This window comes from Streptomyces albidicamelliae, assembly GCF_025642175.1.
GTDB classification, from domain to species: Bacteria; Actinomycetota; Actinomycetes; order Streptomycetales; family Streptomycetaceae; genus Streptomyces; species Streptomyces albidocamelliae.
The window spans coordinates 3,316,801-3,372,464 of the sequence record NZ_CP106795.1 but is presented as its reverse complement, the minus strand read 5'-3'; the positions used below and the strand labels follow the sequence as shown (position 1 = coordinate 3,372,464).

The window sequence follows — 55,664 nt, the reverse complement described above, 5'->3', positions numbered from 1 at the left end:
CGACCAGCCGCATCCGCTGCCAGGGCGTGAAGCTGAGGGCGATCCCGCCCTCCCGCTGCGCCGGTTCGACCGCGTTCAGGGCGCCGCGCACGATCTCCGAGCCGTACGCGCCGTACGTCAGCCCGAGCGCCAGCGTGGCCGCCCACATCGGCACCAGCTGCCAGCCGAAGGCGACGGGCAGCACGAAGAAGATGAAGAAGATCATCACCAGCGCCGAGGTGCCGCGGAACACCTCGGTGTAGAAACCGGCGACGAAGCGCACGATCCACAGCCGGTGGGTGCGCGCCATGCCGACGGCGAACGACACCGCCGCGGACAGCAGCGCGCTGAACACGAGCAACTGGACGGTCGTCCATATGCCCCTCAGTACGAGTTCCCAGAGCCCCGAGGTCATCCGCCGCACAGCTCCTTCGCGGTCAGGTCCGTCATCTCGGCCTCGGTGAACCCGAACGGCCGCAGGATGCGGAGCAGTTCCCCGCTCTTCTTCAGCTTGCGCAGCTCGGCGTTGAAGGCGTCCCGCAGCCCGGTCTCGGTCGGCCGGAACGCGAACGCCCCGCCGTCGACGTGCGGTTCGCCCTTCACCAGCGGTTCGAACGGCTTGGTGGCCTCCGCCTTGGCGGACTTCTTCACCACCTCGCGGGTGGTCAGCGCCGTCCCCGCGAAGACGTCGACGCGGCCCGCCTCGACCGCGTTCAGCCCGGCGACCTGGTCCGGGACGATGAGGATGTCGCTCTCTTCGTACCCGGCCTCCACCGCGTACTGGATCTCGGCGTAGCCGGTGCCGGTGGCGAACTTCGCCTTCTTCGCCACGACGTCCTTGTAGGAGTGCAACCCCTTCGGGTTCCCCTTGCGGACGATGAACGAATCCAGCATCTGGTAGTCCGGATCGGCGAAGATCACCTGCTCGCAGCGCTCGGGGTTCACGTACATCCCCGCGGCCACGACGTCGAACTGCTGCGAGTTGAGTCCGGGGATGAGCGAGCCGAACTCCGTCGGCACCGGCTGCACCCGGTCCACCCCGAGCCGCTTGAAGATCACCTTCGCCAGTTCGGGCGCCTCACCGGTGAGCTGCCCGTCCGTGTCGATGTAACCGAAGGGGATCTCACCGGCGATCCCGAGCCGGACGACACCCTGCGCGCGCAGCCGGTCGAGCAGGTCGCCGCCGTTCCTGCCGGACGCCACCGCCACCCGCGTGCAGCCCGCGGCACCCAGCGCGCCGAGCGCTCCGAGGGCGGAGAAGCCCGCGAGGACCGAGCGGCGGCTGCGTCTGTGTCCGGGGCCGGATGTGTGTACGTCGTTCCCAAGTGGTGGAGCCATGGCGGCGCGGCTACCCAAGGGCCTCCGGGCTATGCACCCTGGATCTCATGGCCGATCGATTCGTCACCGTCTCGCTCGACAAGCGGGACGTGCACTGCACCGCACGACTGTTGGACGACCGCGCGCCTCTGACCTGCGCGGCAGTGTGGGAGGCACTGCCGCTCTCCGGCGACGTCTACCACGCCAAGTACGCGCGCAACGAGATCTACGCCCTGTTCCCCCCCTTCGCCTCCACGGAACCCCCACTGGAGAACCCGACGGTCACCCCGATTCCCGGCGACCTCTGTTACTTCTCCTTCACCGGCGCCGAACTCGGCACCAAGGCCTACGGCTACGACCGCGAGGTCCGCCCCGGCACCACCGTCGTCGACCTCGCCCTGTTCTACGAGCGCAACAACCTGCTGCTCAACGGGGACGTCGGCTGGGTGCCGGGGATCGTCTGGGGCCAGGTGACCGACGGCCTCGACGCGATGGCCGAGGCCTGCAACGACCTGTGGCGGGCGGGAGCGGCGGGGGAGACGCTCAGCTTCCGGCGGGCCTGACGAGCCCGGACAGCGCCTGCCCCGCCTCGTACAGCGCGTGCGCCGCCCGCAGCACCAGATCGTCCCGGTGCCGGGCGGCCACGAGCTGCAGGCCCACCGGCAGCCCGTCCCCGTCCGTGCCGACCGGTACCGTGGCGGCGGGCTGCTGGGTCAGGTTGAAGAGGTAGGTGAAGGGCGTCCACCCCGTCCAGCGCCGCAGCCCCGAACCCCGCGGCACCTCAGCACCCGCCTCGAACGCCGTCACCGGCAGCGTCGGCGTGACCAGCAGGTCGTACGTCTCGTGGAAGCGTCCCATGCGCCGCCCCAGGCCCATCCGGACGTCGACGGCCGCCAGATAGTCCAGCGCGGAGTACCGGGACCCCTGCGCGCAGATCTCCCGCAGCCCCGGGTCGAGCAACTGCCGCAGCCGGGGCGGGAAGCGCTGGGTGAGCCGGGCGGCACCGCTGAACCACAGTGTGTGGAAGGCCTCCACCGGGTCGCTGAGATCGGGGTCGGTCTCCTCCACGTACGCACCGAGGTCCGCGAGCCGGGCGACCGCCCGCCGCACCGCCGCCGCGACCCCCGGCCGCACCGCCACCTGCCCGCCCAGGGTGGGCGAGTACGCCACCCGCAACCCGCGCACGCCCCCCTTCAGCGCCTCCGAGAAGGAGCCCGGTGCGGGCGGCAGCGCCGACCAGTCGCGCGGGTCCGGGGCGCCGATCACGTCGAGCAGCAGGGCCGCGTCGGCCGCGTCCCGGGTCATCGGCCCCGTGTGCGACAGCGTGCCGAAGGCGCTCGCCGGATACAGCGGCACCCGGCCGTACGTCGGCTTCAGCCCGAAGATCCCGCAGAAGGCGGCCGGGATGCGGATGCTGCCGCCGCCGTCCGTGCCCAGCGACAGCGGGCCCGCGCCGAGGGCGACGGCCGCCGCGCTGCCACCGCTGGAACCGCCCGCGGTGCGCGCCGGGTCGTGCGGGTTGCGGGTGATCCCGGTCAGCGGGGAGTCGGTGACGCCCTTCCAGCCGTACTCGGGGGTGGTCGTCTTGCCGAGGAACACCGCGCCGTGCTCGCGCAGCCTGGCCACCGGGGGCGCGTCCTCGTCCCACGCCCCCTGCTCGGAGATGGTCCGGGAGCCGCGCAGGGTCGGGTGGCCGCGCAGCAGCAGGATGTCCTTCACCGTCACCGGCACCCCGTCGAGCAGCCCGGCCGGCTCACCGCGCCGCCAGCGCTCCTCCGACTCCCGGGCCCGGGCGAGCGCGTCCTCCTCGGTGAGGCGTACGAACGCGTTCACCTCCGGCTGGATCCGGCGCGCCCGCTCCAGGGCCTCGGCGGTCGCCTCCACGGGGCTGAACTCGCCCTTGCGGTAACCGTCCAGGAGCCGGGTCGCGGTGAGGTCGGTGAGCTGCATGCACCCTCCATCGGGTCTCAGTGACCGGGCACGTAACCACGCTTCTTGTCGACCACGTTCACCAGAGATCTGCCCGCCGCCCAGCGCTCGTACAACTCCACGAACTGCAGGCCCAGTTCGTCGCGCCAGCCGACCGTGTCCCCGCTCATGTGCGGGGAGACGATCAGCTCCGGGAGCTCCCACAACGGGCTGTCGGCGGGCAGGGGTTCGGTGGCGAAGACGTCCAGCGCGGCGCCCGCGATCCAGCGCCGGGTCAGCGCCTCCGCGAGGGCGTCCTCGTCCACCAGCTGCCCGCGGCCGACGTTCACGAAGAACGCCGAGGGCTGCATCATGCCGAACCGGCGGGCGTCGAACATGCGGTACGTCCGCTCGGTCAGCGGTGCCGCGGCGATCACCCAGTCCGCGCGGGAGACCAGCCGGTCCAGGTCGTCCGGGCCGTGGATGCCGGTGCGCGGCAGCCGGCCGACCAGGGCCGTCGTCACGCCCAGGGCCTTGAGCGTGCGGGCGATCGCCCGGCCGATCGGGCCCGAGCCGACCACGCACGCGCGCGTGCCCGCCACCCGCCGGCTCTCCCGGTGCCGCCAGGTCCGCTCCCGCTGGTACCCCAGGGTGCGCGGGAGGTCCTTCGCGACCGCCAGCACCAGGGCCGCCACGTACTCGGCGATCGGCTGGTCGAAGATCCCGCGCGCGTTGGTGACCACCGTGTCGGACGCGGCCAGCTCCGGACACATCAGATGGTCCACGCCCGCGCTCGCGGTGTGCACCCAGCGCGGCCGTCGGCCGTCCCCGGGCCAGGCCTCGCGCACGGCGTGCGAGGTGAAGTCCCACACCAGCAGGGCGTCCGCCTCGGGCAGCCGCTCGGCCAGGTGCCCGGCGTCGGTGTGCACGATCCGGGCGCGGCCGGTGAGGCGGCCGAGCCGGGGCGGCGGGTCGGCGTCGAGAACGAGAAGCGTCGGCGGGCTCGGTGTCATGCGGGGCGGCTCCCGGCGTCTGACATGCGTGGATTGACCACGCTCGCACCCGAACCTACCGTCGTCAACACGGGCGTTATCGCGATCCGTTGCTCCCTCGTCTCCCAGAGTGAGGCCGGTGCCATGGACGTCTCCTTTCTCGGCGGCCCCCGCCCCCAGCGCGGCGTCGGCGTGGTGGCCCCCTTCGACTTCGCCCTCGACCGCGAGCTGTGGCGCTGGGTGCCCGACGAGGTGTCGCTGCACCTGACCCGGACCCCGTTCGTGCCCGTCGAGGTGAGCCTGGACCTGGCGCGGCTGGTCAGCGAGCACGAGACCCTCGGTGAGGCCGTCCGCGCGCTGACCGCCGTCGCCCCCGAGGTCGTGGCCTACGCCTGCACCTCCGGCAGTTTCGTCGGCGGGATCGCCGGGGAGCGGGCGATGTGCGAGGCGATGACCCGGGCCGGCGCGCTGCCCGCCGTGACCACCTCCGGGGCGCTGCTGGAGGCCCTGACGGAGCTGGGCGTGCGGCGGGTCGCCCTGGTCACGCCGTACACGGTCTCCGTGACCCGGGCGCTGCGGGAGTACGTCGCGGAGGCCGGTGTACGGATCACCGGGTGCGCCTACATGGGGCTGACCCGGCACATCTGGCAGGTGCCGTACCGGGACGTCGTCGGCATGGCACGGCAGGCGATTAGCCCGGGCGCGGCCGACGCGCTCTTCATCTCCTGCACCAACCTGCCGACCTACGACGTCATCCCGCAACTGGAGGCCGAACTGCGCATGCCGGTCCTCTCGGCCAACCAGGTCACGATGTGGGCTGCCCTGCGCCGGCTGGGTACCCGAGCCGTGGGGCCCTACCAGGCGCTGCTGGACGCGGCCGCGCGGGAGCGGCCCGTACTGCCCGAAGAGACGCAGGAAGGCTGGACATGACCGCACTCGGTTTCCTCTATCCGGGCCACTCCGCCGAGGACGACTATCCACGCATGGAGCAGCTCCTGGGGAGCGACATCCGGGTGGACCTGATCCACACGGACATCGGCGAGGACGCGCACCGGGTGGACGCCCTGCGCGAGATGGGCTCCGCGGAGCGGCTCGCGGCGGGCATGGAGGGGCTGCGGCTCGCCGGCGCCGAGACGGTGGTGTGGGCGTGCACCAGCGGCAGCTTCGTGCACGGCTGGGACGGCGCCCAGGACCAGGTGCGGAATCTGGCCCGGCTGGCCGGGATGCCGGCCTCCTCGACGTCGTTCGCCTTCGTGCACGCGGCCCGGGAGCTCGGGGTGCGGCGGGTCGCCGTGGGCGCGACCTACCCGGAGGACGTGGCGGCCCTGTTCGCGGACTTCCTGGCGGCCGGCGGCCTGGAGGTGACCGGCATGCGGTCGTCCGGGATCGTCACGGCGGCGGAGGTCGGCACATGGGAGGAGGAGGACGTGCTGACCCTGGCCCGCGCGGCGGACGTGGCCGACGCGGAGGCGGTCCTGCTCCCGGACACCGCGCTGCACACCGCCGCGCACCTGTCGCTGCTGGAGAAGGCCCTGTCCAAGCCGGTCCTCACCGCGAACCAGGTCAGTGTCTGGGAGGGCCTGCGCCTGGCCGACCGCCGGGTGAACGCCCCCACCCTCGGCACCCTCTTCACCCGGGAACCCCTGGTGCAGGCCTGACACCGGACCACCGCCGCGGCACACCCCCGGCCGACGGGACCGCCACCACGGTGGCGTCGGCCGGCCGGGGCCGTGGCGCCCCACGTCGGTCCGGGCAGGAAGGACGCCCCGGCGACCAGGGCGCGCGGCCGGAGGACACGGGCGGACGGAATAACCGGGGACACCCTCCTGTTAGCTCCCGGAAGGAAGCACGCTCAGAAACAGGAGGCCCACACCGTGTCGGCAGACGAGATCCGGGGCACGACGCACGGGACCGCCCCCGTCCCCCTCTCCGTACTGGACCTGGTGACCGTCGGCGCGGGCAGTACCGCCACCGACGCCCTGCGCACCAGCGTCGAGCTGGCCCGGCTCACGGAGTCCCGCGGCTTCCACCGGTACTGGGTCGCCGAGCACCACTCCATGCCCGGCGTCGCCTCCTCCTCGCCCGCCGTGATCCTCGCCCACCTCGCCGCCCACACCGAGCGCATCCGGCTCGGCTCGGGCGGGGTCATGCTGCCCAACCACGCCCCGCTGGTGATCGCGGAGCAGTTCGGCACGCTGGAGGCGATCGCGCCGGGGCGTGTCGACCTCGGTCTCGGCCGGGCCCCCGGCACCGACGGCGCGACGGCGGCCGCGCTGCGCCGCACCGACACCCTCAATGAGGGTGCCGACGACTTCCCGCAGCAGCTCGCCGAGCTCACCCGTTTCCTGGACGACGACTTCCCCGACGGCCACCCCTACCGGCGCATCCACGCGATCCCCGGCCCCGTGCAGGCCACCGCGCCGGGCGGCGTCCAGTCCCCGCACCGCCCGCCGATCTGGCTGCTCGGCTCCTCGGGCTTCAGCGCCCGCCTGGCCGGACTGCTCGGTCTGCCCTTCGCCTTCGCCCACCACTTCTCCGCGCAGAACACCGTCCCGGCGCTCGACCTGTACCGGGAGACGTTCCGCCCCTCCGAGGTGCTGGCCGAGCCGTACGCCCTCATCGGCGTCTCCGCCCTCGCCACGGACGACGAGCGCGAGTCCCGCCGCCAGACCCGGGCGATGGCCCTGAACATGCTCCGGCTGCGCACCGGCCGCCCCGGCCTGTTCCCCGACCCGGAGGAGGCCGAGCGGCACGAGTTCAGCCCGATGGAGGAGGAGTTCATCGGCTCCTGGACGGCCAACATCGTGCACGGCACCGCCGACGAGGTCCGCTCCGGACTGGACGCGCTGCACAAGCGCACGGGCGCCGACGAGCTGATGCTCACCTCGCACGCCCACCGCGGCGCGCTCCGCCTGCGCTCCTACGAACTGATCGCGGACGCCTACGGATTGCCGACCGCGTAGGTCTGCTCCCCGAGCAGCTCGGAGATACGATCCGGCGGCACCGGACGGGAGTACAGCCAGCCCTGTCCGGTGTCGCAGCCGATCCGGCGCAGCCGGGTGGCCTGGGCGGATGTCTCCACGCACTCGGCGGTGACGGTCAGCCCCAGGCGGTGCGCCAGCTGGATCATCGCCTCCACGATCACCTCGTCGGCCGGGTTGGGCGCGATCGTCTTCTTCTCGCCCTCGTACTGGAAGCCCCGCACGAAGGAGCCGTCCAGTTTCAGGACCGACACCGGCAGCCGGCTCAGATAGGCGAGGTTGGAGTAGCCGGTGCCGAAGTCGTCGATGGCGATGCGCACCCCCATGTCGCTGAGGGCCTGGAGGGCCTGGAGCGGACGGCCCGCCGAGCCCATCACCGCGGACTCGGTGAGCTCCAGCTGCAGCAGGTGCGGGGCGAGTCCGGTCTCGGCGAGGACCTCCGCCACGTCCGCCACCAGATCGGAGTCCCACACCTGGCGCACGGCCACGTTCACGCTGACGAAGATCGGCGGCTCGTCCGGGTGGTCCAGCTGCCAGCGGCGGGCCTGCCGGCAGGCGGTGATCAGCGCCCAGCGGCCGAGCTGCACGATCGAACCGTCCTCCTCGGCCAGTCCGATGAACCGATTCGGCGTCAGCGTGCCGAACTGCGGATGATGCCAGCGGATCAACGCCTCGACCCCGCTCAGCCGTCCGTCCTCCATGCCGACCAACGGCTGGTAGTCCAGGGCGAATTCGCCGCGCTCGATGGCGGGGCGCAGGGTGGAGGAGAGGGCCTGCCGGGTCATCAGGTGCGCGTTGCGCTCGGGGTCGAACAGCGTCCAGCGGGCCTTGCCGTCCGCCTTCGCCCAGTACAGGGTCGTGTCGGCCGCCTGCATCAGGCCCGTCGCGGTGGTGCCCGCCGCGTGCCGCTCGACCACACCGATGGACGCCGTCAGCGACAGCCGCTGCCCGGCCAGGTCGAAGGGCGCCTCCAGGGCCTTCAGCGCCGACTCGGCGAGGTCCGCGAGCTGTTCGGTGCCGGTGGAGTCCTCCACGAGCAGGGCGAACTCGTCGCCGCCGAGCCGGGCCACGAGGGGGGTGGCGGCGCGGGCGTACCCGGCCTCGTCGGCGACCCGGTTCAGGCGCTCGGCCACGGCCGCGAGCAGCCGGTCGCCGACACGGTGGCCGAGAGTGTCGTTGACGGCCTTGAACCCGTCGAGGTCCAGGTAGCACAGGCCGATCCGGCCGGTACCGCTCTGCTCGTACGACTCCGCCTCCAGCGCGGCCGTCAGCCGCTCGAAGAACAACGTGCGGTTGGCCAGCCGGGTCACCGGATCGTGCATCTGCAAGTGCCGCAGCCGCGCCTGGAGTTCGCGGCGGGCGCTGATGTCCGTCACCGACAGCAGGACACCGGGTCCGCCGTCGGCCAGCGGGGCGACGGTGACCTGCACCCACAGCGAGCGCCCGTCGGGATGCTTCAGCCGGCGGGTGCAGCGCAGCCGGGCCTGCCGGCCGCGCAGGACCTCGCGGTAGGCGTGCCAGGTACGGGCGTCCGAGGCGAGGTCCACCAGATCGGCGGCGACCCGTCCCGGGAACGACTCCGGATCGGTGCCGAGCAGCTCGCCGAAGGCGGAGTTGGCGCCCGTGACGATGCCCGCGGCGTCCACGACCGCCATGGCGAGCGGGGCGGCCGCGAAGACACGGCGATAGGTGGACTGATCACTGTCTGTGACGGCTGACCGGTCGAGGTCTGCCGCGGGCGTCGGCCCTTCGGACGTTCCGCTCACCGCTCGCTCCCGCAGTGCACTCGATCTCTGTCCGTGCCGGAAAGTGTGCCGATCATAGAGGCTGGCCCGGAGGCCTTCCAGCCACTCTCCAGTCTCCCGGACGGAGTACAGGTTCTGACAGATCGTTTCTGCCCGCACCTGGACGGGTTCTTCAGGCCCCCGACCAGTTGTGACGTTCCGTGAGTGTTTCGGGGGTGTCGAGCGCCGGGGCGCGCCGGGGCGCGGGTGGGGCGCACTCACCCTTCTGGTGCAGACAAACAGGGCATGGCGTGGCGAATCCCAGCAATCTGGGTGCGGGTCCCGAGAGTCGCATCCGGAGGTCATGCCCGTGCCCATGCTGCGCAGCACCGCCGCCGTGTGCACCACGCTGTCGGCGCTCGCCGCGACCTCGATCCTCACCGGCCCGTCGGTCGCCGAGCCCTTCTCGACGGCACCCTGCGCCCTGGAGCGCAGCACGGCCCACCACTCGGAGGGCGTGGACACCTGGAACCCGGTCTACACCCGCCCGACCGGCGCGCTCGACGCCGTGATGATCTTCCTGTCCTTCCCGGACGCCACTCCGCGCACCACCCCGGCCGAGCTGACGTCCGACCACTTCCCCGCCACCAGCCGCTTCTACGAGCAGGCCTCCTACGGCAGGTTCACGCTGCACCCGCACCCGCTGAAGCACTGGCTGCGCATGCCGCGCCCGTCGACGGCGTACGCCATAAGACGGGACTGGAGCGCCGAGGACCGGGCCGCCTACCTGCGGGACGCCTTCGCCGTCGCGGACAAGGAGGTCGACTTCTCGCGGTACCCGGTGGTGTACTTCGTCGCCGATCCGGACGCGCCCGGGGTGGACTCGGACGCCACCAAGGTCGTGAACCTCGACACGCCCATCCAGGTGGACGGCACGGACGTCCGGCGGGTCGTCACCGTGTTCGAGAAACATCCGCCGGACCGGCTGGTTCTCGCCCATGAGACCGGGCATGTCTTCGACCTGCCCGACCTCTACCACCGCCCCGTCGACGGCAAGGGCGACTGGGACACCTATGTGGGTGACTGGGACCTGATGGGCAGCCAGTTCGGACTGTCGCCGGATCTGTTCGCCTGGCACAAGTGGAAGCTCGGCTGGCTCGACCCGCGCCAGGTGGCGTGCGTCCGCGGCGCCGCTCCGACCCGTCTCACGCTGGAACCCCTGGCCGCGGGGCCGGGCGTCCCGGTGCAGGGCACGGGCGGCGCGCCCGCCTTCGGCCTCGGCAACGGGGTGAAGCTGGCCGTCGTACGCACCGGGCCGGACAGCGCCCTGGGCTTCGAGGCGCGCGGGGCCGCCGGGAACGACCACGCCTCCTGCCGGCAGGGCGTCCTCGTCTACCGGGTGCACAGCGGTGCCGAGTCCGGCGGCGGGCCGGTCGAGGTCGTCGACGCCCATCCGCGCACCGAGGCCTGCTGGGAGAACTCGGTCTACCCGCCGCTGGCCGACGCTCCGGTGGCGCTGGGGGAGAGCTTCACCGTGCCCGGGGAGGGTGTGAAGGTGGAGGTGGAGGACCGGACGGCGTCGGGCGCCTGGACGGTGAAGATCACACCGGCGGTACGGGACTGAAAAACAACGATGGCGAGCCGTCATCGCATTTCTGCGATCATGACTCGCCATCGTCCAACGTGCGCCGCCAGGGACTCGAACCCCGGACCCGCTGATTAAGAGTCAGCTGCTCTAACCAACTGAGCTAGCGGCGCCTGCTGACGTCGTAGACCTTAGCATCCTGATCGGCGGGAGGAAAAATCGATATCCGTACGGCGGCACGGGCGGCCCGTACGGCCGCCCACAGGGCGATCTCGGGGCCGGGCAGCCACGGATGCCGGGTGTCGGGGGCGACCAGCCAGCGGGCGCTGCCGGAGGCGTCGCCCGTGGTCAGGGGCGGTACGGTCACCGCGTCCCCGGGGCCGTGGCACAGCAGGGGCGGCACCGCGTCCGCCCGGGTGGAGCCCCACTCCTCCCAGGCCAGCAGGGAGGGCAGCCGCTGGGCGGTGCCGGGGGCGGTGAACAGCAGCACCCGGCCCCGGAACACGGCGACGGGGCCGGAGCCCGGCCCCTCGTCCCACAGCCGGTCCAGCATGCGGCGGCCGAAGACCGCGGGGGCGCTCACCACGTCGAAGGCCGTGCCGCAGGGCAGGACGACCGGGGCGTCCGGGCGCTCCTCCCACAGGGCCAGGGTGCTGCGGGGGTACGTGCTCGCCGAGGCCATCCAGGCGATGCCGTCGCCGGTGGCACGCGTGACGTTCGGTGTGCTGCTCATGGCAGACAGGTGTACCGGCCGTGACCGCGCGGATTCCCTGGGTTGCCGAAAATCGGGACACCGGGGGTGGCGGGGGAGTATCTTGCCCGCCCGGCATATGCCAAGCGGGAGCCCCAAGGGCACCACCCGGGGCCGCTACACGGGGTCCGGGGACGTCCGTCCCTCGCTGTCGCCCCGCATCAGGTCCCGGCCGAACTCGACCATCTTCTTCGCGTAGTCCTCGGTCCACTCGGCCCGCTCGGCGATGTCCGCCGCGGTCAGCCGGTCGAACCGGCGCGGGTCGGCCAGCTGGGCCGCCGCGATCGCCTGGAACTCCACGGCCCGGTCGGCCGCCGCGCGGAACGCCTGGGTCAGCTCCGTCGCCCGCGCGAGCAGCGCCCGCGGGTCGTCAATCGACTCCAGGTCGAAGAAGTGCTCGGCGTCTCCGGCCGCCTCCGCGGGCTCGAAGAGCAGGGGCGCGGGGCGTAGCCGCGGTTCGTTGCGACGCGGCGTGGGCTCCGCCATGTCTTGTCTCCTCCTCGTACGGTTCGCTGGGCGCCGCCTTCAGGTGGGCTACCGTCCATTGTCCCGCGCCCGCGCAAGGGCACCCACTCCCCCTCACGCTCACCACGCGTCACCACGGCGGAATCCGCCGACGCTCGGCCGAACGGGTGAGCCGGGGGCGCGGGGTGCCTCGTCACGGGTGCCGGACTTCGTCCGGCCGGGGCCGGTCCGGGCGCTCGGGGCGTTCGTCACGGGTGCCAGGTGACGCGGTGTTCCGTGAGGTGGGCCAGGACCGCGTGGTTCGCCTCCCAGCCGTCCGGGCTGTGTTCACCGGCCACCTCCGGTGGCGTGCCGGACTTCGTCCGGCCGGGGCCGGTCCGGGCGCTCGGGGCGTTCGTCACGGGTGCCAGGTGACGCGGTGTTCCGTGAGGTGGGCCAGGACCGCGTGGTTCGCCTCCCAGCCGTCCGGGAACTTCACGAGGGTGCCCAGCTGGACGGGTTCCGTGGACGGGTAGTCGTCCAGCAGGTCGCCCACGCCGGCCCGGCAGACCACGATGCAGGCGTGCCGGTGCCGGGACGCCAGGACGCACAGGCGGCCGGTCTCCAGGTGGAACGCGGTCGCGTCGGGGCGGCCGGAGAGCGGATGCAGGACCACGGTGACGTCGTACTCACGGCCCTGGAGACGGTTCGCGGTGTCCACCGTCACCTCCCGCACGCCGAGGTCGGCCAGCGCCGCGCGGACCGCCGCCGCCTGGTCGCGGTGGGCCGTGCCGACGGCGATCCGGTCGGCGGTCAGGGCAGTGGGGTCCGGCGAGCGCTCCGAGACCGCCGCGCCGCCCCGGTCCAGCAGCCGCCGTACGACCAGCGCCACCGCGCGCACCGCCTCCGGGTCCGTGCGCGGGGTGTGCCGGGCGGGCAGCTCCAGCAGGCCCCAGCCGGACTCCGCCGCCTCGTCGATCACCCGGTCGGGGCCGGAGCCGTCGGAGGGCACCGCGAAGGCCAGCCGGCGGTCGCCGTGGCCGGTGCCGCTGCGGAACGGGGTGTACGGGTAGAACGCGGCGGAGACCAGGGGCGCCGCCGACGCCGGGAGCCGCCAGGACACCGGGAGGCGGTGCTGGGGAAGCTCCGGGTTGTGCGCCAGGAGGGTGGTGACCGCCGAGGCCGACGGGTCGTACGACAGGCCCGCCCACTGCTCGCTGCCGACGATCGCGAACGGGTCGAGCTGGCCCGGGTCGCCCACGAACAGCGCCCGTTCGAACAGGCCCGCCACGGCGAGCAGGGAGTCGGAGCGCATCTGGTACGCCTCGTCCACGATCGCGTGCCGCCAGGGCTCGTCCACCTTGACGTGCGCCCACTTCGCGGCCGTGGAGAGCACCACCGGCAGGCCGTTCAGGTCGGCCGCCTTCGCCGACGGGCGGACGTTCGGCAGGTCGTCCAGCGCCTTGTCGTACGGGTCGCCGTCACTGCTGTGCAGGCGGCCCACGGGCAGGTCCGGACTCTTCTCGGCGAGCCGCAGGACCAGATCGTCCACCTGGGCGTTCGTCTGGGCCACCACCATCAACGGGCGGCCCGCCCCGGCCAGTTCGAGGGCCGCGCGGACCACCAGCGTGGACTTGCCGGCGCCGGGCGGGGAGTCGACCACCACGCCCCGCTCCGTGCCGTGCAGCGTGTCGTGCAGGATCGCGTCGGTGGCGCGGGCGGCCGCGGCTCCGGGATCGAAGTCGACGGTCGTCACAGCACGTCCTCCTCGGTCACGGTGTCGGGGGCCTCCGCCGCGCGCTCGCCCGGCGGGCCGCCGTGCGTCCAGGGCGTCTCCTCGGGGTCCGGCAGCTTCGCCCCGCCCCGCTGCTCGTGCTCGAAGAGGGTGAAGCAGACCAGGTCGCCCTTCTCCGGCACCGAACCGGGCTCGGGCTCCTTGCCGCGGCCCATCTTGTCCACGATCCGCAGCACCAGCACACCGTCGGCCTCGGCACCGGCGAACTCCGCCGACTGCGGTCTGCCGCCCAGCGAGCGGTACACCTTCGCCCGCTCGGCGAGATGCGGCCGGTCGTCCGTGCGGACCGTCACCAGCGGACGCGGGCTCGGCCTCCTGCCCTCGCTGTACGTCATGACGACGTCGGTCACCTCGCCCGCGAAGGCCTCACCGGCCAGCCGCCGCCCGGCCATCTCCAGCGGATCGTCCAGCGCCTCCTGAGCCTCCAGGCGGCCCTGCTCCCGCTCGCGCGTCGCCAGCTTGTTCGCCGCCGTCACGGCGTCGTCCCGGCGCGGCTGCGGCGGCTCGCCGGCCAGCACCCGGTCCCGGTGACCGGTGAACGACCAGCGGTCCCGGGTCCACCGCTCCTCGACGTGCGCGCCCGCCGGCAGCTCCCGCAGCAGGTCCAGGCCCCGCCACACCGCGTCCCAGGTGGGCCGCGTACGGCTCTCGACCAGGTCGCGGACGTCCCGCTCGGCCGCGGTGAGCGCGGCGAGCCGGTCGTCGGCCTCCAAGGGGTCCTCGGCGGCGGCGAGGGCGCCGCGCGCGCGGTCGTGGCGCGTGATCGCCGGGGCCAGCAGCTTGTTGTCGAACGCCGGGTCGGTGGCCGGACCGGCCGGCGGGCACAGCAGCTGCCCGTCCCGGTCGCGCTCCAGCTCGGCCCGCCGGGCGGCCTCGGCGCCGGTCAGGCCGTCCGGCGGGGCGATCCAGGCGAGCAGCGCGCCCAGGTGCTGGTCCTCCAGTCCGGACTGGCCGGTGGCCCAGTGCCGGGACAGCACCTCGGTGAGGGCCAGCAGCAGCGAGGAGCCGGGCACCCGGGCCCGCTCGCCGTAGTGGGTCAGCCACCGGCCCAGCAGCGGCACCCGCGGCGGCGCCGGATGGGGCGCCTCCGGGTCCTGCTCGGCCGTGCGGCGGAACCGCATGGAGCGGCCGAGCAGCCGTACGTAGTCCAGGCCGGCGCGGCTCGGCACGATCAGCTGGGGCGCGTCCGAGCACAGCTCGACCTCGACCTTGACCCGCTTGCCGGTCTCCGGGTCGGTCTCGGTGCGCTCGGCCGCCTCGACCGCTCCGGCGTAGGAGTCGACGTACGGCAGGACGACGTCGGCCAGTTCGGCGAGGAACGCGAAGCGCAGGTCGCGGTCGCGGGGCTGGGGCACGGCCAGCAGGCGGGGCGCGTCCCGGTCGGTGCCCACCAGCGCGCCGAGCGGGGCGCCCGCCTCACCGGCGGTGGTGAGCGGCACGAACACCAGCGGGCGGTCGGACAGATGCCGGTGGCGGACGGTCGCGGCCGGCTGTGCGCGGCCGGAGCTCACGGCCTCGAGCCGGGCCAGGGTGGTGATCAGCGACACGCGGGCACCTCCACGGGGGTCTCCGCGTGCGGGCGGGGGCGGCCGGGCCGGCCGCGCGGAGGGCTTCGGCGCGCAGTTGCGCCGCGCGGCGCAGGGCCGCCACCGCGGGGTCGTCGGGGTCGCCGCTCTCGCCGCGGGCGGCGGCCAGGACGTCCTCGACCGTGCCGAGCCCGCCCAGTTCGGCGCGCAGGGGCCTGCCGAGGCGGGTGACCGCGCCGGCCGCGCGGGAGCGTTCCCGGCAGTGGAAGGCCAGTTCGCAGGCGGCCAGGCACTCGGGCGCGTACGTCGCCGGTACCGCCTCCACGGCGGCGGTCAGTTCCTCGGCCGGCCGGTCGGGCGCGAAGCACGTGCCCTCGGGCAGGGCGTCGGCGATCTCGTCGATCCGGGTGAGCCGGGCGAGCTGGCGTGCGGTGACCGCGCGCTGCTTGCGCACGTCCACGGCACGCCCGGCGGGCAGGTTGGAGAAGTCCTTGGGGCACACCAGCAGCACCCGGTGGTGCACGCGCGGGGGAGGGTCGAGCCGGGCGGCGACGTCCTCCAGCGCGAGCACGTACACCGCCGACTGCCGGGCGGCCGCGCCCACCTTGGCCGGGTCCGCCGAACCGTCCACCATCGGGAAGGACTTGATCTCCACCACGGACCAGCTGCCGTCGGGGTGCACGACCACGGCGTCCGGCTCCAGGAAGGCGAGGGAACCCGCCACGTCCAGCGCCAGCATCGGGTGGTCGAGCAGCGTCCAGCCGCCCGCGCGCGTGGCCTCGCGCAGCGCCAGAGCCGTACGGGCCGTACGCCCCTCGGGGCCCTGCGCGGCCAGGTCGGGCACGGCGGCCGCCTCGGGCCGGTCGGCGCCCGGGTCCAGATGGGCGTGCGCGAGCCGCAGCAGCTCCGCGCCGCCGTCCGCCTTCACCTTCGCCTCGAACGCGTTGCCCCGGGTCAGCGCGAACTGCGACTGCCCGAAACCGGACGGCGCGCCCAGCGCGCCCGCCAGCCGCGCCTTGTCCACCCCGGCGCCGTCCAGGATCGCCCGCCTGCGGCACCCGGGGTTGGCGGCGAGCGCCGCGAGGGCGCGCGCGTCCAGGGCCCTGGCCGGTACGTCGGGACCGCGCAGCTCAGCGAGCCGGTGCCGGAGCGCCTTCTCCCGCGTCCGCGGGGGAGGTGTCCGGTTCGCCTCCGGCGTCGAGCTGCGACTCGCGCTGCCGTGGAATTCGCTCACCCGCGGAAGTCTGGCATCCGGCACTGACAATCGGGGAACCCGTGCCGTCCGTGACCGGTGCGGTGCGCGGGAACAGCCGGGCCCGCAGCACGTCCGCGACCCGTGTCACGTGCGGTGCCAGCAGCAGGCCGACCCCCATCACGGCGACGCCCGCGACCGCGTCCAGGAAGTAGTGGTTGGCGGTGCCCATGACGACGATCGCGGTCAGCAGCGGGTAGGCCACGCCGAGGACCTTCGTGAGGCGGGTGCCGCCGTGGCGCCACAGCATCACGCCGCACCACAGCGCCCAGCCGCAGTGCAGGCTGGGCATGGCCGCGTACTGGTTGGTCATGCCGCCCAGGCCGCGCGGCGCGCTGGCCTCGCCGCCCCACCAGCCGTACGAGCTGTACTGGGCCATGGTGTCGACGAAGCCGTGGCTTGCCGAGAGCAGGCGGGGCGGGCAGGTAGGCAGCAGCGTGAAGCCGATCAGGCCGAGGAACGTGGACGTCATCAGCCAGGTGCGGGCCGCCCGGTAGTACCGGGCACGGGACCGGAACAGCCAGACGAGGATCGCGGGTGTCACCAGGTAGTGCAGCGAGGCGTACCAGAAGTCGGCGGGCACACCGAGCCACGGCTCCCGGGTGAACAGCCGGTTCAGCGGGTGTTCGGCGTTCAGGTGCAGCAGCTTCTCGATGCGCAGGATCGACAGGCCGTGGTCGACGGCCCCCGAGACGTCACCGCGCGCGAGGAGGCGGCCGGCCGAGTAGCAGCCGTAGACGAGCAGGATCAGCGGCAGCTCGGTCCACCAGCGCGACCGGGCAGGCTGGCCCACCTCGGTGCCCGGTGTCTCGGTGCGCGCCATCCGATCGCCCTCCCCCTCCTGTACGGACCGCCCCCGGCGAGGCGACCGTGCCACTTTACGGTGTCCCGTCGCCGCCCCTCGGGCCGACCGGGTCTCGCCCGTGCGGGCGCTCGGTCCAGGAAGACGCGGGGATCGCCCGCCGGGTTGCCCGGCCTGCGGGTGAGCGATGATGGAGGGACCCCGTCCTCGTGTTTCCGCGGCGTCCGTCCGGCGTCCGCCTCCCGGAAAGGTCCCCCATGGCACCGCGCATCCTGCTGGCCCGGCACGGACAGACGGCATGGTCGCTGTCCGGCAAGCACACCGGCAGGACGGACGTGCCGCTCCTGGAGGAGGGCCGGCGCGGGGCCAAGCTGCTCGGCGAGCGGCTGCACCGCGCCCCGCTGGACGGGCTCGCGGAGGCGGAGGTGCGCACCAGCCCGCTGTCCCGCGCGCGGGAGACGTGCGAGCTGGCCGGCTTCGGCGACCGTGCCGCCGCGTGGGACACGCTCATGGAGTGGGACTACGGGGCGTACGAGGGCATGACCCCGGCCGAGATCCAGGCCGTGCGGCCCGGGTGGCTGATCTGGCGCGACGGTGTCCCCGAGGGAGAGAGCCTCGCGGAGGTCACCGCGCGGGCGGACGAGGTCGTGGCGTGGGCGAGGTCCGCCGACCGGGACGTGCTCGTGTTCGCCCACGGGCACATCCTGCGGTCCATCGGCGCGCGGTGGCTGGGGCTGCCGCTGGAGTTCGCGGCCCGCATCCGCCTGAACCCGACCTCGCTGTCCGTGCTCGGCTGGGCCTACGGCGAACCGGCGATCGAGAGCTGGAACGACCTGGGTCACCTGGTGCCCTGACCCGGCGGCCCCCCGGCCCGTCCCCGGCCGCCGCGAACGGAACTACGCCTTCCCGGTCCTCGGCATGGAGGCGTGGCGGTCCAGGAACTCCGACACCCCCGAAGCCCGCCGGTGCGGCAGCAGGACCCGCGCCGTGCCGGCCAGCATCGTCTGGATGCGGGAGGACTGGACCTGGTCCAGCAGGGTCAGGACGCGCAGACCCGCCTGGGCCGCCTCGTCGGGACGGCCCTCGCGCGCGAGGTCGTCGGCCAGTTCCGCGGTGTATAGCGCGATGTTGCGGGTGAAGTGCGGATCCTGGAGATGGGCCGCCCTGCGCGCGTGCCGGGACGCCCGCCGCCAGTCGCCCAGCGTGGACCAGCACTGCGCTTCGAGGCCCTCCAGCTCGGCCTCGCCGTAGAAGCTCATCCACTCGGGGTCGGCGTCCGAGCGGCCACGCGCGAACAGGGTCTGCGCGCGGACCAGCGCCTGTTCGCAGCCAGTGCGGTCGGCGAGCCCCGCCCAGCCGCCCGCCTCGCGCAGGGAGAGCAGCGACATCAGGCGGGGCGAGCCGAGGGGCCGGGCGGCACGCTGGGCGGCCTGCGCGGCGCGGACCGCCTCCCGGGGCCGGCCGGCGTCCCGGGCCAGGAACGCGGTGTTGCAGAAGGCGTGCGCCTCCAGCGCCGCGTCCCCGGTCATCCGGGCGGTGGCCAGGGCCTCCGCGTAGTGCGAGCGTGCGTCGTCGAAGCGGCCGGAGTCGTGGGCCAGCCAGCCCACGGAGATGGCGAGTTCGCCGGCGCCCGAGTGCAGCCGGTCGGCGGTGGTCTGCCGGGTCGCACCGGCGTCGAGCAGCGCGAAGGCGGCGCGCAGCGGGGCCGCCGCGCGCCGGTACAGGCCGTCGGCGCCGTGCCGGTCGTCCAGCAGGCGGATGCGGCGGACGGCCTCCTCCAGGGCGGTCGCCTCGGGGCTGCCGGGCCGGCGCGGCGGCCGGGCGGCGGCCACCGCGTCCTTGGTGAGCCGCAGCGGGCCCAGCGTGGCGGCGGCCACCGTGGCGCCTCCGCCGGTCATGAATGCGCGACGCAGCACGTCGCTCTCCTCGTGGTTCAGGTGGTCTTTCGCGTACGGCTCGTGCGGGTCGTACGGGTCCTGCGGGTCGAACGGTTCGGGCGGGCCGTACGGGTCCTGTGGGTCATACGGCTCGACCGCCCCCCATGTCTCAAGGGCCCCGCCCGCCCGGGGGAAGCACGGGGTGCCACCGGTGGCGGGTACCTCCGGTGCCCCGGGGGCGTCCGCCACGGTGCGGGCCGCTCGTCCGCGGACGGACGAGCGGGGCGCGAAGCCGAGGTCGGTGAGCGTGCGGCCGGGGAACATGTGCAGGAACACCCGTTCGTACGCGTAGTTGGGACAGCGGATCTCACCCGCCTCGACCCGGCCCACGTAGCGCGCGTCACAGCTCACCCGCTCGCCGATCTCGCGCGCGGCGCGCCGTACGAGCGCCGCGAACTCGGCCGGTGAACGCCTGCCGCGTAACTGCCGGAAGGCGACGTTGGGCCGGAGCGGCCGGTCGGGCTGTGACGAGGTCTCCGTTGACGACGCCATGGCCGGGTCCTCTCGTGCGAACCGTCGAACCATGCCGGGGCCGGGGCGGATTCGGGACGAGTTGTCCGAGTGACGCCCTGGTTCCGGCGGGCATGAACGTACCTGCTGTGAAGGACCCGCCACGCAGTGTTTGGCTACAAACCGGATATCTCATCCACGTTCTGCCATGAAGTGCCATCCTTTGCGGCGCACTTGTGCCGTAGCCGTTGACGCGCTCGCGCGTTGGACTCCACGGACCGCAACAGGGCTGTGTGGTGGAGGCCGGCATGCAGACCAGCCAGAGCAACGAACCTTGTACGCCGCCGCCGTCGGCAGCGGCCGCACCCCCGGGCGACCCGGGATGCGACCTCGTGACGGTGCCGTCCCGCCAGGGTCTGGAGGCGGTCGACATCCTGCGGCGCGTGGCCGCGGACGCGGTGGGACCCGTCCTGCACGACGGCGGCTGCGACACCCTCGGCTTCCTGGTACCGGCCGGCACCGCGGCCGGCTGGGACGTACCGGGCAGCACCTGCACGGAGACGGACGGCCGCGGACTGCGGCTGGACCCGGTGCCGCCCGTCGAGGGCTCCCACTGGCTGCTGCCGCCCGGTGACGCCGATCTCGCCACCGACCCGGCCGTGCTGCGCCGGGCCCTCGGGGAGGCGGCCCGGATGATCGAGGCGGCCGACAGCTGCCGGTGAAGCGCCCGCCCGGCCCACCTGCGAGACTGGACGAATGGGCAGGTCCAGGAACCCGCGGCGCAGGTCCGCCGCCGTCGAGGCAGTCGTCGAACCGGTCGACGGCGGACTCGCGGAACTCGTGCCCGACCCCGACCGCGGCCGGGCCTGGACCCTGCTGATCGACGGCGCCCCCCAGTCGCACGTCGACCTGGACGACCCCGCGTACCTCTCCTTCGAGTACCAGCGCCGCCTCGGCCACGTCATCGACCTCGCCGCGCCGCCCGGCAGGCCCGTGCACGTCGTGCACCTCGGCGGCGGCGCCCTCACCCTCGCCCGGTACGTCGCCGCCACCCGGCCGCGCTCCACCCAGCAGGTCGTCGAGCGGGACGCCGAGCTGGTCCAACTGGTGCGCCGGGAACTGCCGCTGGATCCGAACGCGCGGATACGGGTGCGGTCCGTGGACGCCCGGGAAGGCCTCGCCAAGGTGCCGGACGGCTGGGCCGACCTCATCGTCTCCGACGTCTTCAGCGGCGCCCGGACCCCGGCCCATCTCACCTCGGTCGAGTTCCTCGACGAGGTCCTCCGCGCGCTGAAGCCCTCCGGCGTCTACGCCGCCAACCTCGCCGACGGCCCCCCGCTCGCCCACCTGCGCGGCCAGATCGCCACCGCCGCCGGCCGGTTCGGCGAACTCGCGCTGATCGCCGACGCCGCCGTACTGCGCGGCAAGCGCTTCGGCAACGCCGTCCTCGTGGCCTCCGGGCTGCCGCTGCCCGTCGCCGAACTCACCCGCCGCGCCGCCTCCGACCCGCATCCCGCCCGGGTCGAACACGGCAGGCGGCTCACCGACTTCACCGGCGGCGCGCTCCCCGTGACGGACGCGGCGGCGGTGGCCTCCCCGGCCCCGCCGCCCTCCGTCTTCCGCTGAGCACCCGCCCTTCGTCAGTAGGTGCCGACCTCCACCCGTGGCGGGCCGTCGTGCCAGGTGCAGAACACCGACACCCGGTCCGCACCCCGGCCGAACTCCACCCGGATCCACGTCTCCGTCTTCCACAGCTGCATCGACCAGCCCGCCCCCGGAGTCGCCGAGACCAGCGTGGCGCTGGACGGACCCAGTTCGAACACCGCCCTCCCGCCGTCGGTGTCGTAGGCCTTGACACGACCGGACGCACGACGGGACGACGGGGCGGTCGCGCCGGGGGAGGGGCTGTGGGCGACGGGGGTCCGCGACGGCGAGGGGGCCGCAGAGGCGGACCGTCGGCGCGACGGGGACGCGGAGGCCGACGGCCCCTTCGACGCCGCCTTCACGTCCCGGGCCTTCGCGTCGGCCGCCAGGACCGGCAGGGCGCGCGGCGGGTCGTAGGCGGTCCCCGCCATCACCGTGTGCACACCCCACCACGACAGCGTGACCGCCGCTCCCGTCGCGAGCAGCCATGCCAGTACGTGTACGAGTCCTCTGCGCATCGCGGCCATACTGCCCCAGGGACACCGCGGTGCGCACATGCCCCGAGTTGTCCACAGGCGCCGGACCGCCGTCCCGCACATGGCGTACGGTGCGGCGCATGGCAAGTGTGCTCGTCGTCGAGGACGACCAGTTCGTCCGCTCGGCGCTCATCCGGCATCTCACCGACGCCACGCACACCGTGCGCAGCGTCGGTACGGCACTGGAAGCGCTGCGCGAGGTCGCCCATTTCCGTTTCGACGTGGTCATCCTGGACCTCGGACTGCCCGACCTGGACGGGTCCGAGGCCCTGAAGATGCTGCGCGGCATCACCGACGTGCCCGTCATCATCGCCACCGCCCGCGACGACGAGACGGAGGTCGTCCGGCTGCTGAACGCCGGAGCGGACGACTACCTCACCAAGCCCTTCTCCGTCGAGCACCTCTCCGCCCGCATCGCGGCCGTGCTGCGCCGGGCCCGCACCGGCGGCGCGGAGGTCCCGCCCTCCTCCGTGCTCCGCGTCGGCGGACTGACCGTGGACCCGCTGCGCCGGCAGGCCGAACTGGACGGTGTGCGCCTGGACCTGACCCGGCGCGAGTTCGACCTGCTCGCCTTCCTCGCCGGGCGACCCGGTGTCGTCGTCCCGCGCAAGGAACTCCTCGCCGAGGTCTGGCAGCAGTCCTACGGCGACGACCAGACCATCGACGTCCATCTGTCCTGGCTGCGCAGGAAACTGGGGGAGACGGCCGCGCGGCCCCGCTATCTGCACACCCTGCGCGGGGTCGGCGTGAAGCTGGAGCCCCCGGCGCCGCACGCCGGCGAGGGGGTGCCGCCGCGATGAGATGGGCCCTGGTCAAGGTCTGCCTGGCGGTCACCACCATGGTCGTGGTCGCCTTCGCCGTCCCGCTCGGACTGGTCGTCAGGGAGATGGCCCGCGACCGCGCGTTCTCCAGCGCCGAGCGGGAGGCCGCCGCGGTCGCGCCCGCGCTGTCCATCACCACCGACCGGGACGAGCTGGAGCGGGTGGTGGCGTCCGCCGGCGCCGACTCCGGCTTGGCCGTGCACCTGCCCGCGAGCGGCGGCCGGGCCGCGATCGACCTCGGCCGGCAGCGTGCCGCCGACCGCGACATCGCGGCCGTGCGCAGAATGGGCCGCGCCTCCACCGGCACCGTCACCGGCGGCTCCACCCTGCTCCAGCCGGTGGCGCTCGGCTCGGGCGCGATCGCGGTCGTCGAGGTCTACGTCCCCGAGTCCGAGGTGACCAACGGCGTCGGCACGGCCTGGGCGGTGCTCGCCGCCGTCGGACTCGCGCTGATCGTCGGCTCGGTCGCCGTCGCCGACCGGCTCGGTGTGCGCATGGTGCGCCCCGCCCAGCGGCTGGCCGAGGGCGCCCACGAGCTGGGCGAGGGCCGGCTGGGCGCCCGGGTGCCGGAGGACGGCCCGCCCGAACTGCGGCAGGCCGCCGTCGCCTTCAACTCCATGGCCGACCAGGTGGTGCAGCTCCTCGCGAGCGAACGGGAGCTGGCGGCCGACCTCTCCCACCGGCTGCGCACCCCGCTCACCGTGCTCCGGCTGAACGCGGCCTCCCTCGGCGCCGGTCCGGCCGCGGACCAGACCCGGTCCGCCGTCGCCCAGCTGGAGCGCGAGGTGGACACCATCATCCGCACCGCGCGCGAGGCCAAACCGCAGACGGCGGCGGCCGGTCCCGGCGCCGGGTGCGACGCCGCCGAAGTGGTCCGCGAGCGGATGGAGTTCTGGTCCGCGCTCGCCGAGGACGAGGGCCGCAAATGGCGGGTGGCCGGTGTCGACCGCCCGGTGCGCATACCCGTGGCCCGCACCGACCTCGCCGCCGCGCTGGACGCCCTCCTCGGCAACGTCTTCCGGCACACCGCCGAGGGCACCGCCTTCGCCGTCGACGTGCACAACGGCGACGACGCGGTGATCGTGCTGATCTCCGACGCGGGCCCCGGCATACCCGACCCGGACGCGGCCATGGCCCGCGGCAGCGGCTCCGGCGCGGCCGGCTCCACCGGTCTCGGCCTCGACATCGTCCGCCGGCTCGCCGAGTCCACGGGCGGCGACGTCCGCATCGGCTCCTCGGTCCTGGGCGGCACCGAGGTGCGCATCTGGTTCCAGCTCGACGGCCGGGGGCCGGCCGGGCGCGGACACCGGGGGTCGGCACGGAGGCGCCGCGCCCGCAGATTGGTCTCGACCTTTAACCGTCCCCGATCGCTTCCTTAAGCGAACCCTAAGGTTGTCAACAGCCGCCCCGATCAGGCGCTTTGTCCGATTCCGGCTCGCTAGCGTGCTGCCGCACCTCACTCCCCCGTGAACAGCGAAAGCAGGCACGCGCATGAGCACCCACCGGCGCAGGATCAGTGGCAGGAACAAGGCGATAGGCGGCCTGGTGGCCGCCGCGGTGGTCGGCGGCGGCGCGGTCCTGCTCACCGGCACGGCCAACGCGGCCGGTGTTAACGCCGCCTTCACCAGGACCAGCGACTGGTCGACCGGATACACCGGCCAGTACGTCGTCACCAACAACAGCGGCGCGACGGAGAAGACCTGGACCCTGGAGTTCGACCTCCCGGCGGGCGCCAGGCTCTCCTCGCTCTGGAACGGCGAGTCGAGCGTCAGCGGCCGGCACGTCACCGTGAAGCCCGCGAAGTGGGACACCGACGGCCTCGCCGTCGGCAAGTCGGTCACCGTCGGATTCGTGGTCGACGGCAGCGGCGACCCGACCGGCTGCCGTATCGACGACGCCCAGTGCTCCGCGGACGGCAGCGCGACCCCCGAACCCAGCGGGCGGCCCACCCGGAGCCAGTCGCCGACGGCCACGCCGGCCCCCACCGGGTCCGCCACCCCGACGGCGACGGCCACCCCCACCCGGACCGCGACCCCCACCCCCACGGGGAGCACCGGCAGCGGCACCACCGCCTCCGCCGGCTTCGCCCCCTACGTCGACACCTCCCTCTACCCGGCGTTCGACCTCGTCGCCGCCGCCGACGCGACCGGCGTGAAGAACTACAATCTCGCCTTCGTCACCGACGGCGGCGGCTGCACCCCCAAGTGGGGCGGCGTCACGGATCTGACCGGCGACGGCGTGGCCGCGCAGATCGGCGCGCTGCGCGCCAAGGGCGGTGACGTCCGGGTCTCCTTCGGCGGTGCCTCCGGCTCCGAGCTCGCCACCACCTGCTCCTCCGCGGACGCCCTGGCCGCCGCGTACGGCAAGGCCGTCGACGCCTTCGAGCTGACCAAGGTCGACTTCGACGTCGAGGGCGGCGCGCTGCCGAACACGGCCGCCAACACCCGCCGTGCCCAGGCCATCGCCAAGCTCCAGAAGCAGCACCCGGGCCTGGACGTCTCCTTCACCCTGCCCGTGATGCCCGAGGGCCTCACCCAGGACGGCGTGAACCTCCTCGCCGACGCCAAGGCCAACGGCGTGCGGACCGGCACCGTCAACATCATGGCGATGGACTACGGCCCCGCCTACAGCGGTGACATGGGCACCTACGCCGAGCAGGCGGCGACGGCCACCCAGGCACAGGTCAAGAGCGTCCTGGGGCTGTCCGACTCCGCCGCCTGGAAGGCGGTCGCCGTCACCCCGATGATCGGCGTGAACGACGTCTCCTCCGAGGTCTTCACGGTCGGCGACGCCACCCAGCTGGCCGGCTTCGCCAAGTCCAGGGGACTCGGCGGGCTCTCCATGTGGTCCGCGGCCCGAGACAAGCAGTGCGCCGGCGGCACCAAGCCCACCGCCGACGCCACCTGCAGCTCCGTCGCCCAGGACAAGTTCGCCTTCACCAAGGCGTTCGCCACCTTCGGCTGACCCGCGACGCGAGGACGAGCAGGGGCGCGGCACTCCGGGGGAGTGCCGCGCCCCTCCCCCCGTGTCAGACCGCCGGCTCCACCGGCGGCAGCACGCCGGTGCGCGCCGCCTCGGCGTACCAGCGGGCGCTGGACTTCGGCGTCCGCTCCAGCGTCGCGTAGTCCACGTACACCGCGCCGAACCGCTTGTCGTAGCCGTACGCCCACTCGAAATTGTCCATCAGGGACCACAGGTAGTAGCCGCGGACGTCCGCGCCGTCGGCGAGGGCGCGGCGCACCTCCGCCAGATGACCGTGCAGGTAGGCGATGCGCTCGGGGTCGTGGACGCTGCCGTCGGGCTCCGGCTTGTCGTCGTAGGCCGCGCCGTTCTCCGTGATGTACAGGGGCAGGCCCGGGGCCTCGCGCGAGTAGCGCATCAGCAGGTCGTACAGGCCCGTCGGGTCGATCGACCAGCCCATCGCCGTCCGGTCGCCCGGCGACTGGTGGAACAGCACGTCGTCGGCGCCCGGCCAGGGGGAGTGGTCGCTGGCGCCGTGGCCGTCCGCCCGCGGGCCCTTGACCTCGCCGGGTGCGGCCGACACCATCGCCGGGGTGTAGTAGTTCAGGCCCAGCGCGTCCACGGGCGCGTGGATGGTGCGGACGTCGCCGTCGAGGACGTACGACCAGTCGGTGAGGGAGGCCGTGGCGGCGAACAGCGTCTCGGGGTAGGCGCCGTGCAGCATCGGTCCGTGGAAGACGCCGTTCGCCAGGTCGTCGATCCGGCGGGCCGCCGCGAGGTCGGCGGGGTCCTGGGAAAGGGGCCGCACGACCGAGGAGTTGAGGCTGACCGCGATCCTGGCGCGGGCCGGGAGCACCGCGCGGAGCGCCGAGACGCCCAGCCCGTGCGCCAGGTTCAGGTGGTGCGCCGCGCGCAGGGACGCCACCGGGTCGGTGCGGCCGGGGGCGTGCACGCCGGAGCCGTAGCCCAGGAAGGCGCTGCACCAGGGCTCGTTCAGGGTGATCCACTGCTCCACCCGGTCGCCGAGCGCCTCGCCGACGAGCTGTGCGTACTCCGCGAACCTGAGCGCCGTGTCCCGCTCAGGCCAGCCGCCCGCGTCCTCCAGCTCCTGCGGCAGGTCCCAGTGGTAGAGGGTGACGGCGGGCTTGATGCCGCGCTCCAGCAGCTCGTCGACCAGCCGGCGGTAGAAGTCCAGGCCCACCTGCACGGCCGGGCCCCGGCCGGTCGGCTGCACCCGGGACCAGGAGACGGAGAAGCGGTACGCGCCGAGGCCCAGCTCCGCCATCAGCGCCACGTCGTCGCGGTAGCGGTGGTAGTGGTCGACGGCGATGTCACCGGTCTCGCCGCCCGCGGTCCTGCCCGGCGTACGACTGAAGGTGTCCCAGATCGAGGGGGTGCGGCCACCCTCCCGCACCGCGCCCTCGATCTGGTACGCGGAGGTCGCGGCACCCCACAGGAAGGAAGGAGGGAAGGAGACGGGGGAAACGGAGTCAGGCATGGAAGCGCTCCCAAAGGGGGTCGAAGGTGACCGACGAGGTAAGGGGGAGAAGACGGTGCCCGCGGGCGGGAAGGGGGCCGGGACTGCGGTGGCCCGGCCCCTGGGGAACGGGCGTCAGCCCTTGATCGCGCCCTGCATGATCCCGCCCACGATCTGCTTGCCGAACAGCAGGAAGGCGATCAGCAGCGGCAGCGTGCCGAGCAGCGCGCCCGCCATGATCACCGCCTGGTCCGGGACGTAGCCGGTGCCGAGCGAGTTCAGGGCCACCTGCACGGTCGGGTTCTGCTGGGTCAGGGCGATGATCGGCCACAGGAAGTCGTTCCAGGCGAACACGAACGTCAGCAGGCCGAGCACCGCCATCGCGGGCCGGGCCGCCGGGAAGACGACGTGCCACACGATCCGCAGACTGCTCGCGCCGTCCACCCGGGCCGCCTCGATCAGCTCCGAGGGCAGCGCCTGCACCAGGTACTGCCGCATGAAGAACGTACCGAAGGCGGTCACCAGGCTCGGCAGGATCACCGTCTGGAGCTGGTTCGACCAGCCGAGGTCCGACATCCACAGGTACAGCGGTACGACGGCCAGCTGCGGCGGGATCATCATCGTGCCGATGGTCAGCAGCAACAGCAGGCCCGAGAACCGGAACCGGAGCTTGGCGAAGGCGAAACCGGCGAGGGTGGAGAACAGCACCGTGCTGACGGTGATCGTGCCCGCCACGAGAACCGAGTTGAACATCGCGGTGCCGAGGCCCGCCTGGTCCCAGGCGGCCTCCATGTTCTTGAACAGGTTGCCGCCGAACCACAGCGGCGGCGGGGTCTCGGCGAGCCGCCGGTCGGTGCGCGAGGCCGCGATCGCCGTCCACACCAGGGGAGCCAGCGACACGAGGGCGAACACGGTCAGCACCACATACGTCACCGGGCCCGCGTGCAGCTGCCTGCCCGCGCCCGTCGCCCGCCGGCGGCGCTCCTTGGCGGGCGCCTGGGGCAGCGTCAGTTCACTGGTCGTCATTGGGACTTCCTCAGCCGTCGGGTGAGCAGCAGGTTGACCGCGGCGACGATCAGCAGGATCAGGAACATCGACCACGCGATCGCGGACGCCTTGCCGAGGTTGCCGATGATCCAGCCCTGGTCGTACATGTACAGACCGAGCGTCTGGTACTGGTGCTCCGAGCCGCCCTTGGACCCGCTCACCCCGCCGAACAGCAGGACCTCGCCGAAGAGCTGGGTCGCGCCGATGGTGGAGACGACGACCGTGAACAGGATCGTCGGCCGCAGCTGCGGGACGGTGACGTGCCGGAACTGCTGCCAGCGGTTGGCGCCGTCGAGCGCCGCCGACTCGTACAGATCGGCCGGGATCGCCTGCATGGCCGCGAGGTAGATCAGGGCGTTGTAGCCCGTCCACCGCCAGATCACGATCGACGACACCGCGAACTGCGAACCCCAGTCGGACTCACGCCAGTTGACCGGGTCGACCCCGAAGAAGTGCAGGATCCAGTTGATCATGCCGCCGTCCCACGAGTACAGCAGCGTGAACACCAGGGTCGCTGCGGCCACGGAGGTGGCGTACGGGGTCAGCATCACGACCCGCCAGGCGGTGGAGCCGCGCAGCTTGTAGTTCAGCAGGTGCGCCAGCCCGAGCGCGGCCAGCAGCTGCGGCACGGTCGAGATGAGGCCGATGGTGAAGGTGTTCTTCAGGGCGTTCCAGAAGAAGTCCGAGGACAGCAGGTTCTCGTAGTTGTCCAGGCCCGCCCAGGTCTGGTGGTCGAGGGACGACAGCTGCACGTCGTGCAGCGAGTACCAGGCCGTGTAGAGCAGCGGGACCAGGGAGAAGGCCCCGAAGAGAAGGAAGAAGGGGGCGACGAAGGCGTACGGCGACGCCTTCATGTCCCAGCGGTACAGCCGGCTGCGCCAGGAGTCGGCGCCTGCCGGCGTACCGCGACCCTGAGCGCCCCGGGCCGCGCCCGGCGGGGTGCCGGGCGCGGCCTCGGCGCTCGACGCGGGATGCGCGAGAGCCTCTTTGGAGCTGGTCACTGGCCGAGCACGTCCTTGATCTCATTCTTCGCGGCGTCCCAGCCCTGGGCGGGCGTCTTGCCCTTCTGCTCCACCTGGAGGATGCCGACGTCGGTGAGCGCGGTGTTGATCGGCTGGTCCTTGATGCCGAAGTACTGCGTCGGGATCGTCTTCGCCGAGTCCGAGAAGATCTGCGTGATCGGCGCGTCGGAGAAGTAGGCGGTGGTGTCCGCGGCCGGCTTCAGACTGCCGTACGCCGACGGGGTGGAGGGGAAGCTCGCCTGCTTGGCGAAGACCTTCGCCTGCTGCTCCGGGGCGGTCAGCCACTTCGCGAGGGCGATGGCCTCCTTCTGGTGCTTGCCGGCGGTCGGCACCCCGAGGAAGGAGCCGCCCCAGTTGGCCGCGGTGGGCGCCGCCGCCACGTCCCAGTTGCCCTTGCCGGAGTCGCCGGACTTCTGCTCGATGTAGCCCATCATCCAGGCCGGGCAGGCCACGGTCGCGAAGGTGCCGTTGGCGAAGCCCTGGTCCCACGGCTTGTCGAACTGCTTCAGCTTGGCGGACATGTCGCTGGTGGCCACGCTCATCGCGACGTCCCAGGCGGTCTTCACCCCCTCGGACTTGTCCCAGATGACGTTGTCGCCCTTGTCGTAGTACCGCTCGCTCCCGCCGCCGAGGGCCGCGTTGTAGACGGAGGACGCGGAGTCCACGAACTTGGTGCCCTTGGGGGCCTTCTTCATGTACTGCTTGCCGAGGTCGACGTACTTGGCCCAGTCGCCCTTCCAGGCGTCGGCGAGCTTGGTGCGGTCGGTCGGCAGACCGGCCTTCTGGAAGAGGTCCTTGCGGTAGCAGATCGCCATCGGGCCGATGTCGGTGCCGAGTCCGATGAGCTTGCCGTCCTTGGTGGTGGCCTGGGCGTTCTTCCAGTCCAGCCACTGGGACTTGTCGACGTCCTTGCCGAGGTCGGCGAACTTCGCGCCCTGCGTCTGCACGGCCTCGGTGATGTTGCCGACCTCGATGGCCTGGATGTCGTCGGTGCCGGAGCCGGCCTGGAGGCGGGTCAGCACCTTCGGCCAGTAGACGTCGGTACGGGTGGTGACGTTCTCCTTGATGTTGATGTCCTTGTGGAGCTTCATGTACTCGTCGTAGAGGCCGGCCTGCTTGTAGCCGAAGACGCCGAAGGTCCCGACGGTCAGCGTGATCCTGCCGTTGCCGTCGCCGTTGCCACCGCCGTCCGAGTTCGACGAGCCGTCGTCCGAGTCGTTGGCGCAGCCGGCCAGCAGCCCTGTGGCCAGCGCGGCGACGACCGCGAGGGCCCCCAGCCTGCGTGACCCGCGGATGCTCGTGCGCATTGCGTCCTCCTGTTGCCTGACGTGCCGACCCCCCGGCCAACTGCACTGGAATGAGGCCCGTTCGTACTCGCTGCGGCTCGGGCGGGGAACGTGCGGGATGTGTAGGTGTCAGGTACTGTGGGAGCGCTCCCACAAGTGATGTGTTGAAGAGTCGCGGGTCCGGGGCGGGGTGTCAAGGGAGGGGACGGGGCCAAGTCCGTTCAGTTATCGGGACGTTAACTGGAGCAGCGGCCTCCGGAACAGCGGGGCGGCGGGCGCACACGGGCGGCGACCACGGAGAACGGTGCTGTTACATTCGGCCAGCACGATCGACGCGGCGAGAGAGGCGGAGCCCATGGCAGGCCAGGGAGGGCGGGGCCGGAGCGGTGGGCGGCCCACGCTCGAGGAAGTCGCCGCCCGGGCCGGGGTCGGCCGGGGCACGGTGTCGCGGGTGATCAACGGCTCGCCCCGGGTCAGCGACGCCACCCGGGCCGCGGTCGAGGCCGCGGTCGCCGAACTCGGCTATGTGCCCAACACCGCGGCCCGCGCCCTCGCCGCCAACCGCACCGACGCCATCGCGCTCGTCGTCCCCGAGCCGGAGACCCGGTTCTTCGCGGAGCCGTACTTCTCGGACATGCTCCGCGGTGTCGGAGCCGAACTCTCCGAGACCGAGATGCAGTTGCTGCTGATCTTCGCGGGCAGCGACCGCGAGCGGCAGCGCCTCGCCCAGTACCTCGCGGCCCACCGTGTCGACGGCGTCCTGCTGGTCTCGGTGCACGCCGACGACCCCCTGCCCGATCTCCTCGCCCAGCTGGAGATCCCGGCCGTGATCAGCGGCCCGCGCTCGGCCGGCGAGACGCTCACCTCGGTGGACTCCGACAACTACGGCGGCGCCCGCTCGGCGGTGGAGCACCTGCTGTCCGGGGGGCGCCGGCGGATCGCGCACATCACCGGCCGCCTGGACGTCTACGGCGCCCAGCGCCGTGTCGACGGCTACCGCGAGGCGCTGCGCGACGCCGGCCACGAGGCGGACGAGCTCCTGGTCGAGCCGGGGGACTTCACCGAGGAGGGCGGCCGCCGGGCGATGTCGGTGCTGCTCGGCCGCCATCCCGATCTGGACGCGGTCTTCGCCGGTTCGGACGTGATGGCGGCGGGCGCCCGCCAGGTGCTGCGCGAGGCGGGCCGCCGCATCCCGGACGACGTGGCCCTCGTCGGTTACGACGACTCGGCCATCGCCCGCCACATGGATCCGCCGCTCACCAGCGTCCGCCAGCCCATCGAGGAGATGGGCCGCGCCATGATCGACCTGCTCCTGACGGAGATCGCCGACCGCCGTCCGTCCGCCACCCGGGACCTGGAGCGACGGCACGCGGTGCTGCCGACGGAGCTGGTGACGCGGGCGTCGTCCTAGGGATCGTCCCGGCGGTCCGCCGGATGCCGGGCGTACCCGGCTTTCGGCGCCGACCGCACGCCGACCGCACGCCGGCGGGGAGCGTGCGCACGGGAGGAGAAAACGAATCAGCCGGTGACCCGTCCTTCGACGGAGTCACCGGCTGATTACTCAGGGTGAGTGACGGGACTTGAACCCGCGGCATCCTGGACCACAACCAGGTGCTCTACCAGCTGAGCTACACCCACCATGACCGGCATTCCGAGGAGTGCCCTCCCCGACCGGCTGAGAAGAAGTCTACAGGGTCCGAAGGGGTGCTCGCGCACAGGTTTTCGCGCGGGCCTTCCGAACGGACCCCGGCGGGGCTAGCGCGCGGGCACGACGTGCTTGGCGGCGATCGCCCTGGCGGTGTCGGTGTCCGGTCCCGGCTGCGGGACGAAGACGGCCTCGCGGTAGTAGCGCAGCTCGGCGATGGACTCGATGATGTCGGCGAGCGCCCGGTGGTTGCCGTTCTTCTCCGGGCTGTTGAAGTACGCCCTCGGGTACCAGCGGCGGGCCAGCTCCTTGATCGAGGAGACGTCCACGATCCGGTAGTGGAGGTAGTCCTCCAGGGTCGGCATGTCCCGCAGCAGGAAGCCGCGGTCGGTGCCGACGGAGTTGCCGCACAGCGGAGCCTTGCCCGGCTCCTTCACGTGCTCGCGGACATAGGCGAGGACCTGCTCCTCGGCGTCCGCCAGGGTCGTGCCGTTCGCCAGTTCGGCGAGCAGCCCGGACGCGGTGTGCATCTGACGCACCACCTCCGGCATCGTCTCCAGGGCCCGGTCCGGCGGACGGATGACGATGTCCACTCCCTCGCCGAGTACGTTCAGCTCGGAGTCGGTGACGAGGGCGGCCACCTCGATGAGAGCGTCGTCGGACAGCGAGAGGCCGGTCATCTCGCAGTCGATCCACACCATGCGATCGTTCATGTGTCTCACCTTACGGCGCGCCGCGCCGCGCCGGACCGGGCATGCGGTGACCCGGTGACCGCGGCCACGGCAAAGGGGGCGGAGTCGGACTCCGCCCCCTCGCGTTCCTCGCTCAGCCGCCGCTGCGCGGACCCGGCAGCAGGCTCACCGCGCCGGCCGTGCGGCGGCTCTGCATCGGCACCCCGTTGTCCGGGTGCAGCATGGCCGGCACATGACCCAGTGGTCCCGGGCCGCCGGGCAGACCCGCGGGCTGCCCCTGGTGGCCGGGAGCCGACAGGGCCTCCGGATCACCCGGCCGCTCGCCCTGCGGCCGGCGGGCCCGGTAGGCGGCCCGGTACGCGGCCGGGGACGAGCCGAGCTGGCGGCGGAAGTGCCCGCGCAGCGCGACGGGGGAGCGGAAGCCGCACCGGCCCGCCACCTCGTCCACGGAGTAGTCCGACGTCTCCAGCAGCCGCTGCGCCTGGAGCACCCGCTGGGTGATCAGCCACTGCAGCGGTGCGCTGCCGGTCAGCGAGCGGAACCGGCGGTCGAACGTACGGCGGCTCATGTAGGCGCGTGCCGCCAGCGTCTCCACGTCGAACTGCTCGTGGAGGTGTTCCAGCGCCCAGGCGACGACCTCGGCCAGCGGGTCGGCGCCGATCTCCTCGGGTAAAGACCTGTCGAGATAGCGCTCCTGACCGCCGCTGCGGCGCGGTGGCACCACCAGGCGCCGGGCGAGCGCGCCGGCCGCCTCGTTGCCGTGGTCGGTCCGCACGATGTGCAGACACAGGTCGATCCCCGCGGCCGTACCGGCCGACGTCAGCACATCGCCGTCGTCGACGAACAGCTCCCGTGGATCGACGTGCACCGACGGATAGCGCTTGGCCAGCGTCGGTGCGTACATCCAGTGGGTCGTCGCCGGCCGCCCGTCCAGCAGTCCGGCCGCCGCGAGCACGAAGGCGCCCGTGCAGAGGCCCACGATGCGGGCACCCTCCTCGTGCGCTCTGCGCAGCGCGTCGAGCGCTTCCTCCGGCGGCGGCGAGGTGATCGAACGCCAGGCCGGCACGACGACCGTCCCGGCGCGGGAGATCGCCTCCAGCCCATGCGGCGCGGTGAGTTCCAGGCCCCCTGTGGTCCGCAGCGGGCCTTCCTCGCCGGCGCACACCAGTAGTCGGTAGCGCGGCACTCCGGCGTCCTGGCGGTCGATCCCGAACACCGAAAGCGGTATGGAACTCTCGAAGATGGGGCCGCCGCTGAACAGCAGCACCGCGACGATCTCCTTGCGGCGTCGCCCGGAGAGTTTCCGGGCCGCGGCTTCCGGCGCGGCAGTGGAGTCGTGGCTCATACTGCTAAGCCCCCCTCGGTGGTCGCGGCTCCTCGGTTGTGTCGCTCCTGCACGTTTCCCCTCGGTCCTGCACGAGTCCCCCGCCGTAAAGACAGTCAAGATCGAATCTACTGGCTCCCGCGGTCTGACGGTGGCCAGTTCGACACGCCGTGGATTGTCGACATGACAACTTGGCGTGAAGCATTCGATCACGAAGCGTTGCACTCGCGGGCCGCACTGGGAAGTACGCCTTGTCGCAGTGGCCAAACCGCGTAGGGTGCGCAGCCGTCCCTGGACCCTTTCCGTGCAGGTGGAACGGGGGTTGGGGGGCCTTTCGGCCCCCTCCGGGGCGGTATCCGGAAGTTGGCTGAAAAGATGCGTCCGGGGGTATGGAAACCGGTCAGTCGACCGGTGTCCGTCGCGTGTGCCCCCGCGTGTGACGTCCGCCTCTTTGCGTGGCGCAACGTTCCGGCCGGTGCGCGGCGCAGCGCTCGGAGCGGCGCAGCAGCAGCCGGCACACGGCGGTGACGGCGGCCAGGCCCAGGGCGGTGCCCGTGGCGCCGGCCAGCGAGGTGCCGTACCAGAGCAGGACCACGGGGACGAGGACGCAACTGAAGGCGGCCCAGCGGATCACGTCGCTCGCGGTGTCCGGGGCCGGGCGCGGCTCGGAGGTCGGGCGGGGTCCGGGCATCTCGTACTCCCTGTGGCGGTGGCTCACCCCGGTACAACGGCCGTTCGACGGGACGGTCACCGGCCGTGCACCCGTGATCGTGCGCAAACCGCCTGTACGGGGCAGCAACCATTGCGTTACGGGCGTCGCTCGTGCATGCTCCGGTGAACCCCTACGGACGTCGGGGGACCGCTTACGGAGCGTGCGCGGGATCTGTGCTCAGGAGGCGTGCCGCCGTACCCTTGGGGGTATGGGGTTGGGAAGATGTTTCCCGGACACAGCTCCGCAGCACCTAGCCGCACACTGCGTCCCCACCCATAAAGGATCACAACGCCGAGACAGCCATGGCCGGTCACGAATTCTTCGAACCCGCGGACCGCAAGCGGCCGGTCGCCGATCCCACGGCGGCCGATCCCCTGGCGGCGTCAGAGGCACGCCCCTCCTGCGACCCTGCCTTCCGGCACGGAGTGGTCGTCGGCTTCGACGGCTCGACCTCCAGTGAGCGGGCCCTCGCCTACGCGATCGGCATGGCCCATCGCTCCGGGTCCGGCCTGATCATCGTCCATGTGGCCAACCGGCTGCCGACCACCGTGTGGGCCGGCTGCGAGCCGCCCGTCTTCGTCGACGTGCCCGACCACCGCACCGAGGTGCTGGGGCTGGAGCTGGCCTGTGCGGACTACCTCGCCGAGGTGCCCTGGATCCTGGTCGAGCGGGGCGGCGACATCTGCCACGAACTCGAAGAGGTGGGGCGGGAGTACGAGGCGGACGCGATCGTCGTCGGCTCCACGCACGGTCTCGTGGGCCGGATCTTCGGCTCCGTCGCGGGCCGGCTCGCGAAGCGCGCGCAGCGGCCCGTGATCGTCATCCCCTGACCCGCCCGCCCGGTCGACGCGGTCCCGCCGTCTCCCGACTGTCCGTCAACTTCCCTTGTGCAGCGTGAAACTACTCGCGCGTAGAGGTGGTTTGTGCCCTTGTGAAGGGCATATACCGATCACCGCGCAAGTGCACAGCTGAAGGGAGCCCGCCGTGGACAACGACGTCTCTGCGGGAAGCGTGAGTTCTACTGTGGTCGGCCGACTCGCCCTGGGTGTCACCCTGTTGGCGTTCGGGCTCGGCACGACCGGTGTGATCGACGGCGTGGGGACCTCCGACGCCGTGACCGTCGCCCATTACGTGGGCGGTGTCGCCCTCTTCCTCGTCGGCCTGCTGGCCCTCCGTGACTCCACCGCGTCCGGCGTGGGGTACGTGGCGCTCGGCGCCCTGTGGTTCACCTGGGCCGTGTCGGATCCCGGGTCGGCGAACGCGGCCGGGCTGTTCCTGCTCCTGTTCGCCCTCGTGGCACTCACGTTGACCGTCGCCGGCGGCGACACCCTCGGTCAGGTCACCCACGGGCTGCTGTTCCTGGCGATGCTCGTGCTGGCCGTCGCGGCCTTCGCCGACAGCTCCGCGCTGACCAAGGCCGGCGGCTGGCTCGCGGCCCTCTCGGGCGTGGTCGCCTGGTACGCGGCGACCGCGGCTCTCGCGCACTGGCCCACCGCGCTCCCTCGGCGTGCCGCCGGCCGGGGGGTGACGGCCACCGGCTGATCGACAGCGGCACCGGAAGGACCCCCGTGTGTTCGGTGGCACATGCGGGGGTCCGTCCGTGAGCGGGTGCTACTCGACCGTCACCGACTTGGCGAGGTTGCGCGGCTTGTCGATGTCACGGCCCAGGGCCTTCGCCGTGTGGTAGGCGAGGAGCTGGAGCGGGATGCCCATGAGGATGGGGTCGAGCTCGTCCTCGTTCTTGGGCACGATGATCGTCTGGTCGGCCTTCTCCTGGTGCTGGTGGGCCACCGCCAGGATCTTGCCCTCGCGTGCCTTGATCTCCTCCAGGGCCGCGCGGTTCTTCTCCAGCAGGTCGTCGTCGGGGACGATCGCGACCGTGGGGAGGGCCGGCTCGATGAGCGCCAGCGGACCGTGCTTCAGCTCGGAGGCGGGGTAGGCCTCGGCGTGGATGTAGGAGACCTCCTTGAGCTTCAGCGAGGCCTCGCGGGCCACCGGGTAGCCACGGACCCGGCCGATGAAGAGCATCGAGCGGGCGTCGGCGTACAGCTCGGCCAGCTCCTTGATCTGCTCCTCCTGCTTGAGCATCTCGGTGATCTGCCCGGGCAGCTTGCGCAGGCCCTCGATGATCCGCTTGCCGTCGCGGACCGAGAGGTCACGGGTGCGGCCGAGGTGCAGGGCGAGCAGCGCGAAGGCGACGGTCATGTTGGTGAAGCACTTGGTCGACACCACGCAGACCTCGGGACCGGCGTGCACGTAGATGCCGGCGTCCGCCTCGCGGGCGATCGCCGAGCCGACCACGTTGACGACACCGAAGACCCGGGCGCCCTTGCGCTTGAGCTCCTGGACCGCGGCGAGCACGTCGTACGTCTCGCCCGACTGGGAGACGGCCACGTAGAGGGTGTCGGGGTCGACCACCGCGTTGCGGTAGCGGAACTCGGAGGCGGGCTCGGCGTCCGCGGGGATGCGGGCCAGCTCCTCGATCATCTGGGCGCCGATCATGCCCGCGTGGTACGAGGTGCCGCAGCCGAGGATCTTCACGCGGCGGATCTGCCGCGCCTCGCGCGCGTCCAGGTTGAGGCCGCCGAGGTGCACGGTGGAGAACCGGTCGTCGATGCGGCCGCGCAGCACGCGGTCGACCGCGTCGGCCTGCTCGAAGATCTCCTTGTGCATGTAGGTGTCGTGGCCGCCCATGTCGTACGACTCGGCCTCCCACTCCACCGTGGTGGGCTCGGCCGTCGTACGGGTGCCCTCGGTGGTGTAGGTGCGGAAGTCGTCGGCCTTGAGGGTGGCCATCTCGCCGTCGTCGAGGGTCACTATCTGCCGGGTGTGCATGACCAGCGCGGCGATGTCCGAGGCGACGAACATCTCCTTCTCGCCGATGCCGAGGACGACCGGGGAGCCGTTGCGGGCCACCACGATCCGGTCGGGGAAGTCGGCGTGCAGCACGGCGATGCCGTACGTGCCCTCGATCAGGCGGACCGCCTGGCGGACCTTGTCCTCCAGCTTCTCGGCCTGCGAGCGGGCGATGAGGTGGGTGAGGACCTCGGTGTCGGTCTCGGAGAGGAACTCGACACCGTCCGCCTCCAGCTTGCGGCGCAGGTCGGTGGCGTTGTCGATGATGCCGTTGTGCACGACGGCGACCTTGCTGTCGGCCGACATGTGCGGGTGGGCGTTCACGTCGGAGGGGGCGCCGTGGGTGGCCCAGCGGGTGTGGGCGATACCGGTGGTGCCCTTGAACCGCGCCGGGACCTTGGCCTCCAGGTCCCGCACCCGGCCCTTGGCCTTGACCATCTTCAGGCCCGGCGCCTTCGGGGAGGTGACGACGATGCCCGCGGAGTCGTAGCCGCGGTACTCCAGCCGCTGCAGGCCCTCCAGGAGGAGGGGCGCGACGTCACGCTTCCCGATGTATCCGACGATTCCGCACATATAGAGAGGTATCCCTTGACTGTCGCTCGGTCCGGTCCGGCTGTTCTCAGCCGTAGACCATGCGGCGCAGCTGCCTGAGCGTCAGCTCCGGCGGCGCCACCGCCCGGTATTTCAGGTCCGCCTCGATCCGGTCGAAGATCTCCGTGTTCACCAGGCCCTGGGCCTGCAGTTCACGGTGGCGGCGACGGACGAACTCGGGGGTCGTCTCGTCGAAGAAGGCGAGCACGTCCTGGATCACCCGCAGCGCCTCGCCCCGGCTCAGGGGCGTGGACCGCGACAGATGATCAACGAGTTCGTCGTGCACCCGGTAGATCCTCGGGCACCGGCCGCCGTTTCGCAAGAATCGTGCCCGATTTCGGGCAAGCGCCTGTTGAATCTCTTATGGGGCGCTGTTCGCGGACTGTCCATCCTGTGTCTTGTGTCTCGTTGCCCGGGGCCACGAGTTTCGGACGTCATGGACATTCCTCGTATGGGCGTTCCCGAGAAGCTGGCCGAGCGCATGAGCATGGCCGAGCAGCACGAGTACCTGCGCGCCAGATTCTCGCGGCGCACCATGATCAGGGGCGGCGCCGTCACGCTGGGCGCCGTCACGGGTGGCGCCTTCCTGCCGGGCGCCACCGCCCAGGCGGCCGTGCCCACGCAGCGCACCGCCGCCACGGCCGAGTCGGTCGACGGAGCCCTCGTCGCCCCCTTCGGCCGCCACCTGGCCTTCGGCAACGACCCGCGCACGGAGGTCACCGTCTCCTGGCAGGTCCCGGTCGCGGTGAAGAAGCCCTTCATCCGCATCGGCGCCCACCCCTGGGACCTCTCGCGCCGGATCGACGCCGAGGTCCGCACCCTCTACACCCCGGCAGGTGTCGGCGCGAGCGGCGACCGCACCCAGTACTACCTGCACGCCAAGCTCACCCACCTGCGCCCGGGCCGGACCTACTACTACGGCGTCGGCCACCACGGCTTCGACCCGGCCGAGCCGCACCTGGCGGGCACCCTGGGCACCTTCACCACCGCCCCGGCGCACAAGGAGCGGTTCACCTTCACCGCCTTCGGCGACGAGGGCGTCGGCTACCACGGCCTCGCCAACAACGCCCTGATCCTCGGCCAGAACCCGGCCTTCCACCTGCACGCCGGTGACATCGCCTACGGCGACCCGGCCGGCCAGGGCAGGACCACCGACACCGGCTTCGACTCGCGCACCTGGGACCAGTTCCTCCACCAGACCGAGTCCGTCGCCAAGCAGGTGCCGTGGATGCCCGCGTACGGCAACCACGACATGGAGGCCTGGTACTCGCCGAACGGCTACGGCGGCGAGGAGGCCCGCTGGACCCTCCCGGACAACGGCCCGGACGCCGACAACCTGCCGGGCGTGTACTCCTTCGTCTACGGCAACACCGCGGTCATCTCGCTGGACGCCAACGACATCTCCTTCGAGATCCCGGCGAACCTGGGCATCTCCGGAGGAACCCAGACGAACTGGCTGGAAGGGCAGCTGAAGAAGTTCCGCGCGTCCAAGGACGTCGACTTCATCGTGGTCTTCTTCCACCACTGCGCCTACTGCACCTCCACCGCGCACGCCTCGGAGGGGGGCGTGCGCCAGGAGTGGGTGCCGCTGTTCGAGAAGTACACGGTGGACCTCGTCATCAACGGCCACAACCACCAGTACGAGCGCACCGACGTGATCAAGGGCGACAAGGTCACCAAGAAGCTGCCGATCGGCGGCACGGCCTACCCCGAGACCGAGGGCGTGGTCTACGTCACCGCGGGCGCCGCGGGCCGCAGCCTCTACGCCTTCTCCGCCCCGGACTCCTACGAGGGCCACGAGCACGAGGTCGACTCGGTCGCCTCGTTCATCAACACCAAGGACGGCAAGGTCGACGAGACCGTCGCCTGGTCCCGGGTGCGCTACCTCAACTACTCCTTCCTGCGGGTGGACGTCGTGCCCGCGCCGAAGGGCCGGCAGACCACGCTGAAGGTGTCGGGCATCGCCGAGACCGGCGACCGCATCGACCACTTCACCGTGTCCCGCCGGGCGAAGTAGCCGCTGCCCGACGAGTGGGCGGTCCTCACAGGCGCTTGAGGACCGCCTGCTTGGCCAGCGTGAACTCGTCGTCCGTCAGCACGCCCTCGCGATGCAGTTCACCGAGCTCGCGCAGCCGCCGCAGCAGTGCGTCGTGGCCGTCACCGGCCGGCGGCAGCTGCTTCGGGAGTACGGCGTCCCCCTCGGCGGCGGCCGACGGGTGCGGCAGCCGGGCCCGGACCGCGGCCGCGACCAGCGCCATCAGCGGGTCCTTCTTGAAGCCCCACAGCTCCACGGCGTTCGGGTCGTACTTCGGGGGCGCCGTGACGGGGGCGCCCCGGACCCGGAAGCGCAGGTAGCCGTTCTCCAGCCCGGCCGCCGGCTGCCACTCCACGCCGGTGACCTCCGCGAGCGGGATCGTCCGCGGGCCGGTGGCGGCCTTGGCGTCCTCCGTCTTCCAGTTCCACTCCAGCCGCACCCGCTCCCCGTCGAAACCGGCCGTGCCGTCCCCGGCGGACGCCGACACCGGCAGCGACGGCCCCGGCAGCAGCCAGGAGCCCACCGGGTCGGAGGAAACCCCGTCCAGCAGCAGGGCGTTGCGGATCTCGTCGGCGAGGTACTCGGCGACGCCGTACCGGTCCGGTTCGACGGCCAGCTGATAGGGGTCGTTCGCCTCGGTGAGCCGGCCGCCGGTGGCGTGCAGCAGCGGATCGGCGCCGTCGCGCAGCCTGAGCCTCAGCCGTCCCGACCGCCGGCCCTGCTCGAAGGAGACACCGGCCGACGCGCGCAGCGGCACGACGAGTTCACCCAGCTCGCGGCGGAGGGGGCTCACGTTCCTGTCCCGGCCGGGAGTGAGGCGCAGGACGTCGCCGTCGAAGACCCAGGTGCCGTCCTTCTGGATGATTTCCGCCATGCGGGGATTGTTTCACCGGATCTGCGGGAGAGTGGTCTCGACCACGTCCGACGGTCAACACAGCGGACAGTCACCTCATCTGACGGGAGCGCATGTGAGACGGAACCACAGCACGACTCCCCGGACACCCCACATCCTCGGTTCGCTGCTGCTCGTGGCGGCGGCCGGGGTCCTCACCCTCGGCGCGGCCCACCCGGCGCCCGCGGCCGCCCCGGCCCCGCTGGACCGGGTGGTCCCGGCCCCGGCCTCGGTCAGAGCCGGCGGCGCCCCGTACCGCATCACCCGCGCCACCGGCGTCCGGGTCGACGGCTCCGCCGAGGTCCGCCGGATCGGCACGTACCTCACCGGCATCCTGCGGCCCTCCACCGGCTACCCGCTGCCGCTCACCGAACAGGGCACCGGCGGCATCCGGCTCCACCTGGTCCAGGGCGGTTTCGGGGCCGAGGGCTACCGGCTGCAGAGCGGCCCGGGGGGCGTCACGATCACCGCGAGCGCCCCCGCCGGCCTCTTCCACGGCGTCCAGACCCTGCGCCAGCTCCTCCCGGCCGCCGTCGAGAGCAAGGCCGTCCGGTCCGGCCCCTGGCAGATCGCCGGCGGCACGATCGAGGACCGCCCCCGCTACTCCTACCGGGGCGCCATGCTGGACGTCTCCCGGCACTTCTTCACCGTCGGCCAGGTCAAGCGCTACATCGACCAGCTGGCCCTCTACAAGATCAACGAGCTGCACCTGCACCTCAGCGACGACCAGGGCTGGCGGATCGCCGTCGACTCCTGGCCGCGCCTGGCCACCCACGGCGGCTCCACCCAGGTCGGCGGCGGCCGGGGCGGCCACTACAGCAAGGCCGACTACCAGGAGATCGTCCGGTACGCGGCCTCCCGCTATCTGGAGGTCGTCCCCGAGATCGACATGCCCGGCCACACCAACGCGGCCCTCTCCTCGTACGCGAAGCTCAACTGCGACGGCGTGGCGCCCCCGTTGTACACGGGCACCCAGGTCGGCTTCAGCTCGCTGTGCGTGCCCAAGGCGGTCACCTACGACTTCGTGGACGACGTGATCAGGGAGCTGGCGGCGATCACGCCGGGCCGCTACCTCCACATCGGCGGCGACGAGGCGCACTCCACACCCCACGCCGACTACGTGACGTTCATGGACCGCGTGCAGCCGGTCGTGGCCAAGTACGGCAAGAAGGCCGTCGGCTGGCACCAGCTCACCGGAGCCCACCCGGCCAAGGGCGCGCTCGCCCAGTACTGGGGCCTGGACGGCACCGCCGCGGCGGAGAAGGCGCAGGTCGCCGAGGCCGCCCGGCACGGCACCGGGCTGATCCTGTCCCCGGCCGACCGGGTCTACCTCGACATGAAGTACACGAAGGACACCAAGCTCGGCACCAAGTGGGCGGGCATGGTGGAGGTGAAGCGGTCCTACGACTGGAATCCGGGCGCCTATCTGCCCGGAGCCCCCGCGTCCGCGATCCGGGGCGTCGAGGCACCCCTGTGGACGGAGACCGTGAAGACGTCCGCCGACCTCGAGTACCTGGCGTTCCCGCGGCTGGCGGGCGCGGCCGAACTGGGCTGGTCGCCGGCGGCCACCCACGGCTGGAGCGGCTACAAGGTGCGGCTGGCCGCCCAGGGACCGCGCTGGGACGCCCTCGGCATCCACTACTACCGGTCGCCGCAGGTCCCCTGGCCGAAGCGCTGACCGCCCCGGCGGGACGACGGGCACCCCGGAGGACCGTACTCCGGGGTGCCCGTCCGCCGGTGGGCCGTCAGCGGCCTGCCAGCGGGTTCTCGAGGGTGCCCACCAGCTGGAGCGCACCGGACGGATCGGCGAGGTCCACCATCTGCCGGTTGTCGCGCAGCTGGAGCCGGTTGAGACAGGACAGCGCGAACTCGGGGGCGAACATGTCGTACTGCCGGAATCTGTCGGCGAGTTCGGGGTTCGACTCCTGGTACTCGCGGGTGACCTCGGCGACCGTGCGCCAGAAGCCGTCCTCCTCCAGGACGCCCTCGGCGGCGAGGTGGGCGGCGAGGAACCGGAAGAAGCAGTCGAAGACGTCCGTGAAGATCGACAGCAGCTTGGTGTCGTCCGGGACCTCGATGCGGATCCTGCGGACCTCGGGCGGCAGGACGGCGTCCGGGTCCATCACCGCGATCTCCTCGGCGATGTCCTTGTAGACCGCTCGCCGCACGACCCCGTCCGCCAGCACCAGGATGACGTTCTCGCCGTGCGGCATGTACACCAGGTCGTAGGCGTAGAAGCTGTGCAGCAGCGGCGTGTAGTAGGCCCGCAGGTACTGCCGCAGCCACTCCGCGGGGGCCAGGCCCGACCGCTCGATCAGGGCGCCCGCGAAGGAGGCGCCCTCGTGGTCGACGTGCAGCAGGGAGGCCATGGTCGCGAGGGACTCGCCGTCCCGGAGCGAGGGCACGGGGCTCTCCCGCCACAGCGCGGCGAGCATCTTGCGGTACGGCGAGTAGCGGTCCGTGGCGCGCTCGTACTCCAGGTGCCGGTAGCCGACGGCCGCCCGCTCGCGGATGATCGACAGACCGGTCGACTTCAGCACCGGATCGTTCTCGATCAGCTGGGCCAGCCAGTCGTTGATCGCCGGCGTCGCCTCCATGTAGGCGGCCGAGAGGCCGCGCATGAAGCCCATGTTGAGGACCGACAGGGCCGTCTTCACATAGTGCTTGCGCGGGTCGCTGGTGTTGAAGAAGGTCCGGATGGACTGCTGGGCCAGGTACTCGTCGTCGCCCTCGCCGAGGCACACCAGGTGACGGCGGGCCACCTCGGCGGCGAAGGTGACGGAGAGCTTGTTCCACCACTGCCAGGGGTGGACGGGGATGAGGAGGTAGTCGGCGGGGTCGAGGCCCAGGCCGGCCAGCTTCCCGTGGAACCTCCCGACGGTCGCCTCGCCCAGCTCCTGCCGGACGAAGTCCTCGTACTCGATCCCGACGCCCGCCGTGAACGCGGCCCGGGAGCGGTGCGCGGCCAGCCACACCAGCCGGACGGGGCTCGCGGTCTCCGGGGCGTAGGACAGGTACTCGTGGACGCCGAAGCCGAGCCGTCCGTTGTTCGCGACGAAGCAGGGGTGCCCCTCGGTCATCCCGGTCTCGATGTCCTGGAAGCCGCCGCGGGCCAGCTCGGCGGAGGTAACCTCCGGCTTGGTGAGCTTGTAGCAGGTACTGGAGAGGGTGGAGGAGATCTCCTCCAGGTACACCGGCAGGATCTCGTCGCTCAGTCCCAGGGACTCCTTCAGCTCGATGAAGAAGTCCAGCGGCGCGAGCGGGACCTCGACGCCGTCGTGGTGTCGGGTGATGGACGGGGCGTCGATCTGCCAGTGGTCGAGGGCCCGGCGGACGGCGGTGAACCGGTAGGCGGTGAGCCCGTCGTCGCTGCGGACGACGTACCCGCCGTCCTCGGGTTCCGGTGTGATCAGACGCTCGTGCGCGAACTCGGCGAGGGCCTTGCGGATCAGGAGGCGGCCGGCGGTCTCCCAGCGTTCGGGGGAGAGGTGGGCCACGGTGTCGGCGAGACTCACGCGGCCACCGCCTTCGTGAACTGCTCCCGGGTGCAGAAGCTCAGCAGCGCCTGCTTCTCCGGCTTGCGGATCTCCCGTTCGGGCACGAACCCGACGGCGGCGTTCAGGGCGTGCACGGCCGTGTTGCGCACGTCCGGCTCGACCACGACCCGCCGGGTCGCCGGGTCCTCGAACAGGAACGCCATCACGGCGGTGATGACGGCCCGGGTGAACCCGTGCACGGGGGTGTCGGTCGGCGCGACCAGGAAGTGCATGCCGACGTCGCCGGGCTCGGGCTCGTACAGCCCGACCAGCTCCCGGTGGGCGGGGTCGTACTTCTCCATCAGGAAGGCGGGCTGGTCCTCGTGCAGGCCGAGGAAGGCGTGGTGGTGCTCGTCGGCCGCGATCTCCATGTAGGCCCGCTCGACGTCCTCCAGCCTCGCGTCCTGCATCATCCAGAACGCCGACTTGGGGTGGGTCACCCAGCCGTGCAGCAGCTCGGCGTCCTTCAGCGGGTCGAGGGGACGGACGGTGAAGGGCAGGTCCTTCGTGGTCATACGGCGAACTCCTGGAAGGCGATGGACTTCTCGACCGGGTAGTACTCGCTGCCGAGCAGCTCGCGGATGATGTACGCGTTCCGGTACGCGCCCATGCCCAGGTCGGGGCTGGTGATGCTGTGCGTGTGGACGCCGGCGTTCTGCAGGAAGACCCCGCGGCCGGTGGTGTCGATGGAGTAGTTGCGGGCGACGTCGAAGCGGCCGTGGCCGTCGAGGCGCAGCCGGTCGCGGACGGGCGCGAGGAAGGCCGGCGGCTCGTAGTGGTAGCCGGTGGCCAGCAGCAGGCCCTCCGTGTCGATCCCGAAGTCCTTGCCCTGCTCGTCCTGGTGGAAGCCGAGGGAGTACGCACCGTCGGCGTAGGACGCGGTGACCAGCGAGGAGTTGGTGATCAGACGGGTGGGCACCGGGCGGTCGCCGCTCTCGACGTGCTTCTGGTAGAGCAGGTCGTAGATCGCGTCGATGAGGTCCGAGTTGATGCCCTTGAACAGGCCCTTCTGCTGCTTCTCCAGCCGGTAGCGGGTCTCCTCGGGCAGCGCGCGGAAGTAGTCGATGTAGTCCGGGGAGGTCATCTCCAGCGTCAGCTTGGTGTACTCCAGCGGGAAGAACCGCGGGGAGCGGGTCACCCAGTTGAGCCGGTAGCCGTGCGCGTCGATCTCGGAGAGCAGCTCGTAGTAGATCTCCGCCGCGCTCTGGCCGCTGCCGACGACGGTGATGGACTTCTTCGCCTGGAGCTCCGCCTTGCGGTGCATGTACTGCGCGTTGTGCAGGAAGTCGCCGCCGAGATCGCGGCACGCCTCGGGGACGTAGGGCGTCGTCCCGGTGCCGAGGACCAGGTGGCGGGTGCGGTAGGTGTCGCCGGCCGCGGTCCGCACGGCGTACCGGTCGTCCTCGTACGTCACCTCGGTGACCGTGGTGCCGAAGCGGACGCTGCTCAGCTTGTTCGCCGCCCAGCGGCAGTAGTCGTCGTACTCGACCCGCAGGGGGTAGAAGTTCTCGCGGATGTAGAACGAGTACAGTCTGCCCTTCTCCTTCAGGTAGCTGAGGAAGGAGTACGGCGAGGTCGGGTCGGCGAGGGTGACCAGGTCGGACATGAACGGGGTCTGCAGGTGGGCGCCGTCGAGGAACATGCCCGCGTGCCACTCGAAGTCCGGCTTGGACTCCAGGAAGACGCCGTCCAGCTCGGCGATCGGCTCGGTCAGGCAGGCGAGGCCGAGGTTGAAGGGGCCGAGCCCGATCCCCACGAAGTCGTAGGTCTTGCTGTGGGCTTCAGGACGCGCGGTCAAGGGACTCTCCCAGGTACTGCTCGGCATGGCCGGCGATCAGGTCAAGGACGGCGGCGATGTCGGCCGTCGTCGTCTCGGGGTTGAGCAGGGTGAACTTCAGGTAGTGGCGGCCGCCGACCTTGGTGCCCGCGACGACGGCGTCACCGGAGGCGAACAGGGCCTTGCGGGCGTACAGGTTGGCCCGGTCGATCTCGGCGGGGTCGGTGACGGCCGCCGGGACGTAGCGGAAGACGAGGGTGGACAGCGAGGGCTCGACGACCACGTCGTAGCGGGGGTCGCCGGCCAGCAGCGTCCAGCCCTCCCGCGCGAGGTCGCACACCTCGTCGAAGAGCTGCCCGATGCCGTCGGCGCCCATCGTGCGCAGCGTCAGCCACAGCTTGAGGGCGTCGAAGCGGCGGGTGGTCTGCAGGGACTTGTCGACCTGGTTGGGAATACGTTCCTGCACCATGCGGCGCGGGTTGAGGTACTCGGCGTGGTAGGTGGCGTGCCGCAGGGTGGCCGCGTCCCGGACCAGCACGGCGGACGAACTCACCGGCTGGAAGAAGGACTTGTGGTAGTCGACGGTGACCGAGTCGGCGCGCTCGATGCCGTCGATGCGGTCGCGGTACTTCAGCGAGGCGAGCAGGCCGCAGCCGTAGGCGGCGTCCACGTGCATCCACACGCCGTACTGGGCGCACAGCTCGGCGATCTCGGGCAGCGGGTCGATGGAGCCGAAGTCGGTGGTGCCGGCGGTGGCGACGACGGCCATGGGGACCAGGCCGTCCGCCGCGCAGCGCTCCAGCTCGCGGGCGAGGGCGACCGTCTGCATGCGCTTGTCGTGGTCGACGGGCACGACGACGACGGCGTCCGGGCCGAGGCCGAGGAGTTTGGCGGACTTCTTCACGCTGAAATGGCTGACCTCGGAGGCGAAGACGCGCAGCCGGCCGAGATCCTGGCTCTTGGCCTCCTCCCGTGCCAGCAGCAGCGCCTGGAGGTTGGACTGCGTCCCGCCGGAGGTGAACACGCCGTCCGCGGCCGGGCCGAGGCCGATGCGGGTGGCCGTCCAGTCGACGAGCCTGCGCTCGATCAGGGTGCCGCCGGCCGACTGGTCCCAGGTGTCCAGGGAGGAGTTGACGGCGGACAGCACGGCCTCGCCGAGCACCGCGGGGATGACGACCGGGCAGTTGAGGTGGGCCAGGTAGCGGGGGTGGTGGAACCAGACCGCGTCCCGCAGGTAGACGTTCTCCAGCTCGTCCAGGACGGCCGTGGTGTCACCCAGCGGCCGGTCCAGGTCGATCGCGTCGATGTCGGGGGCGAGGGCGTCCACCAGGATGCCGGTGAACGGACGGTCGGTGGTGGCGAGTTTGGCCGCCACCCGCTCGACTCCTTCGGTCACGGAGCGGCGGTAGTGCTCCGCGGTGAGGCCATTGAGCAGGTGCGAGCGCATGTGGGGGTCCTCCGAGGGGACTGTCCGTGCGGGGAACGGGGAAGCCGGTGATCGCGTCTCCAACTTAGGTAAGCCTAACCTAAGTTGCTTGCTCCGAAACACACCTCTCCGGTGACCGGCGTCACGTCGGGGCGGGGCTACTCCGCGGCGCGGAGCTGTTCCTCCGTCAGGCCCTGGCGCCAGTAGCCGACGAACGTCACCCGGCGCCGGTCGATCCCGCGCTCACCGACGAAGTGCCGGCGCACCGCCTTCACGTGCCCGGACTCACCGGCGATCCAGACGTACGGCCGCTCGGCGAGGGGGAGCCGGGCGGCTCGTACGGCGTCGACGGCCATGGGGGAGCTGTCGTGCCGTACGAGCCACGTGAGCTCCGCGTCCGCCCGCGTCACCACGTCCTGGATGTCACCGGCGTGCGGCACCTCCAGCCAGGCGCGCACCCGGGTGCCGGCCGGCAGGGACTCGAGGATCGCGGTGGCCGCGGGAACGGCGGTCTCGTCGCCCCACAGCACCACGAGGTCCGTGTCCCCGGGCGGGCGGAAGCGGATCGCGCGGTTGTCGGCGACGGCCGGCCCGAGCAGCAGGACCCGGTCCCCGGCCGCGGCGCGGGAGGCCCAGCGGGAGGCGGGGCCCGCGGGGGTGGCCGCGCCGGGCTCGACACCGTGCAGTGCGAAGTCGATGTCGATCTCGCGGGTGCCGCCGTCGGCGTCCCGCCGCAGCGCGCGCAGGGTGTACGAGCGCATGACCGCCCGTACGTCGTCGGGCAGTTCGCGCCAGCCCTGCCACCAGCCGTCGCCCAGCTCCAGCGGGACCACGGGGTCGCTCTGCCCGGGGTGCGGCAGGAACAGGGACAGGGACTGGTCCCGCCCGTCGGAGTGGAAGGCGTGCAGGTCGGCGCCGGCGAAGGTGACCCGGACCAGAGACGGGCCGAGCCGCCTCGTCCGTACGACCTGGAGGGAGAAGAAACGGAACGGGGCGGCTACGGCCGTCGTCATGTGTGGCTCCTGAGCGTGGGATTCAGGGCTTTGTCAGGGGTGGCACCCGAGGGCGTCAGGCGACCTTCTCGGCCTTCTCCAGCGCCTCGGCCAGGGTCGTCAGGAGCGGGACGCACTTGTCGTAGGACAGGATCGGCTCGGGGGAGCGGGAGATGACCTGGCCGGCCTTGACCGCGGGGAGCTTCTTCCAGGTCGCCTTGGTGATGTCGGCGGGCTGGATGGTCGAGGAGCGGTCGTCCATCATGATGATGTCGGCCTGGTACTTGTCGACGTTCTCCCAGCTGAGCGACTCGTACCAGCCGCCGCCCTTGGCCTTGGCGCTCTCCGGGGGCTCGACGAAGTTCACGCCGAGGGCCTTGAAGTACTCCAGGTCGACGGAGAGGTTGGTGCCGGAGACGTAGAAGAGCTGGTCGCTCGCGGAGCCGGCCATGACCTTGATCCCGGGCTTGGCCCTGGCCGCGGCGCGCAGGCGGGCGGCGGCCTCCTCGAAGCGCTTCTTGGCGGCCGTCACCTTGGCGGCCCTCATGTCGCCGCCGAGCGACTCGGCCAGTTGCCACATGCGCTGCAGCGACTGCGGGAGCTGACGGTCGTAGACGGAGATGCCGACGCTCGGGGCCAGCTGGGCGATCTTGTCCTTCGACTCGTCCGGCACGTACCAGAGCGTGCCGGCGTCGTCGAACATCGTGGAGATCAGCACGTCCGGCGCGAGGGCCGCGTACTTCTCGATCTTGAACTGGCCCCAGGTGTTGCCGAGGACCGTCACCTTGCTGACGTCCATGTCGCCGGCCTGGACGTCGGGCTTGCCGTCCGCGGTCTTCGTCGGGCCGAACACGCCCTTGACCTGCACGCCGTAGTCGTACAGCGCGGCACCGACACCGGTGAAGGCGACGATGTTCGCGGGGACCTTGTCCAGCTTCACGGTCTTCTTGCGGTCGTCCGTGAAGGACCAGGGGCCGGACTTGGCGGCCGTCGTCCCCTTGCCGGAGCCCGCGTCCTTGCCCTTGTCGTCCCCGCAGGCGGCGAGTGCGGCGCCGAGAGCGAGGGCGCCGCCGGCGGCGAGCAGACCGCGACGGGAAGGGGACGACGTCGTACGGACGTTGGGCATGGCTCGGCTGCTTTCGGAACAGGGTGGGGCGCCCACCGGACTGGTTCGAAGGTCAGGTTAGCCTAACCTCACTCGATGTCCAGGGGCCGGTGCGCCCCACCGCCTGTCCCGGTGCTAGCCCGCCAGGCCCAGCTCCCGCGCGATCAGCATGCGCTGCACCTCGCTCGTGCCCTCGCCGATCTCCAGGATCTTGGAGTCGCGCCACATGCGGGCCACCGGATAGTCGTTCATGAAGCCATAACCGCCGTGGATCTGCGTGGCGTCACGGGCGTTGTCGACGGCGACCGTCGAGGAGTACAGCTTGGCCACCGCCGCCTCCTTCTTGAACGGCTCGCCGACGACCAGCCGCGAGGCCGCGTCCCGCCATGCCAGACGGGCCGTGTGGGCCTTCATCTCCATGTCGGCGATCTTGAACTGAACGGCCTGGTTGGCGCCGATCGGCCGGCCGAAGGCGTGCCGCTCCTTCGCGTACTTCACCGACTCGTCCACACAGCCCTGTGCCAGACCGGTGGCGAGCGCCGCGATCGCGATGCGGCCCTCGTCCAGGATGCGCAGGAACTGGGCGTAGCCGCGGCCCTCCTCGCCGAGCAGGTTGGCGGCGGGCACCCGGACGTCCTGGAACGACAGCTCGCGGGTGTCCGAGGCGTTCCAGCCCACCTTCGAGTAGGGCGCGGCCACCGTGAAGCCCGGAGTGCCGGAGGGCACGATGATCGCCGAGATCCGCGGCCTGCCGTCCGGCTTGCGGCCGGTGACCGCCGTGACCGTCACCAGACCGGTGATGTCCGTACCGGAGTTGGTGATGAAGCACTTGCTGCCGTTGATCACCCATTCGTCCGTGTCCGGGTCCAGCCGGGCGGTCGTCCGGGTGGCGCCCGCGTCGCTGCCGCCGTCCGGTTCCGTCAGGCCGAACGCGCCGAGCATCTCGCCCGCGCACAGGCGGGGCAGCCACTCGCGCTTCTGCTCCTCGGTGCCGAACAGGTGCAGCGGCATCGCGCCCAGTGAGACACCGGCCTCCAGGGTGATGGCCACGGAGGAGTCCACCCGGGCCAGTTCCTCCAGGGCGATGCCGAGGGCGAGGTAGTCGCCGCCCATCCCGCCGTACTCCTCGGGGAACGGCAGCCCGAACAGGCCCATGCGGCCCATCTCGCGGACGATCTCGTACGGGAACTCGTGTCGCTCGTAGAAGTCGCCGATCTTCGGCGCCACGACGTCGTGCGCGAACTCCTCGACCGTACGGCGGAGTTCCTCCAGCTCGGGGCTGAGGCGGTGGTCCATGCTGATCACTGGTCCTTGTGGGAGAGAGCGCGGACGGTACGGGACGGGCTTGGCCGGCCCAGCTGTTCGGCCATCCACACGCTGGTGGCGGTCAGACGGCCGAGGTCGACCCCGGTCTCGATGCCGAGGCCGTGCAGCATCCACACGAGGTCCTCGGTGGCGAGGTTGCCGGTGGCGGACCGGGCGTAGGGGCAGCCGCCTAGGCCGCCCGCGGAGGCGTCCACGGTGGTGACGCCGTGCTGCAACGCGGCCAGCGTGTTCGACAGCGCCTGGCCGTAGGTGTCGTGGAAGTGCACGCCGATGACGTTCGTCGGCACACCCAGCTCGTTGAGGAGGCTGAGGAGTTCGAGCACATGGCCCGGGGTGGCGACGCCGATCGTGTCGCCGAGGCTCAGCTCGTCGCAGCCCATGTCGCGCAGCGCCGTGCAGACGCGGGCCACCTGGTGCAGGGGGACCGGACCCTCCCACGGGTCGCCGAAGCACATCGACACGTAACCGCGCACGTGCAGGCCCGCGTCCTTCGCGTGGCGCACCACCGGTTCGAACACGGCCAGCGACTCGTCCAGCGTGCGGTTGAGGTTGGCCTTGGCGAAGGACTCGGTCGCGCTGGCGAACACGGCCACGCGCTCGGCGCCGAGGGCCAGCGCCCGGTCCAGGCCGCGCTGGTTGGGGACCAGCACCGGCAGGTCCACCCCGGGCAGACCGCCGAGCATCGGGAACAGCTGCTCGGCGTCGGCGAGCTGGGGCACCCACTTGGGGTGCACGAAGCTGGTCGCCTCGATCGTCGTCAGGCCCGCGTCGGCGAGCCGGCGGACGAACTCCGCCTTGACCTCGGTCGGCACGGCCGTCTTCTCGTTCTGCAGCCCGTCGCGGGCGCCGACCTCGTGGATCCGCACCCGCGCGGGCAGGTCCTGGGCCGGTACGACCATGGGCAGCGGCTCGGCGCTCATTCCGCCTCCTCCGTGGGCGCGATCACGGCCAGCACCTGGTCCATGGCGACCGTCGATCCCGGGGTCACGTCCAGTTCGGCGACCGTGCCGGCGTGCGGGGCGGAGATGACGTGCTCCATCTTCATCGCCTCGACCACCAGCAGGCTCTGGCCCGCGGTCACCTCGTCGCCGACCGCCACCTTCACCACGGTCACCGTGCCGGGCATCGGCGCGGTCAGCGAGTCGGCGCCCGCGTGCGCGGACCGGGTGAGGGACTCGGCCACCGGATCGTGGTCGCGCACCTGCCAGGTGTCGCCGTCGCGGCCCAGCCAGCTGCCGTCCGGCAGCACGGCGAAGGTGTGGGTGAGGCCGTCGAGCCGGAAGGTGAAGCGGCGCCCGGCGCCGGACGACACGGTCGTGCCGCCGGACCCGCATAGCGGCTGGTCCGCCCCGGGGAGCAGCAGTTCCGTGCCGCCGTCCGGCGTGCTGCGCACGCGGACGGTCACGGCCTCCTGGCCCGGTACCCGCAGGTGGTGCGGTGTCCAGGCCGCCTCGCCGCCGAGGCGCCAGCCGTCGGCCGCGGCGAACGGGTCGGTCCAGCCGGAGCCGCCGGCGGGAGCGAGCGCGGCATGGCGCAGCAGCGCCGCCGCCGCGTACACCTCCGCCGGCACCCCGTCCGGGACGAGCCCGTCCACCTCGCGCTCCACCAGTCCGGTGTCCAGCTCGCCCGCCACCACCGCCGGGTGCGCCAGCAGGCGGCGCAGGAAGCCCGCGTTGGTCTGCACGCCCAGGGTGACCGTCCCGGACAGGGCCGCCCGCAGCTTGCGCAGGGCCGTCTCGCGGTCGGGGCCGTGTGCGATGACCTTGGAGAGCATCGGGTCGTACAGGCTGCCGACCTCCGTGCCCTCGCTGAGGCCGGAGTCGGTGCGGACGCCGTCCCCCCGCGGCTCGTCGAGCAGCAGCACCGTGCCACCCGAAGGGAGGAAGCCGCGCGCCGGGTCCTCGGCGCAGATCCGGGCCTCGACCGCGTGCCCGGTCAGCGTGACGTCTTCCTGCGCGAAGCCCAGCGTCTCGCCGGCCGCCACCCGCAGCTGCCACTCCACCAGGTCCAGCCCGGTGACGAGTTCGGTGACGGGGTGCTCCACCTGGAGACGGGTGTTCATCTCCATGAAGTAGTACTGCGAGGGGTCGCCGCCGGGCACGATGAACTCCACCGTGCCCGCACCGCGGTACCCGCACGAGCGGGCCGCCTGCACCGCCGCCTCGCCCATCGCCGCGCGCGTGGCCTCGTCGAGGAGCACACTGGGCGCCTCCTCGATGATCTTCTGGTGGCGCCGTTGCAGGGAGCACTCGCGCTCGCCGAGGTGGACCACGTTCCCGTGGCCGTCGGCCAGCACCTGGATCTCGATGTGCCGGGGCCGGTCGATCCACCGCTCCACCAGCAGGGTGTCGTCGCCGAAGGAGGCGCGGGCCTCACGGCGGGCGGCGGCGATCTCCTCCTCCAGCGCGCTCACCTCGCGCACCAGGCGCATGCCCTTGCCGCCACCGCCCGCGGACGGCTTCAGGAGCACCGGCACGCCGATGTCCCGGGCGGCCGCGGCGAGTTCGCCGTCCGACAGCCCGCTGCCGCTCGAACCCGGCACGACCGGGACCCCGGCCTTCTGCACGGTCTCCTTGGCCCGGATCTTGTCGCCCATGAGCGCGATCGCGTCGGCCGGCGGGCCGATGAAGACCAGCCCCGCCTCCTCGCACGCGCGCGCGAAGCCCGCGTTCTCGGCGAGGAAGCCGTACCCGGGGTGGACGGCCTGGGCGCCGGTGCGGGCGGCGGCCTCCAGCAGCCGCTCCACCGACAGATAGCTCTCGCCCGCGGGCGCCGGACCGATCCGTACCGCGGTGTCGGCCTCGCGCACGTGCCGCGCGTCGGCGTCCGCGTCGGAGAAGACCGCCACCGAGCGCACGCCCAGGGAGCGGAGCGTACGGATGACGCGTACGGCGATCTCGCCCCGGTTGGCCACCAGCACTGTGTCGAACACGGTTCCCCTCCTCACATCCGGAAGACGCCGAACTGGGGGTCTCCCAGTGGCGCGTTGGCGCAGGCCGTCAGGGCGAGTCCCAGCACCTGACGGGTCTGAAGCGGGTCGATCACGCCGTCGTCCCACAGGCGGGCGGTGGCGTAGTAGGCGTTGCCCTGGCGCTCGTACTGGGCGCGGATCGGCGCCTTGAAGTCCTCTTCGGCGCCGGCCGGCCAGTCCTCCCCGCGCGCCTCCAGCTGGTCCCGCTTGACCGTGGCGAGGACGCTGGCGGCCTGCTCGCCGCCCATGACGGAGATCTTGGCGTTGGGCCACATCCACAGGAAGCGGGGGGAGTAGGCCCGGCCGCACATCGAGTAGTTGCCCGCGCCGTACGAACCGCCGACCACCACGGTCAGTTTGGGCACACGCGTGCAGGCGACGGCCGTCACCATCTTGGCGCCGTGCTTGGCGATGCCGCCCGCCTCGTAGTCCTTGCCGACCATGAAGCCGGAGATGTTCTGCAGGAACACCAGCGGGATGCCGCGCTGGTCGCACAGCTCGATGAAGTGGGCGCCCTTCTGGGCGGACTCGGAGAACAGGATGCCGTTGTTGGCGACGATCCCCACCGGGTGGCCGTGGATCCGGGCGAAGCCGGTGACCAGGGTCTGCCCGAACTCGCTCTTGAACTCCGCGAACCGGGAGCCGTCCACCACGCGCGCGATGACCTCGCGCACGTCGTAGGGGGTGCGGGAGTCGACGGGGACGGCGCCGTAGAGGCCGTAGGGGTCGACCTTCGGCTCGACGGCCGGCTGGACCTCCCAGGGCAGGGACTGCCGGGCCGGCAGCGTGGCGACGATGTCGCGCACGATCCGCAGGGCGTGCGCGTCGTCCTCGGCGAGGTGGTCCGTGACCCCGGAGACCCGGGAGTGGACCTCGCCGCCGCCCAGCTCCTCCGCCGTCACGACCTCGCCGGTGGCCGCCTTCACCAGGGGGGGACCGCCGAGGAAGATCGTGCCCTGGTTGCGGACGATCACGGCCTCGTCGCTCATCGCCGGGACGTACGCGCCGCCGGCCGTGCACGAGCCGAGCACGGCCGCGATCTGCGGGATCCCGGCGCCGGACATCCGGGCCTGGTTGTAGAAGATGCGCCCGAAGTGGTCGCGGTCCGGGAACACCTCGTCCTGCATCGGCAGGAAGGCGCCGCCGGAGTCGACCAGGTAGACGCACGGCAGCCGGTTCTCCAGGGCCACCTCCTGCGCGCGCAGGTGCTTCTTCACGGTCATCGGGTAGTAGGTGCCGCCCTTGACGGTGGCGTCGTTCGCGACGATCACGCACGCGCGCCCGCTGACCCGGCCGATCCCGGCGATCACGCCGGCGGCCGGGGCCTGTCCCTCGTACATCCCGTCGGCCGCGAGGGGGGCCAGCTCCAGGAAGGGCGAGCCCGGGTCGAGCAGCGTGTCCACCCTGTCCCTCGGCAGCAGCTTGCCGCGCGCGGTGTGCCTGGCCCGGGCCTTCTCGCCGCCGCCGAGCGCCGCGGCGGCCAGCTTGCCGCGCAGCTCCTCGACGAGCGCGAGATGGCCCTGTTCGTTGGCCCGCCAGGCCTCCGA

50 protein-coding genes and 2 tRNA genes (2 of these 52 only partly in view) are annotated in these 55,664 nt (G+C 72.2%); 16 read left to right on the top strand and 36 right to left on the bottom strand.

Annotated features, from left to right (window positions below):
* Together ehuC and ehuB are read right to left on the bottom strand one after the other, a co-directional pair.
* Positions 1-394 carry the 5' portion of an ectoine/hydroxyectoine ABC transporter permease subunit EhuC gene (gene ehuC, locus N8I86_RS15520; RefSeq protein WP_073900419.1) on the bottom strand. Its footprint begins 326 nt before the window's first position, so only the first 394 of its 720 coding nucleotides appear in the window; it begins with the start codon at positions 392-394; the stop codon falls past the left edge of the window.
* On the bottom strand, positions 391-1,317 hold the full coding sequence (gene ehuB / locus N8I86_RS15515; RefSeq protein WP_073900420.1) for an ectoine/hydroxyectoine ABC transporter substrate-binding protein EhuB: 927 nt from the start codon (positions 1,315-1,317) through the stop codon (positions 391-393). Before ehuB ends, ehuC begins: the two co-directional genes overlap by 4 nt.
* Positions 1,318-1,364: 47 nt before the next feature.
* Here ehuB and N8I86_RS15510 point away from each other — a divergent pair, with 47 nt between their 5' ends.
* Entirely contained in the window at positions 1,365-1,859 is a 495-nt protein-coding gene (locus N8I86_RS15510) for a DUF3830 family protein (protein WP_263278032.1), read from the top strand.
* Here the strand turns inward: N8I86_RS15510 and N8I86_RS15505 are convergent.
* Together N8I86_RS15505 and N8I86_RS15500 are read right to left on the bottom strand one after the other, a co-directional pair.
* Positions 1,840-3,246 carry an amidase gene (locus tag N8I86_RS15505; protein WP_263278031.1) on the bottom strand — a complete coding sequence of 469 codons (1,407 nt, stop codon included), beginning with the start codon at positions 3,244-3,246 and terminating at the stop codon, positions 1,840-1,842. The two genes, N8I86_RS15510 and N8I86_RS15505, sit on opposite strands and share 20 nt — an antisense overlap.
* 17 nt (positions 3,247-3,263) lie before the next feature.
* The gene (locus N8I86_RS15500; protein WP_073900423.1) at positions 3,264-4,217 is read right to left on the bottom strand and encodes a D-2-hydroxyacid dehydrogenase; all 954 of its coding nucleotides are present in this window, start codon (positions 4,215-4,217) and stop codon (positions 3,264-3,266) included.
* 123 nt (positions 4,218-4,340) lie between these two features.
* Between N8I86_RS15500 and N8I86_RS15495 the strand changes: the two genes are divergently transcribed.
* The 3 genes from N8I86_RS15495 to N8I86_RS15485 all read left to right on the top strand — a co-directional run bounded on the left by N8I86_RS15495 (position 4,341) and on the right by N8I86_RS15485 (position 7,159).
* The gene (locus tag N8I86_RS15495; protein WP_263278030.1) at positions 4,341-5,126 is read left to right on the top strand and encodes a maleate cis-trans isomerase family protein; all 786 of its coding nucleotides are present in this window, start codon (positions 4,341-4,343) and stop codon (positions 5,124-5,126) included.
* Positions 5,123-5,854, top strand: a complete 732-nt coding sequence (locus tag N8I86_RS15490; protein WP_263278029.1) for a maleate cis-trans isomerase family protein — start codon at positions 5,123-5,125, stop codon at positions 5,852-5,854. Before N8I86_RS15495 ends, N8I86_RS15490 begins: the two co-directional genes overlap by 4 nt.
* Positions 5,855-6,070: 216 nt before the next feature.
* Positions 6,071-7,159 carry an LLM class flavin-dependent oxidoreductase gene (locus N8I86_RS15485; protein WP_073900426.1) on the top strand — a complete coding sequence of 363 codons (1,089 nt, stop codon included), beginning with the start codon at positions 6,071-6,073 and terminating at the stop codon, positions 7,157-7,159.
* Here N8I86_RS15485 and N8I86_RS15480 read toward each other — a convergent pair.
* Complete coding sequence (locus tag N8I86_RS15480) at positions 7,138-8,943, bottom strand: putative bifunctional diguanylate cyclase/phosphodiesterase (protein WP_263278028.1); 1,806 nt, start codon at positions 8,941-8,943, stop codon at positions 7,138-7,140. The genes N8I86_RS15485 and N8I86_RS15480 overlap by 22 nt on opposite strands.
* A 322-nt stretch (positions 8,944-9,265) precedes the next feature.
* Here N8I86_RS15480 and N8I86_RS15475 point away from each other — a divergent pair, with 322 nt between their 5' ends.
* Positions 9,266-10,525: a M6 family metalloprotease domain-containing protein gene (locus N8I86_RS15475; protein ID WP_263278027.1), complete on the top strand. Its 1,260-nt coding sequence runs from the start codon at positions 9,266-9,268 to the stop codon at positions 10,523-10,525.
* Between the two features lie 60 nt (positions 10,526-10,585).
* Here the strand turns inward: N8I86_RS15475 and N8I86_RS15470 are convergent.
* The 8 genes from N8I86_RS15470 to N8I86_RS15435 all read right to left on the bottom strand — a co-directional run bounded on the left by N8I86_RS15470 (position 10,586) and on the right by N8I86_RS15435 (position 17,077).
* Positions 10,586-10,659: transfer RNA gene (locus N8I86_RS15470), tRNA-Lys, on the bottom strand.
* Positions 10,650-11,219, bottom strand: a complete 570-nt coding sequence (locus N8I86_RS15465) for a bifunctional DNA primase/polymerase (RefSeq protein WP_073900432.1) — start codon at positions 11,217-11,219, stop codon at positions 10,650-10,652. Before N8I86_RS15465 ends, N8I86_RS15470 begins: the two co-directional genes overlap by 10 nt.
* A gap of 135 nt (positions 11,220-11,354) precedes the next feature.
* Positions 11,355-11,723 (bottom strand): hypothetical protein, encoded by a 369-nt coding sequence (locus N8I86_RS15460; protein WP_073900434.1) that lies wholly within the window; start codon positions 11,721-11,723, stop codon positions 11,355-11,357.
* A 227-nt stretch (positions 11,724-11,950) separates the two neighbouring features.
* On the bottom strand, positions 11,951-12,103 hold the full coding sequence (locus N8I86_RS15455; protein WP_263278026.1) for a hypothetical protein: 153 nt from the start codon (positions 12,101-12,103) through the stop codon (positions 11,951-11,953).
* Positions 12,100-13,437, bottom strand: coding sequence for an AAA domain-containing protein (locus tag N8I86_RS15450; RefSeq protein WP_263278025.1), 1,338 nt, complete (start codon positions 13,435-13,437; stop codon positions 12,100-12,102). The genes N8I86_RS15455 and N8I86_RS15450 overlap by 4 nt, the downstream gene beginning before the upstream one ends.
* Entirely contained in the window at positions 13,434-15,005 is a 1,572-nt protein-coding gene (locus N8I86_RS15445; protein WP_263280110.1) for a hypothetical protein, read from the bottom strand. The genes N8I86_RS15450 and N8I86_RS15445 overlap by 4 nt, the downstream gene beginning before the upstream one ends.
* A complete protein-coding gene (locus tag N8I86_RS15440) occupies positions 14,893-16,236 on the bottom strand; it encodes a hypothetical protein (protein ID WP_404830809.1) in 1,344 nt (447 codons plus the stop codon). The genes N8I86_RS15445 and N8I86_RS15440 overlap by 113 nt, the downstream gene beginning before the upstream one ends.
* Complete coding sequence (locus N8I86_RS15435; protein WP_073900441.1) at positions 16,133-17,077, bottom strand: phosphatase PAP2 family protein; 945 nt, start codon at positions 17,075-17,077, stop codon at positions 16,133-16,135. The genes N8I86_RS15440 and N8I86_RS15435 overlap by 104 nt, the downstream gene beginning before the upstream one ends.
* Positions 17,078-17,313: 236 nt before the next feature.
* Between N8I86_RS15435 and N8I86_RS15430 the strand changes: the two genes are divergently transcribed.
* Positions 17,314-17,910, top strand: a complete 597-nt coding sequence (locus N8I86_RS15430) for a histidine phosphatase family protein (protein ID WP_263278024.1) — start codon at positions 17,314-17,316, stop codon at positions 17,908-17,910.
* A gap of 42 nt (positions 17,911-17,952) precedes the next feature.
* Here N8I86_RS15430 and N8I86_RS15425 read toward each other — a convergent pair whose 3' ends face one another.
* Entirely contained in the window at positions 17,953-19,485 is a 1,533-nt protein-coding gene (locus tag N8I86_RS15425; RefSeq protein ID WP_263278023.1) for a hypothetical protein, read from the bottom strand.
* A gap of 266 nt (positions 19,486-19,751) precedes the next feature.
* Here N8I86_RS15425 and N8I86_RS15420 point away from each other — a divergent pair, with 266 nt between their 5' ends.
* Together N8I86_RS15420 and N8I86_RS15415 are read left to right on the top strand one after the other, a co-directional pair.
* Positions 19,752-20,165: a hypothetical protein gene (locus N8I86_RS15420; protein WP_123439684.1), complete on the top strand. Its 414-nt coding sequence runs from the start codon at positions 19,752-19,754 to the stop codon at positions 20,163-20,165.
* A 34-nt stretch (positions 20,166-20,199) separates the two neighbouring features.
* Positions 20,200-21,069 carry a spermidine synthase gene (locus N8I86_RS15415; RefSeq protein WP_263278022.1) on the top strand — a complete coding sequence of 290 codons (870 nt, stop codon included), beginning with the start codon at positions 20,200-20,202 and terminating at the stop codon, positions 21,067-21,069.
* Between the two features lie 14 nt (positions 21,070-21,083).
* Here the strand turns inward: N8I86_RS15415 and N8I86_RS15410 are convergent, their stop codons facing one another.
* The gene (locus tag N8I86_RS15410; RefSeq protein WP_073900666.1) at positions 21,084-21,605 is read right to left on the bottom strand and encodes a hypothetical protein; all 522 of its coding nucleotides are present in this window, start codon (positions 21,603-21,605) and stop codon (positions 21,084-21,086) included.
* A gap of 98 nt (positions 21,606-21,703) precedes the next feature.
* Here N8I86_RS15410 and N8I86_RS15405 point away from each other — a divergent pair, with 98 nt between their 5' ends.
* The 3 genes from N8I86_RS15405 (at position 21,704) to N8I86_RS15395 (ending at position 25,408) form a co-directional block, all read left to right on the top strand.
* Entirely contained in the window at positions 21,704-22,423 is a 720-nt protein-coding gene (locus N8I86_RS15405; RefSeq protein ID WP_073900449.1) for a response regulator transcription factor, read from the top strand.
* Entirely contained in the window at positions 22,420-23,823 is a 1,404-nt protein-coding gene (locus tag N8I86_RS15400) for a sensor histidine kinase (protein ID WP_123437733.1), read from the top strand. Before N8I86_RS15405 ends, N8I86_RS15400 begins: the two co-directional genes overlap by 4 nt.
* A gap of 112 nt (positions 23,824-23,935) precedes the next feature.
* Positions 23,936-25,408, top strand: a complete 1,473-nt coding sequence (locus tag N8I86_RS15395; RefSeq protein WP_263278021.1) for a glycoside hydrolase family 18 protein — start codon at positions 23,936-23,938, stop codon at positions 25,406-25,408.
* 64 nt (positions 25,409-25,472) lie between these two features.
* Here the strand turns inward: N8I86_RS15395 and N8I86_RS15390 are convergent, their stop codons facing one another.
* From N8I86_RS15390 to N8I86_RS15375, 4 genes are all read right to left on the bottom strand, one after another.
* The gene (locus tag N8I86_RS15390) at positions 25,473-26,903 is read right to left on the bottom strand and encodes a GH1 family beta-glucosidase (RefSeq protein ID WP_263278020.1); all 1,431 of its coding nucleotides are present in this window, start codon (positions 26,901-26,903) and stop codon (positions 25,473-25,475) included.
* A gap of 114 nt (positions 26,904-27,017) precedes the next feature.
* Positions 27,018-27,908, bottom strand: coding sequence for a carbohydrate ABC transporter permease (locus N8I86_RS15385; RefSeq protein ID WP_073900457.1), 891 nt, complete (start codon positions 27,906-27,908; stop codon positions 27,018-27,020).
* Positions 27,905-28,930, bottom strand: a complete 1,026-nt coding sequence (locus N8I86_RS15380) for a carbohydrate ABC transporter permease (protein WP_073900459.1) — start codon at positions 28,928-28,930, stop codon at positions 27,905-27,907. The genes N8I86_RS15385 and N8I86_RS15380 overlap by 4 nt, the downstream gene beginning before the upstream one ends.
* Complete coding sequence (locus N8I86_RS15375) at positions 28,927-30,258, bottom strand: ABC transporter substrate-binding protein (RefSeq protein ID WP_073900461.1); 1,332 nt, start codon at positions 30,256-30,258, stop codon at positions 28,927-28,929. The genes N8I86_RS15380 and N8I86_RS15375 overlap by 4 nt, the downstream gene beginning before the upstream one ends.
* A 334-nt stretch (positions 30,259-30,592) precedes the next feature.
* Here N8I86_RS15375 and N8I86_RS15370 point away from each other — a divergent pair, with 334 nt between their 5' ends.
* Positions 30,593-31,648, top strand: coding sequence for a LacI family DNA-binding transcriptional regulator (locus N8I86_RS15370; protein ID WP_073900462.1), 1,056 nt, complete (start codon positions 30,593-30,595; stop codon positions 31,646-31,648).
* A 154-nt stretch (positions 31,649-31,802) separates the two neighbouring features.
* Here the strand turns inward: N8I86_RS15370 and N8I86_RS15365 are convergent.
* The 4 genes from N8I86_RS15365 to N8I86_RS15350 form a co-directional block, all read right to left on the bottom strand.
* Positions 31,803-31,875 (bottom strand) — tRNA-His (locus N8I86_RS15365).
* A gap of 117 nt (positions 31,876-31,992) precedes the next feature.
* The gene (orn, locus tag N8I86_RS15360; protein WP_073900464.1) at positions 31,993-32,595 is read right to left on the bottom strand and encodes an oligoribonuclease; all 603 of its coding nucleotides are present in this window, start codon (positions 32,593-32,595) and stop codon (positions 31,993-31,995) included.
* 112 nt (positions 32,596-32,707) lie between these two features.
* The gene (locus N8I86_RS15355; protein WP_073900466.1) at positions 32,708-33,919 is read right to left on the bottom strand and encodes a helix-turn-helix domain-containing protein; all 1,212 of its coding nucleotides are present in this window, start codon (positions 33,917-33,919) and stop codon (positions 32,708-32,710) included.
* A 379-nt stretch (positions 33,920-34,298) separates the two neighbouring features.
* Complete coding sequence (locus N8I86_RS15350; RefSeq protein ID WP_263278019.1) at positions 34,299-34,589, bottom strand: hypothetical protein; 291 nt, start codon at positions 34,587-34,589, stop codon at positions 34,299-34,301.
* Positions 34,590-34,912: 323 nt separating this feature from the next.
* On the opposite strand from N8I86_RS15350, the gene N8I86_RS15345 reads away from it, so the two are divergent.
* Complete coding sequence (locus N8I86_RS15345) at positions 34,913-35,440, top strand: universal stress protein (protein WP_073900468.1); 528 nt, start codon at positions 34,913-34,915, stop codon at positions 35,438-35,440.
* Between the two features lie 154 nt (positions 35,441-35,594).
* On the top strand, positions 35,595-36,152 hold the full coding sequence (locus N8I86_RS15340) for a hypothetical protein (protein WP_263278018.1): 558 nt from the start codon (positions 35,595-35,597) through the stop codon (positions 36,150-36,152).
* Between the two features lie 69 nt (positions 36,153-36,221).
* Here the strand turns inward: N8I86_RS15340 and glmS are convergent, their stop codons facing one another.
* Together glmS and N8I86_RS15330 are read right to left on the bottom strand one after the other, a co-directional pair.
* Positions 36,222-38,039, bottom strand: coding sequence for a glutamine--fructose-6-phosphate transaminase (isomerizing) (gene glmS / locus N8I86_RS15335; protein ID WP_073900472.1), 1,818 nt, complete (start codon positions 38,037-38,039; stop codon positions 36,222-36,224).
* Positions 38,040-38,085: 46 nt separating this feature from the next.
* Entirely contained in the window at positions 38,086-38,343 is a 258-nt protein-coding gene (locus N8I86_RS15330; RefSeq protein ID WP_073900474.1) for a hypothetical protein, read from the bottom strand.
* Positions 38,344-38,508: 165 nt separating this feature from the next.
* On the opposite strand from N8I86_RS15330, the gene N8I86_RS15325 reads away from it, so the two are divergent.
* Positions 38,509-40,074: a purple acid phosphatase family protein gene (locus N8I86_RS15325; RefSeq protein ID WP_263278017.1), complete on the top strand. Its 1,566-nt coding sequence runs from the start codon at positions 38,509-38,511 to the stop codon at positions 40,072-40,074.
* 25 nt (positions 40,075-40,099) lie between these two features.
* On the opposite strand, the gene N8I86_RS15320 is transcribed toward N8I86_RS15325, so the two are convergent.
* Positions 40,100-40,966, bottom strand: a complete 867-nt coding sequence (locus tag N8I86_RS15320; RefSeq protein ID WP_263278016.1) for a DUF4429 domain-containing protein — start codon at positions 40,964-40,966, stop codon at positions 40,100-40,102.
* Positions 40,967-41,060: 94 nt separating this feature from the next.
* Here N8I86_RS15320 and N8I86_RS15315 point away from each other — a divergent pair, with 94 nt between their 5' ends.
* On the top strand, positions 41,061-42,662 hold the full coding sequence (locus N8I86_RS15315) for a beta-N-acetylhexosaminidase (protein WP_263278015.1): 1,602 nt from the start codon (positions 41,061-41,063) through the stop codon (positions 42,660-42,662).
* A 67-nt stretch (positions 42,663-42,729) separates the two neighbouring features.
* Here the strand turns inward: N8I86_RS15315 and N8I86_RS15310 are convergent, their stop codons facing one another.
* From N8I86_RS15310 to N8I86_RS15265, 10 genes are all read right to left on the bottom strand, one after another.
* A complete protein-coding gene (locus N8I86_RS15310; protein WP_263278014.1) occupies positions 42,730-44,499 on the bottom strand; it encodes an IucA/IucC family protein in 1,770 nt (589 codons plus the stop codon).
* On the bottom strand, positions 44,496-45,035 hold the full coding sequence (locus N8I86_RS15305; RefSeq protein WP_073900484.1) for a GNAT family N-acetyltransferase: 540 nt from the start codon (positions 45,033-45,035) through the stop codon (positions 44,496-44,498). The genes N8I86_RS15310 and N8I86_RS15305 overlap by 4 nt, the downstream gene beginning before the upstream one ends.
* Complete coding sequence (locus N8I86_RS15300; RefSeq protein ID WP_073900486.1) at positions 45,032-46,318, bottom strand: lysine N(6)-hydroxylase/L-ornithine N(5)-oxygenase family protein; 1,287 nt, start codon at positions 46,316-46,318, stop codon at positions 45,032-45,034. Before N8I86_RS15300 ends, N8I86_RS15305 begins: the two co-directional genes overlap by 4 nt.
* Positions 46,302-47,744 (bottom strand): lysine decarboxylase DesA, encoded by a 1,443-nt coding sequence (gene desA / locus N8I86_RS15295; protein WP_263278013.1) that lies wholly within the window; start codon positions 47,742-47,744, stop codon positions 46,302-46,304. The genes N8I86_RS15300 and desA overlap by 17 nt, the downstream gene beginning before the upstream one ends.
* A gap of 137 nt (positions 47,745-47,881) precedes the next feature.
* Positions 47,882-48,736, bottom strand: a complete 855-nt coding sequence (locus N8I86_RS15290; protein ID WP_073900489.1) for a siderophore-interacting protein — start codon at positions 48,734-48,736, stop codon at positions 47,882-47,884.
* A gap of 55 nt (positions 48,737-48,791) precedes the next feature.
* A complete protein-coding gene (locus tag N8I86_RS15285; RefSeq protein WP_263278012.1) occupies positions 48,792-49,841 on the bottom strand; it encodes an ABC transporter substrate-binding protein in 1,050 nt (349 codons plus the stop codon).
* A gap of 114 nt (positions 49,842-49,955) precedes the next feature.
* Positions 49,956-51,116, bottom strand: a complete 1,161-nt coding sequence (locus N8I86_RS15280; RefSeq protein WP_123439685.1) for an acyl-CoA dehydrogenase family protein — start codon at positions 51,114-51,116, stop codon at positions 49,956-49,958.
* Between the two features lie 5 nt (positions 51,117-51,121).
* Positions 51,122-52,066, bottom strand: coding sequence for a hydroxymethylglutaryl-CoA lyase (locus tag N8I86_RS15275; protein ID WP_073900493.1), 945 nt, complete (start codon positions 52,064-52,066; stop codon positions 51,122-51,124).
* Positions 52,063-54,078, bottom strand: a complete 2,016-nt coding sequence (locus N8I86_RS15270) for an acetyl/propionyl/methylcrotonyl-CoA carboxylase subunit alpha (protein WP_263278011.1) — start codon at positions 54,076-54,078, stop codon at positions 52,063-52,065. Before N8I86_RS15270 ends, N8I86_RS15275 begins: the two co-directional genes overlap by 4 nt.
* An 11-nt stretch (positions 54,079-54,089) precedes the next feature.
* Positions 54,090-55,664, bottom strand: the 3' portion of a protein-coding gene (locus tag N8I86_RS15265) for a carboxyl transferase domain-containing protein (RefSeq protein WP_073900495.1). Its footprint extends 42 nt past the window's final position; only the last 1,575 of its 1,617 coding nucleotides appear in the window; its start codon lies off the right edge, out of view; it ends in the stop codon at positions 54,090-54,092.

Excerpts from the sequence above, each read along its gene's own strand:
- ehuB (WP_073900420.1), bottom strand. The coding sequence starts at position 1,317 with ATGGCTCCACCACTTGGGAACGACGTACACACATCCGGCCCCGGACAC.
- N8I86_RS15510 (WP_263278032.1), top strand. The coding sequence starts at position 1,365 with ATGGCCGATCGATTCGTCACCGTCTCGCTCGACAAGCGGGACGTGCAC.
- N8I86_RS15505 (WP_263278031.1), bottom strand. The coding sequence starts at position 3,246 with ATGCAGCTCACCGACCTCACCGCGACCCGGCTCCTGGACGGTTACCGC.
- N8I86_RS15500 (WP_073900423.1), bottom strand. The coding sequence starts at position 4,217 with ATGACACCGAGCCCGCCGACGCTTCTCGTTCTCGACGCCGACCCGCCG.
- N8I86_RS15495 (WP_263278030.1), top strand. The coding sequence starts at position 4,341 with ATGGACGTCTCCTTTCTCGGCGGCCCCCGCCCCCAGCGCGGCGTCGGC.
- N8I86_RS15490 (WP_263278029.1), top strand. The coding sequence starts at position 5,123 with ATGACCGCACTCGGTTTCCTCTATCCGGGCCACTCCGCCGAGGACGAC.
- N8I86_RS15475 (WP_263278027.1), top strand. The coding sequence starts at position 9,266 with ATGCCCGTGCCCATGCTGCGCAGCACCGCCGCCGTGTGCACCACGCTG.
- N8I86_RS15465 (WP_073900432.1), bottom strand. The coding sequence starts at position 11,219 with ATGAGCAGCACACCGAACGTCACGCGTGCCACCGGCGACGGCATCGCC.
- N8I86_RS15460 (WP_073900434.1), bottom strand. The coding sequence starts at position 11,723 with ATGGCGGAGCCCACGCCGCGTCGCAACGAACCGCGGCTACGCCCCGCG.
- N8I86_RS15435 (WP_073900441.1), bottom strand. The coding sequence starts at position 17,077 with ATGGCGCGCACCGAGACACCGGGCACCGAGGTGGGCCAGCCTGCCCGG.
- N8I86_RS15430 (WP_263278024.1), top strand. The coding sequence starts at position 17,314 with ATGGCACCGCGCATCCTGCTGGCCCGGCACGGACAGACGGCATGGTCG.
- N8I86_RS15425 (WP_263278023.1), bottom strand. The coding sequence starts at position 19,485 with ATGGCGTCGTCAACGGAGACCTCGTCACAGCCCGACCGGCCGCTCCGG.
- N8I86_RS15420 (WP_123439684.1), top strand. The coding sequence starts at position 19,752 with ATGCAGACCAGCCAGAGCAACGAACCTTGTACGCCGCCGCCGTCGGCA.
- N8I86_RS15415 (WP_263278022.1), top strand. The coding sequence starts at position 20,200 with ATGGGCAGGTCCAGGAACCCGCGGCGCAGGTCCGCCGCCGTCGAGGCA.
- N8I86_RS15410 (WP_073900666.1), bottom strand. The coding sequence starts at position 21,605 with ATGCGCAGAGGACTCGTACACGTACTGGCATGGCTGCTCGCGACGGGA.
- N8I86_RS15405 (WP_073900449.1), top strand. The coding sequence starts at position 21,704 with ATGGCAAGTGTGCTCGTCGTCGAGGACGACCAGTTCGTCCGCTCGGCG.
- N8I86_RS15400 (WP_123437733.1), top strand. The coding sequence starts at position 22,420 with ATGAGATGGGCCCTGGTCAAGGTCTGCCTGGCGGTCACCACCATGGTC.
- N8I86_RS15395 (WP_263278021.1), top strand. The coding sequence starts at position 23,936 with ATGAGCACCCACCGGCGCAGGATCAGTGGCAGGAACAAGGCGATAGGC.
- N8I86_RS15390 (WP_263278020.1), bottom strand. The coding sequence starts at position 26,903 with ATGCCTGACTCCGTTTCCCCCGTCTCCTTCCCTCCTTCCTTCCTGTGG.
- N8I86_RS15385 (WP_073900457.1), bottom strand. The coding sequence starts at position 27,908 with ATGACGACCAGTGAACTGACGCTGCCCCAGGCGCCCGCCAAGGAGCGC.
- N8I86_RS15375 (WP_073900461.1), bottom strand. The coding sequence starts at position 30,258 with ATGCGCACGAGCATCCGCGGGTCACGCAGGCTGGGGGCCCTCGCGGTC.
- N8I86_RS15370 (WP_073900462.1), top strand. The coding sequence starts at position 30,593 with ATGGCAGGCCAGGGAGGGCGGGGCCGGAGCGGTGGGCGGCCCACGCTC.
- orn (WP_073900464.1), bottom strand. The coding sequence starts at position 32,595 with ATGAACGATCGCATGGTGTGGATCGACTGCGAGATGACCGGCCTCTCG.
- N8I86_RS15355 (WP_073900466.1), bottom strand. The coding sequence starts at position 33,919 with ATGAGCCACGACTCCACTGCCGCGCCGGAAGCCGCGGCCCGGAAACTC.
- N8I86_RS15350 (WP_263278019.1), bottom strand. The coding sequence starts at position 34,589 with ATGCCCGGACCCCGCCCGACCTCCGAGCCGCGCCCGGCCCCGGACACC.
- N8I86_RS15345 (WP_073900468.1), top strand. The coding sequence starts at position 34,913 with ATGGCCGGTCACGAATTCTTCGAACCCGCGGACCGCAAGCGGCCGGTC.
- glmS (WP_073900472.1), bottom strand. The coding sequence starts at position 38,039 with ATGTGCGGAATCGTCGGATACATCGGGAAGCGTGACGTCGCGCCCCTC.
- N8I86_RS15325 (WP_263278017.1), top strand. The coding sequence starts at position 38,509 with ATGGGCGTTCCCGAGAAGCTGGCCGAGCGCATGAGCATGGCCGAGCAG.
- N8I86_RS15320 (WP_263278016.1), bottom strand. The coding sequence starts at position 40,966 with ATGGCGGAAATCATCCAGAAGGACGGCACCTGGGTCTTCGACGGCGAC.
- N8I86_RS15305 (WP_073900484.1), bottom strand. The coding sequence starts at position 45,035 with ATGACCACGAAGGACCTGCCCTTCACCGTCCGTCCCCTCGACCCGCTG.
- desA (WP_263278013.1), bottom strand. The coding sequence starts at position 47,744 with ATGCGCTCGCACCTGCTCAATGGCCTCACCGCGGAGCACTACCGCCGC.
- N8I86_RS15290 (WP_073900489.1), bottom strand. The coding sequence starts at position 48,736 with ATGACGACGGCCGTAGCCGCCCCGTTCCGTTTCTTCTCCCTCCAGGTC.
- N8I86_RS15285 (WP_263278012.1), bottom strand. The coding sequence starts at position 49,841 with ATGCCCAACGTCCGTACGACGTCGTCCCCTTCCCGTCGCGGTCTGCTC.
- N8I86_RS15280 (WP_123439685.1), bottom strand. The coding sequence starts at position 51,116 with ATGGACCACCGCCTCAGCCCCGAGCTGGAGGAACTCCGCCGTACGGTC.
- N8I86_RS15275 (WP_073900493.1), bottom strand. The coding sequence starts at position 52,066 with ATGAGCGCCGAGCCGCTGCCCATGGTCGTACCGGCCCAGGACCTGCCC.